General features: G+C 69.9%; 59 protein-coding genes (2 of these 59 only partly in view). 27 read left to right on the forward strand and 32 right to left on the reverse strand.

Going from position 1 to position 54,596, the window contains the following annotated elements; translation table 11 throughout:
* The 8 genes from OHA61_RS34245 to OHA61_RS34280 all read left to right on the forward strand — a co-directional run.
* On the forward strand, nt 1–1,026 hold the 3' portion of the coding sequence (locus OHA61_RS34245) for a DUF927 domain-containing protein (RefSeq protein WP_406306276.1). 792 nt of this gene lie to the left of the window's left edge; the window shows 1,026 of its 1,818 coding nt (coding positions 793–1,818); the start codon falls outside the window, past its left edge; its stop codon occupies nt 1,024–1,026.
* A gap of 299 nt (nt 1,027–1,325) precedes the next feature.
* Nucleotides 1,326–2,132 carry a hypothetical protein gene (locus tag OHA61_RS34250; protein WP_406306277.1) on the forward strand — a complete coding sequence of 269 codons (807 nt, stop codon included), beginning with the start codon at nt 1,326–1,328 and terminating at the stop codon, nt 2,130–2,132.
* A 7-nt stretch (nt 2,133–2,139) separates the two neighbouring features.
* Nucleotides 2,140–2,304, forward strand: a complete 165-nt coding sequence (locus OHA61_RS34255; protein ID WP_406306278.1) for a hypothetical protein — start codon at nt 2,140–2,142, stop codon at nt 2,302–2,304.
* Nucleotides 2,283–2,480: a hypothetical protein gene (locus OHA61_RS34260; protein WP_406306279.1), complete on the forward strand. Its 198-nt coding sequence runs from the start codon at nt 2,283–2,285 to the stop codon at nt 2,478–2,480. Before OHA61_RS34255 ends, OHA61_RS34260 begins: the two co-directional genes overlap by 22 nt.
* Nucleotides 2,477–3,058 (forward strand): hypothetical protein, encoded by a 582-nt coding sequence (locus OHA61_RS34265; protein ID WP_406306280.1) that lies wholly within the window; start codon nt 2,477–2,479, stop codon nt 3,056–3,058. The genes OHA61_RS34260 and OHA61_RS34265 overlap by 4 nt, the downstream gene beginning before the upstream one ends.
* Nucleotides 3,058–3,888 (forward strand): hypothetical protein, encoded by an 831-nt coding sequence (locus tag OHA61_RS34270; RefSeq protein ID WP_406306281.1) that lies wholly within the window; start codon nt 3,058–3,060, stop codon nt 3,886–3,888. Before OHA61_RS34265 ends, OHA61_RS34270 begins: the two co-directional genes overlap by 1 nt.
* A 359-nt stretch (nt 3,889–4,247) precedes the next feature.
* Nucleotides 4,248–4,607, forward strand: a complete 360-nt coding sequence (locus OHA61_RS34275; protein ID WP_406306282.1) for a hypothetical protein — start codon at nt 4,248–4,250, stop codon at nt 4,605–4,607.
* 360 nt (nt 4,608–4,967) lie between these two features.
* The gene (locus tag OHA61_RS34280) at nt 4,968–5,600 is read left to right on the forward strand and encodes a bifunctional DNA primase/polymerase (RefSeq protein ID WP_406306283.1); all 633 of its coding nucleotides are present in this window, start codon (nt 4,968–4,970) and stop codon (nt 5,598–5,600) included.
* A 140-nt stretch (nt 5,601–5,740) separates the two neighbouring features.
* On the opposite strand, the gene OHA61_RS34285 is transcribed toward OHA61_RS34280, so the two are convergent.
* The 11 genes from OHA61_RS34285 to OHA61_RS34335 form a co-directional block, all read right to left on the reverse strand.
* Nucleotides 5,741–6,004 carry a hypothetical protein gene (locus OHA61_RS34285; protein ID WP_406306284.1) on the reverse strand — a complete coding sequence of 88 codons (264 nt, stop codon included), beginning with the start codon at nt 6,002–6,004 and terminating at the stop codon, nt 5,741–5,743.
* Nucleotides 6,004–6,237 carry a hypothetical protein gene (locus tag OHA61_RS34290; protein WP_406306285.1) on the reverse strand — a complete coding sequence of 78 codons (234 nt, stop codon included), beginning with the start codon at nt 6,235–6,237 and terminating at the stop codon, nt 6,004–6,006. Before OHA61_RS34290 ends, OHA61_RS34285 begins: the two co-directional genes overlap by 1 nt.
* Before the next feature lie 101 nt (nt 6,238–6,338).
* Nucleotides 6,339–7,571, reverse strand: coding sequence for a helix-turn-helix domain-containing protein (locus OHA61_RS34295; protein ID WP_406306286.1), 1,233 nt, complete (start codon nt 7,569–7,571; stop codon nt 6,339–6,341).
* Between the two features lie 218 nt (nt 7,572–7,789).
* Complete coding sequence (locus tag OHA61_RS34300; protein WP_406306287.1) at nt 7,790–9,916, reverse strand: cell division protein FtsK; 2,127 nt, start codon at nt 9,914–9,916, stop codon at nt 7,790–7,792.
* Between the two features lie 87 nt (nt 9,917–10,003).
* Nucleotides 10,004–10,189 carry a DUF6257 family protein gene (locus tag OHA61_RS34305; RefSeq protein WP_406306288.1) on the reverse strand — a complete coding sequence of 62 codons (186 nt, stop codon included), beginning with the start codon at nt 10,187–10,189 and terminating at the stop codon, nt 10,004–10,006.
* Nucleotides 10,179–10,343: a hypothetical protein gene (locus OHA61_RS34310; RefSeq protein WP_406306289.1), complete on the reverse strand. Its 165-nt coding sequence runs from the start codon at nt 10,341–10,343 to the stop codon at nt 10,179–10,181. Before OHA61_RS34310 ends, OHA61_RS34305 begins: the two co-directional genes overlap by 11 nt.
* The gene (locus OHA61_RS34315; protein WP_406306290.1) at nt 10,340–10,648 is read right to left on the reverse strand and encodes a hypothetical protein; all 309 of its coding nucleotides are present in this window, start codon (nt 10,646–10,648) and stop codon (nt 10,340–10,342) included. Before OHA61_RS34315 ends, OHA61_RS34310 begins: the two co-directional genes overlap by 4 nt.
* Nucleotides 10,645–11,478 carry a DUF2637 domain-containing protein gene (locus OHA61_RS34320; RefSeq protein ID WP_406306291.1) on the reverse strand — a complete coding sequence of 278 codons (834 nt, stop codon included), beginning with the start codon at nt 11,476–11,478 and terminating at the stop codon, nt 10,645–10,647. The genes OHA61_RS34315 and OHA61_RS34320 overlap by 4 nt, the downstream gene beginning before the upstream one ends.
* Entirely contained in the window at nt 11,475–11,672 is a 198-nt protein-coding gene (locus tag OHA61_RS34325; RefSeq protein WP_406306292.1) for a hypothetical protein, read from the reverse strand. Before OHA61_RS34325 ends, OHA61_RS34320 begins: the two co-directional genes overlap by 4 nt.
* Nucleotides 11,662–11,856, reverse strand: coding sequence for a hypothetical protein (locus tag OHA61_RS34330; RefSeq protein ID WP_406306293.1), 195 nt, complete (start codon nt 11,854–11,856; stop codon nt 11,662–11,664). Before OHA61_RS34330 ends, OHA61_RS34325 begins: the two co-directional genes overlap by 11 nt.
* The gene (locus OHA61_RS34335; protein ID WP_406306294.1) at nt 11,853–12,620 is read right to left on the reverse strand and encodes a DUF6907 domain-containing protein; all 768 of its coding nucleotides are present in this window, start codon (nt 12,618–12,620) and stop codon (nt 11,853–11,855) included. The genes OHA61_RS34330 and OHA61_RS34335 overlap by 4 nt, the downstream gene beginning before the upstream one ends.
* A gap of 195 nt (nt 12,621–12,815) precedes the next feature.
* Here OHA61_RS34335 and OHA61_RS34340 point away from each other — a divergent pair, with 195 nt between their 5' ends.
* The 8 genes from OHA61_RS34340 to OHA61_RS34375 all read left to right on the forward strand — a co-directional run bounded on the left by OHA61_RS34340 (nt 12,816) and on the right by OHA61_RS34375 (nt 19,717).
* Nucleotides 12,816–13,097, forward strand: coding sequence for a type II toxin-antitoxin system Phd/YefM family antitoxin (locus OHA61_RS34340; RefSeq protein ID WP_361912642.1), 282 nt, complete (start codon nt 12,816–12,818; stop codon nt 13,095–13,097).
* A gap of 331 nt (nt 13,098–13,428) precedes the next feature.
* Entirely contained in the window at nt 13,429–13,731 is a 303-nt protein-coding gene (locus OHA61_RS34345; protein ID WP_385304940.1) for an urease subunit gamma, read from the forward strand.
* 14 nt (nt 13,732–13,745) lie between these two features.
* Entirely contained in the window at nt 13,746–14,057 is a 312-nt protein-coding gene (locus OHA61_RS34350; RefSeq protein ID WP_406306295.1) for an urease subunit beta, read from the forward strand.
* Nucleotides 14,050–15,771 carry an urease subunit alpha gene (locus OHA61_RS34355; RefSeq protein WP_406306296.1) on the forward strand — a complete coding sequence of 574 codons (1,722 nt, stop codon included), beginning with the start codon at nt 14,050–14,052 and terminating at the stop codon, nt 15,769–15,771. The genes OHA61_RS34350 and OHA61_RS34355 overlap by 8 nt, the downstream gene beginning before the upstream one ends.
* 2 nt (nt 15,772–15,773) lie before the next feature.
* Complete coding sequence (locus OHA61_RS34360) at nt 15,774–16,556, forward strand: urease accessory protein UreF (RefSeq protein ID WP_406306297.1); 783 nt, start codon at nt 15,774–15,776, stop codon at nt 16,554–16,556.
* 19 nt (nt 16,557–16,575) lie between these two features.
* Nucleotides 16,576–17,253 (forward strand): urease accessory protein UreG, encoded by a 678-nt coding sequence (gene ureG, locus OHA61_RS34365; RefSeq protein WP_406306298.1) that lies wholly within the window; start codon nt 16,576–16,578, stop codon nt 17,251–17,253.
* Entirely contained in the window at nt 17,250–17,990 is a 741-nt protein-coding gene (locus OHA61_RS34370) for an urease accessory protein UreD (RefSeq protein ID WP_406306299.1), read from the forward strand. Before ureG ends, OHA61_RS34370 begins: the two co-directional genes overlap by 4 nt.
* Nucleotides 17,991–18,139: 149 nt before the next feature.
* Nucleotides 18,140–19,717 carry an alpha/beta hydrolase gene (locus OHA61_RS34375; protein WP_406306300.1) on the forward strand — a complete coding sequence of 526 codons (1,578 nt, stop codon included), beginning with the start codon at nt 18,140–18,142 and terminating at the stop codon, nt 19,715–19,717.
* 99 nt (nt 19,718–19,816) lie between these two features.
* Here the strand turns inward: OHA61_RS34375 and OHA61_RS34380 are convergent, their stop codons facing one another.
* Nucleotides 19,817–20,524: a lysophospholipid acyltransferase family protein gene (locus OHA61_RS34380; RefSeq protein WP_406306301.1), complete on the reverse strand. Its 708-nt coding sequence runs from the start codon at nt 20,522–20,524 to the stop codon at nt 19,817–19,819.
* Nucleotides 20,525–20,817: 293 nt separating this feature from the next.
* Here OHA61_RS34380 and OHA61_RS34385 point away from each other — a divergent pair, with 293 nt between their 5' ends.
* On the forward strand, nt 20,818–21,360 hold the full coding sequence (locus OHA61_RS34385; RefSeq protein ID WP_324988701.1) for an ATP-binding protein: 543 nt from the start codon (nt 20,818–20,820) through the stop codon (nt 21,358–21,360).
* 194 nt (nt 21,361–21,554) lie between these two features.
* Here the strand turns inward: OHA61_RS34385 and OHA61_RS34390 are convergent, their stop codons facing one another.
* The 5 genes from OHA61_RS34390 to OHA61_RS34410 all read right to left on the reverse strand — a co-directional run bounded on the left by OHA61_RS34390 (nt 21,555) and on the right by OHA61_RS34410 (nt 26,020).
* A complete protein-coding gene (locus tag OHA61_RS34390; protein ID WP_266488210.1) occupies nt 21,555–21,713 on the reverse strand; it encodes a hypothetical protein in 159 nt (52 codons plus the stop codon).
* A gap of 74 nt (nt 21,714–21,787) precedes the next feature.
* Nucleotides 21,788–22,741 carry a cytochrome c oxidase assembly protein gene (locus OHA61_RS34395; protein ID WP_406306302.1) on the reverse strand — a complete coding sequence of 318 codons (954 nt, stop codon included), beginning with the start codon at nt 22,739–22,741 and terminating at the stop codon, nt 21,788–21,790.
* A 97-nt stretch (nt 22,742–22,838) separates the two neighbouring features.
* Nucleotides 22,839–23,864, reverse strand: coding sequence for a 6-phosphofructokinase (locus tag OHA61_RS34400; protein WP_324988707.1), 1,026 nt, complete (start codon nt 23,862–23,864; stop codon nt 22,839–22,841).
* A 158-nt stretch (nt 23,865–24,022) separates the two neighbouring features.
* On the reverse strand, nt 24,023–24,751 hold the full coding sequence (locus tag OHA61_RS34405; protein WP_406306303.1) for a type 1 glutamine amidotransferase: 729 nt from the start codon (nt 24,749–24,751) through the stop codon (nt 24,023–24,025).
* A 30-nt stretch (nt 24,752–24,781) separates the two neighbouring features.
* Nucleotides 24,782–26,020 (reverse strand): MurT ligase domain-containing protein, encoded by a 1,239-nt coding sequence (locus OHA61_RS34410; RefSeq protein ID WP_266488203.1) that lies wholly within the window; start codon nt 26,018–26,020, stop codon nt 24,782–24,784.
* Nucleotides 26,021–26,135: 115 nt separating this feature from the next.
* Between OHA61_RS34410 and def the strand changes: the two genes are divergently transcribed.
* Nucleotides 26,136–26,672, forward strand: coding sequence for a peptide deformylase (gene def, locus OHA61_RS34415; RefSeq protein WP_406306304.1), 537 nt, complete (start codon nt 26,136–26,138; stop codon nt 26,670–26,672).
* Nucleotides 26,673–26,786: 114 nt separating this feature from the next.
* On the opposite strand, the gene OHA61_RS34420 is transcribed toward def, so the two are convergent.
* Complete coding sequence (locus tag OHA61_RS34420; RefSeq protein ID WP_324988715.1) at nt 26,787–27,446, reverse strand: TetR family transcriptional regulator; 660 nt, start codon at nt 27,444–27,446, stop codon at nt 26,787–26,789.
* Nucleotides 27,447–27,631: 185 nt separating this feature from the next.
* On the opposite strand from OHA61_RS34420, the gene OHA61_RS34425 reads away from it, so the two are divergent.
* Complete coding sequence (locus tag OHA61_RS34425; RefSeq protein WP_406306305.1) at nt 27,632–28,858, forward strand: acyl-CoA dehydrogenase family protein; 1,227 nt, start codon at nt 27,632–27,634, stop codon at nt 28,856–28,858.
* Between the two features lie 55 nt (nt 28,859–28,913).
* On the opposite strand, the gene OHA61_RS34430 is transcribed toward OHA61_RS34425, so the two are convergent.
* Genes OHA61_RS34430 through OHA61_RS34440 form a run of 3 tightly spaced genes read right to left on the reverse strand, consistent with a single transcriptional unit; the run spans nt 28,914 to nt 32,859 of the window.
* Nucleotides 28,914–29,402, reverse strand: coding sequence for a glutathione peroxidase (locus tag OHA61_RS34430; RefSeq protein WP_406306306.1), 489 nt, complete (start codon nt 29,400–29,402; stop codon nt 28,914–28,916).
* A 30-nt stretch (nt 29,403–29,432) separates the two neighbouring features.
* On the reverse strand, nt 29,433–30,308 hold the full coding sequence (locus tag OHA61_RS34435; protein WP_406306307.1) for an acyl-CoA thioesterase: 876 nt from the start codon (nt 30,306–30,308) through the stop codon (nt 29,433–29,435).
* A 37-nt stretch (nt 30,309–30,345) separates the two neighbouring features.
* Nucleotides 30,346–32,859 (reverse strand): DUF3516 domain-containing protein, encoded by a 2,514-nt coding sequence (locus OHA61_RS34440; RefSeq protein ID WP_361906314.1) that lies wholly within the window; start codon nt 32,857–32,859, stop codon nt 30,346–30,348.
* 120 nt (nt 32,860–32,979) lie between these two features.
* Between OHA61_RS34440 and OHA61_RS34445 the strand changes: the two genes are divergently transcribed.
* The gene (locus OHA61_RS34445) at nt 32,980–33,771 is read left to right on the forward strand and encodes a metal-dependent hydrolase (protein WP_324988725.1); all 792 of its coding nucleotides are present in this window, start codon (nt 32,980–32,982) and stop codon (nt 33,769–33,771) included.
* 173 nt (nt 33,772–33,944) lie between these two features.
* On the opposite strand, the gene OHA61_RS34450 is transcribed toward OHA61_RS34445, so the two are convergent.
* The 3 genes from OHA61_RS34450 to OHA61_RS34460 all read right to left on the reverse strand — a co-directional run bounded on the left by OHA61_RS34450 (nt 33,945) and on the right by OHA61_RS34460 (nt 36,388).
* Nucleotides 33,945–35,027, reverse strand: coding sequence for an IS630 family transposase (locus OHA61_RS34450; protein WP_406307235.1), 1,083 nt, complete (start codon nt 35,025–35,027; stop codon nt 33,945–33,947).
* 139 nt (nt 35,028–35,166) lie between these two features.
* Nucleotides 35,167–35,817, reverse strand: a complete 651-nt coding sequence (locus OHA61_RS34455; RefSeq protein ID WP_361906316.1) for a hypothetical protein — start codon at nt 35,815–35,817, stop codon at nt 35,167–35,169.
* Complete coding sequence (locus OHA61_RS34460; RefSeq protein WP_406306308.1) at nt 35,810–36,388, reverse strand: RNA polymerase sigma factor; 579 nt, start codon at nt 36,386–36,388, stop codon at nt 35,810–35,812. Before OHA61_RS34460 ends, OHA61_RS34455 begins: the two co-directional genes overlap by 8 nt.
* Before the next feature lie 102 nt (nt 36,389–36,490).
* Here OHA61_RS34460 and OHA61_RS34465 point away from each other — a divergent pair, with 102 nt between their 5' ends.
* Entirely contained in the window at nt 36,491–37,006 is a 516-nt protein-coding gene (locus tag OHA61_RS34465) for a hypothetical protein (protein WP_406306309.1), read from the forward strand.
* Nucleotides 37,007–37,020: 14 nt separating this feature from the next.
* Here the strand turns inward: OHA61_RS34465 and OHA61_RS34470 are convergent, their stop codons facing one another.
* Nucleotides 37,021–38,802 (reverse strand): ABC transporter ATP-binding protein, encoded by a 1,782-nt coding sequence (locus OHA61_RS34470; RefSeq protein ID WP_406306310.1) that lies wholly within the window; start codon nt 38,800–38,802, stop codon nt 37,021–37,023.
* A complete protein-coding gene (locus OHA61_RS34475; protein ID WP_406307578.1) occupies nt 38,799–40,628 on the reverse strand; it encodes an ABC transporter transmembrane domain-containing protein in 1,830 nt (609 codons plus the stop codon). The genes OHA61_RS34470 and OHA61_RS34475 overlap by 4 nt, the downstream gene beginning before the upstream one ends.
* A gap of 157 nt (nt 40,629–40,785) precedes the next feature.
* Here OHA61_RS34475 and OHA61_RS34480 point away from each other — a divergent pair, with 157 nt between their 5' ends.
* On the forward strand, nt 40,786–42,378 hold the full coding sequence (locus tag OHA61_RS34480) for a peptide-N4-asparagine amidase (protein ID WP_406306311.1): 1,593 nt from the start codon (nt 40,786–40,788) through the stop codon (nt 42,376–42,378).
* Nucleotides 42,379–42,417: 39 nt separating this feature from the next.
* Here OHA61_RS34480 and OHA61_RS34485 read toward each other — a convergent pair whose 3' ends face one another.
* Nucleotides 42,418–42,861 (reverse strand): MarR family transcriptional regulator, encoded by a 444-nt coding sequence (locus OHA61_RS34485; RefSeq protein WP_324988737.1) that lies wholly within the window; start codon nt 42,859–42,861, stop codon nt 42,418–42,420.
* A 132-nt stretch (nt 42,862–42,993) separates the two neighbouring features.
* Here OHA61_RS34485 and OHA61_RS34490 point away from each other — a divergent pair, with 132 nt between their 5' ends.
* The 3 genes from OHA61_RS34490 to mltG all read left to right on the forward strand — a co-directional run bounded on the left by OHA61_RS34490 (nt 42,994) and on the right by mltG (nt 46,380).
* A complete protein-coding gene (locus OHA61_RS34490; protein ID WP_406306312.1) occupies nt 42,994–44,805 on the forward strand; it encodes an ABC transporter ATP-binding protein in 1,812 nt (603 codons plus the stop codon).
* 39 nt (nt 44,806–44,844) lie between these two features.
* Nucleotides 44,845–45,438, forward strand: coding sequence for a hypothetical protein (locus OHA61_RS34495; protein ID WP_406306313.1), 594 nt, complete (start codon nt 44,845–44,847; stop codon nt 45,436–45,438).
* A 90-nt stretch (nt 45,439–45,528) separates the two neighbouring features.
* Nucleotides 45,529–46,380, forward strand: coding sequence for an endolytic transglycosylase MltG (mltG, locus tag OHA61_RS34500; RefSeq protein ID WP_406306314.1), 852 nt, complete (start codon nt 45,529–45,531; stop codon nt 46,378–46,380).
* A gap of 6 nt (nt 46,381–46,386) precedes the next feature.
* Here the strand turns inward: mltG and OHA61_RS34505 are convergent, their stop codons facing one another.
* From OHA61_RS34505 to OHA61_RS34520, 4 genes are all read right to left on the reverse strand, one after another.
* Entirely contained in the window at nt 46,387–47,469 is a 1,083-nt protein-coding gene (locus tag OHA61_RS34505; RefSeq protein WP_406306315.1) for an NAD(P)-binding domain-containing protein, read from the reverse strand.
* Nucleotides 47,470–47,543: 74 nt separating this feature from the next.
* Nucleotides 47,544–49,082, reverse strand: coding sequence for an aldehyde dehydrogenase family protein (locus tag OHA61_RS34510; protein WP_406306316.1), 1,539 nt, complete (start codon nt 49,080–49,082; stop codon nt 47,544–47,546).
* Nucleotides 49,079–50,419 carry a 2-oxoadipate dioxygenase/decarboxylase family protein gene (locus tag OHA61_RS34515; RefSeq protein WP_406306317.1) on the reverse strand — a complete coding sequence of 447 codons (1,341 nt, stop codon included), beginning with the start codon at nt 50,417–50,419 and terminating at the stop codon, nt 49,079–49,081. The genes OHA61_RS34510 and OHA61_RS34515 overlap by 4 nt, the downstream gene beginning before the upstream one ends.
* A gap of 33 nt (nt 50,420–50,452) precedes the next feature.
* Nucleotides 50,453–51,607: an NAD(P)/FAD-dependent oxidoreductase gene (locus tag OHA61_RS34520; RefSeq protein WP_406306318.1), complete on the reverse strand. Its 1,155-nt coding sequence runs from the start codon at nt 51,605–51,607 to the stop codon at nt 50,453–50,455.
* 73 nt (nt 51,608–51,680) lie between these two features.
* On the opposite strand from OHA61_RS34520, the gene OHA61_RS34525 reads away from it, so the two are divergent.
* Nucleotides 51,681–52,586, forward strand: a complete 906-nt coding sequence (locus OHA61_RS34525) for a LysR family transcriptional regulator (RefSeq protein ID WP_406306319.1) — start codon at nt 51,681–51,683, stop codon at nt 52,584–52,586.
* 61 nt (nt 52,587–52,647) lie between these two features.
* Nucleotides 52,648–53,070 carry a YjbQ family protein gene (locus tag OHA61_RS34530; RefSeq protein WP_406306320.1) on the forward strand — a complete coding sequence of 141 codons (423 nt, stop codon included), beginning with the start codon at nt 52,648–52,650 and terminating at the stop codon, nt 53,068–53,070.
* Between the two features lie 90 nt (nt 53,071–53,160).
* On the opposite strand, the gene OHA61_RS34535 is transcribed toward OHA61_RS34530, so the two are convergent.
* Nucleotides 53,161–54,596, reverse strand: the 3' portion of a protein-coding gene (locus OHA61_RS34535; protein WP_406306321.1) for a DUF4139 domain-containing protein. The gene runs 127 nt beyond the window's last position; 1,436 of the gene's 1,563 nt are visible here — the last part of the coding sequence; the start codon falls outside the window, past its right edge; the stop codon is at nt 53,161–53,163.

Below are 54,596 nucleotides of genomic sequence, written 5' to 3' on the forward strand. Positions count from 1 at the left end.
AAGACGACCGCCCTGCAATGCGCACTCAGCGTCTGGGCCAATCCCAGCGAGCAGTCCGACGCCATGTCCAACTGGCGCACCACCCTGTACGCCATCGAGAAGCGGCTCAACCTGGTGCGCGGGATCGTCACCGTCTTCGACGAGACCATGGCCGTGACCGAGGAAAGTCTCATTGATGAGGTGCTGTACCAGCTGCCGATGAACCACGGCAAGGCGCGGTCCGGTGGCGCCTTCGGCAACATGCTGCCCTGGGAGACGATCCTCCTTTCGTCGGGGGAGCGGCCCGCACTGTCCTTCACGACAGCCCAGGGCGCCGCTGCGCGCATCCTCGGTACGACGATGCCGCCCTTCGGGAACAACGGCGGGCAGGCCGCAGTGAAGGCCCGTGAGGGCGTGCTCGCCAACTTCGGTCATGCCGGTCCCGAGTTCGTCGCCTACATCCGTGAGCTCAAGGACAAGCCCGGCGGCTTCGAAGCCATCAAAGACATGCACGGATCGTTGACTGAGAAGCTCCGCGGCAACAACGACATGACCGCCCGGCGTGCGCCCATGGTCGCCGCCCTGGTCCTGGCCGAACTCCTTGCCCATGAGGCTGGCCTTCTGCCGTACCAGCCGCTGGCTGAGGAGCAGTGGCGGCGGATGTTCGCCGCACATAACCCGACCGACAACCGGCCCGAGATGGCGATGGACGTCGTCCGCGAGTACATCGCTTCCCACGCGTGGGAACTGTGGCCAAACCACGAGGACCGCCCGCCGCTCCGTGGCTGGCTCGGTGCCAAGAAGCACACGGGCAACGAGACGCGGGTAGCGATCCTGCCCGAACGTCTCCGCGGAATTCTCGCCGACGCCGGGTACAGCCTCGACGCCGTGCTCGGCGGCTGGATCGATGCGGGATACCTCGACGTGCGGCCGAAGCAGCGACCGCCTCACCTCATTCCGATCCGTTTCGACGGCGGCCAGGCCCGGTGCTTCTCCTTCACGCCGAAGGCTCTCGCGGTCGACGAAGACGTCCAGGAGGAGCTGTGAACGGCCCTGGTACGCGGGCGGTACGCATCTCCGCGTACCACCCCGTGAAGCCCGTTTCCGCTGGTCAGACGTCATGTGGGCGAGTGCCCCGGGGGTGGTACGCAGTTTCGCCGGAGAGACACCCCAAAACCTGCCGCGCACATGCGCACGTACATGTGGGTCTCTTCCTGCGTACCTTGCGTACCACTCACATAGATCTAGAGATAACCCCAGGTCAGAAGCCATTTAGAGGCGGTACGCAAAGCGGTACGCAGATGGTACGCAGCGTACCGCCCTCGCCGATCGCCAAGGAGTAACCAATGACGAAGCAACTCACCACTCAGAACGCCACGATCACGACCGTCGCCATCGAGATCAAGGCCATAACGATCGGCAGCAAGCAGGTCACCCTGTCTGTCTTCCGGCAACTGGAGAAGGCCCGGCTGATTGCTCACGACGGGACCCTCAACGGCGTGCCCTGGGGCTACGTCAACTACCACCCCGACAAGTGCGCCGACGACTACCCGCACCGGCACATCGTCTGGCAGCAGGGGCAGGAGCTCCGACGCGCGAACGTCAGCCACCAGCCCGACTTTGACCCAGGAGTCACTCGGCATCGGCCGCTCGCCTTCGAGTCCGTGGCCGTGAGCCGGTACCTGACCAGCTCGGTTCTGGAGTGGCTCAGCGGCCGGCGCCCGGACTGCCCGCTGAACAAGGAACAGCAGCACGGCACGAAGTACAGCGACGAGATCACGTACAGGACGCCGCACACGTTCCCTGCCTGGGGATACGCGGACGCCCTGGCCGTCGCCGCAGCCAACGCTCACGCGGAACTGACTCGGGCCACGGAGTGGCTGCAGTCATGGGAGACCCACGCGCCGGACGCGGACCCCGAGTGGCGCGAGCGCGACCGTCAGCGACGCCTAGAGCGCTTGGACGAAGCACAGGCAGCCCATGACGCCGCCTGTGCCGAGCTGGCCGCTCAGGTAGCCACCTTCGGACGCACGCACGACGAACTCCTCGCCGAGTTCCAAGCGACGTGCAACCAGGAAGCGGCTCGCCGACAGCGGCACCGAGACGTCTACACCAGCCTCGCCCAGCTCCCCCAACTCTTCATCGCGGTGTGAGGCGGCCATGACCAGCTACGTCGAGCAGGCCGTAGCCGCACGCATAGCCGCGGTAAAGGCCAAGGCGGCCGAGCAACGGCGCCGACGCGAAGAGCTCGCCGAAGCCCGCGCCCACGGCCTCGAAGCCAGGCACGCCGCCAAAATCCGGCGATGGGAACGGGAGCAGCCGTGACCCGGGCCCGGCTCCGCTGCGCCGCCTGCGACCGGCCCGTGAAGCGCAGCACCTACCGGCTCTGTGTCGCCGGCTGCGGAGCACGGCTCTGCCGCAACGAACGCCGCCACTGCACCGACCAGCACGCCCCCCAGTGCCCCCACTACGAACCCATGACGACCGAGGAGACCCGATGAACGTCCAGCAGATCAACGACAACTACGCCCGCCAGATCGAGCGCATCGAGAACAACCGCACCTACAGCGACCACGCCAAGAAGGTCATGGCCGCCAAGGCGTTCAAGCAGGCGCAGGACGCGATGGAGCAGATCCGGCAGCAGGAACTGAAGGCCATCGAGGACCGGCGCGAGCAGCTGCAGCGGAAGATGTTCGGCCGCGAGTCCGGCAGTGCCGACGCTCAGACCGTCCTCGCCCGTCGTGACGCCAACGACCGGGCCGCCCAGATCGAAAACCCGCGGGTGGCGGCCGAGATGCTGAAGAAGGCGCAGCGCGAGGGCGACCACATCTACGCCCAGGCGCTCGCCGCCCACGCGGCCGACTTCGGCTGGAGCGACGTACTCACCAGCTACGCCGACCACCAGCCCGGATTCCGCGAGGCAGCCAAGGAGTTCAACCAGCTGCCCGACACCAGCGCCACCAGCGAATGGCGGATGCACCACACCTTCGCGCACGTCGTCGTCCCGCCCTCGGCCATCGCCGACGCCAGCCCCCACCAGGTCGCAGAGCTCGCCGCCCAGGAACTGGAGGCCGCGTGATGTCCGTAGGAGCCAACGTCAGCAACGCCGACAAGGCCGTATCTGCGGCCGAGCGGCGCAAGCTACCCGTACCCGACGCCGTGTACGAAGCCCAGCGGCTGCGTACCGCCGTCTTCGAGACCGGCCGCACCCCCGACCCCGAACGGCCCGCCCTGCCCGACACGGCAGCCGAAGCCGCAGAAGTCATCCGCCAGCACGCCGAAGCGCTGCGCCTGGCCGACGTCACCCGGCGGGCCGCGAACCTGTTCAGCGAAGAAGCCGACACCCGGTACGTCCAGGCCACCATCGACGCCGTACCCGCGTGGGTGGCCGGCCTGGAGAAAGAGTTCACCGCCCTCGTCACCACCGTGCGCAAGGCCGCGGCAAAACTGCCCGAAGACCTCAGCCGCATCGACGCCCGCCGCATGAACTGGAACAACCCGGTTCACACGGTCGCCCACGAGAAGGCGTCAGGAGCAGTCGCACAACTCGAGCAGCTGGTATCCGACAGGGCAGACATTGCCCAGGTAGCAGGCAGCGACGGAGGCAGGGACAACGCCCTGTACGCGGTAGCCGCAATGCCCGACCCCACCACCGAGCGGGTCATGGCCGAGGACTGGAAGCAGCTGTCACCAGCCATCAGCCGGTGGCGTGAGCTGAGGGGGCAGCCCGTCGCACGGTGGGTCTACCTCGTCCGACAGCAGGAGCTGACACTCAGCCTCGCGACACCAGGAGAAGTCAGGCAGCGCAGCGCAGTGGTGGAGCGGTGGCGGGACGCAGGCCACGCAGCGCGTGCTGCCAACACCCGCAAGGGCGCAGAGGCCAACGTGCGGGAGCTGCTGACCGCATGACCCATGAACTCGGCGTCAAAGGCACTGAACTCGATGTTCATGGCGAGTGTCAGACCCATGGTGTAGCGGCCGGCTACCTCGACTGCACCAGCGCCGACGCCCCGAACGGCCCCTCCCCTCAGGCCGTTCGGGGCACACCCGCACCCTGGCATCCCCTCCCTCCCCCCACCCCCTCGGCGATCGGTGCCGTATAGCTGGCGCCTGTCGCTGACCCCTGAATCGATCCCATGCAAGCCCCTGACCTGCGGGTTTGCTGGATACGCTGACCCCCCGTCAGGTACGGGCTCCGTAGCCGTACCGGCCTCTGGGGTGTCACCGCAGGTCAGAGCGCTGGAGCCGTAACAGACCCCTAGGAGGGGATGACGATGGAGGCACTGGAGACACCGGACGGACTCGACGTGTCGGGTGTCCGGCTGTGGGAGTCGGTGGCCGCGCCGTTCGATCTGGACGTACACGAGCAGCTGCTCTTGCTGCAGGCGTGCCGTACCGCCGATCTGCTGGATCGGCTGTCACTTGAGGCGGCCCGCGGCGCGCTGACGGTCGTGAACCAGAAGGGCGACAGGGTGACGAACCCGGTTGTCACGGAGCATCGGCAGCAGTCGCTGGTGCTGGCGCGTCTGCTGGCTTCGCTCAGGATGCCGTCTGGCGAGGAGGATGCTCGTCCTCAGCGCCGTGGTGCGGCTCGAGGGTCCTATGGCGTCCGCGGGATCGTCGCGTGAGGCGGCGCGCGGACTCCCACGGCCTGCCGGACTGCTTGGCCCGGTACGACTGGCGGGAGTGGCGGCCGCAGCCTGAGCCGGACGATCCGGCGCCGTGGTACAGCGCCTGGTATCTGGGGCTGTTTGACTGGCGCACTGCCCGCCGCAATTGGGCTGCGGAGCGGGGTCTGTCTGAGCGGCAGTTGCCGGAGCGTGTGGGCCCGCCGACTGCCGATCTGATGGGCCCCGTGTTCGCGGCGGCCGAGCTGGAGCCGAGCCGGCCGAACCATGTCCGGACTGTACCGAAGTCACGACAGATCAAGCTCTGAAGTGCTGGTCAGAGCCTTGTAGCCGTAACGACTAGGCGGGTAAGATGGAGCCATGAGGACCACTGTTAAGCGACCTACGTGCACGCGCTGCAGCGAGCCCATGCCGCTGCTGGCACGCCCGGACGCCCAGTTCTGCTCGTTGGCGTGCAAGCAGGCCGCCTATCGGGAGCGCCGCAGGGCCGAGTCGGAGCGCGTGACCAGTGAGCAGGCGGCCCGGGTTCCGGTCGAGTTGACCTCCCGACCGCGCTGGGTCCGCTACAGCTCGCGGAAGGTGCCGTTGAGGACGGACGGCCGTTTCGCTTCGACCACTGACCCTTCATCGTGGTCGGACTTCGCTTCCGCGGTGTCCGCGACTGCTGGCGAGGGTGTCGGCTTCGTCTTGACCGCCTCGGACCGGATCGTCGTTGTCGACCTGGACCACGCGGTCACTGATGGCCGGGTGTTGCCGTGGGCGCAGGCGATCGTGGACCAGCTGCCGGCGACGTACACGGAGCGCGGCCGGTCCGGGACTGGCCTGCATCTCTGGTTCCGCGGTTCGGTGCCTTCTGGGCGCCGGGTCCGCCGCGGGGAAGTGGCGGTTGAGGTGTACTCGGACCGCCGTTACATGATCGTGGGTGACCGTGTGGGCGGCACTCCTCTTGAGCTTGCCGAGCTGCCTGAGGGCGCGGCGGAGACGCTGCTGTAGCGGATTGACCCATCTGTCGCCAGCCACGTAGGAGTAGCCCCGGTCTGTCCGCGACGGGGGACGCAGACAGACCGGGGCCGCTGGTCCTGCCCGCACTCGCAGTTCGGGGTGCAGAGCGCGGGCAGGGGTCTAGGTGCCGCTCATGGCTGTCCCACCTGCTCCTGGTGCAGCGGGTTGCCGGGGGCCGGCATGACGCGGAGGAAGGCCGTCACGATCTCCCGGAATCCGTCGTGGCCGGTGGCGCCGGTGTGCGCGATGGCCCACACGTCTGGGCCGAGCTGCCCGGTGTCGGCGTCGGAGCGCTCCCGGCAGCTGGTGCATTCGACTTCGCGGATCGGCGGCGAGGCGCCCGGAGTACGGTCCGCGCCGATGGTCCAGTCGGCCATCTTGATGACGGAGCGCATCACACCATCCCGGAGACGCGGGCAGAGCCGACCTGGGCCACCTTGTCCTGGCGGAGCAGGTACGACAGGTGCGCGTGCAGGTGCTCGGCCTCGACGCGGGACAGCACGAGATCCGCGTTCCCCTGCGACCGGTCGAGGGACCAGAGTTCCAGGGGCACGCGGATCTCGCCGGTGTTCGTGTCGCCTGAGGGTGAGGCGTTGGGGCGGGGTGAAGCGTGCCAGTTGGCGGCCATCTGATCTCCCGTGTGGTGAGCGGCCGTTGACGGACCGTCACCGTAAGGGAGCTACCGGCGGGTAAGGGGGACAGAGTGTCCCCCTTACCCAGAGCGTCCCCCTAGCCCACTTCGCGCAGGCCGACCCTCTCGGCCAGGCGGGCAGCCTCGGGGCGCAGTGCCCGCGGTGCGCCCTGCCACAGGTCCGTCACGGCCGTCAGCGCGGAGGGGGTGAACTCGACTGTCTCAGCGCCGATCTGGTGGGCGAGCTGCATCACGTGGAGGGCGGCCGTGTGGTCGCCGCGCTGCAGGTGCCCGCGGGCCACCTCGACCCACAGGCGGGCTCGCCGCTCGACCGAGGGCATTGCGTCGGGGTCGATGTCGTCGGCCAGCGACAGGGCCTTGCGGGAGGTGCGCAGATCGGTGGCCACGCTGACCGCATGGAAGTCGACGTTGGCGCGGCCGAACACGGTGGACGGGTGGACGTAGCTGGCGGGCAGGGATTTGGCGACCTGGTCGCCGGCGCCCCAGTACCGCCAGGCATCGCCGGACCGGCCGTCCCGTGCCGCGGTCACCGCGGCGTGCAGCTGCAGCGCGCCGTACACGCCGCGCCAGTCGTCCGGTGCCTCCTCGAGGTGCGGGCGGATCAGGTCGGCCGCCTCGGTCACCACCTGCAGCGCCTCCTCGGGGTACGAGGTTTCCCGCAGGATGTTGCCCATGTTCCATGCCGCCGCGGCTATGGCGGCCGGCTGGTCGGCGTCCTGCGCTGCGGCAAGCGCCCGGTCTGCGACCACCCACGCCAGCTCTGGCGGCGCGATGTAGGCGGTGGCCTGCCCGGTGAGGCGGTACACGTCGGACTGCGCGACGAGCGCGGCGCGGCGCTCGGTTCCTTCGAGGGTGCGCACGCCCGTCTCGGCGTCGCGGATGAGCGCCGGCAGCAGCCGCAGCACCTCGGTGCGGTTGTTCCCGGAGGAGTGCCACAGGATCCAGGTCTGATCTACGCGCCCCTGCAGTGCGGTCACGTCGACCGGGTGCGCGGGGCGGGCGAGGGTGAGCCGCCGGTTCATCACGGCGTCCCAGATCGGGGGCATGCCAGGGTGGTGGAGGCGGCCGAGCTGTACGGGCTGGCTGACGCCTGAAGTCCCTGTGATGACGGACGCGTCGGAGAGTTGGAGCGCGGCGGCGAGCCGGTGTACGAGGGCGTTCTGCCGTAGCTGGCGCTCCCCGTTCTCAATCTTCTTGAGCCAGTCGGGGCCGCGGCCGCACATGCCGGCGAGCATCTCGCGGGACATGCCCCGGGACTCGCGCAGGAGTCGGATTCTCTGGCCGGTCGTCAGGTCGTCGGGGATGTCCACGAGCCGTGCCCCTCTCGTCGTGCCATGGCGATACGCCTCAGCGTAGGGCGTGGCCTGCTCGGAGAGGACAGGGAGGGAAGCAGAAAAGGGGAGCCCAGAAGCCCATATACGGGCCTCCGGACTCCCCTCGGCGGGTGCCTCCCTTGCCTCCCTGACTGGCCATTTCTGCAGGTCATGTACAGGGAGGCAGGGTGGGGAGGCGGGTAGGGAGAACTCCCTCAGTCCTCGGTGCCTCCCTCGTCGTCGATGTCGTCCTCGTCGCGGGCGGCGATGGCCTCGAGGACGCGGTCGAGACTGACGTGTTGGCGTCCACCGGTCTTGTACTCGCCGTGCCCGGCGTCGTCGAGGATGCGCCGCAGATCCCGGAACGACCAGTTGCCGTACTCGTTCGGGTTGCGGTCGCTCAGCCCGTGGAGCACGTCTTGCGTGAGCATCTTCGGCTCGTGTCCGAGGACGGCCGCGATGTCGGCGAGATGGTCGACGGGAGCGAACGAGGGCACCTCGAACACGCCCTCGTCGTTCTTGTACGCCTTCATGGCCCGCTCGACGACCGGGGTGATCTCGTCGATGCCTGCCTCTTTCCGCACGTAGTAGGAGCGGATCAGCCCGGGGGTCTTCCCGAAGCCCGCGGCCATGGCGGTGCCGACGTCTTCACCTGCGACGAGGGTTGTCGCCGAGTACCCGTTCTTGTGCATGCCGGTGCCGAGGATCGCGTCGTTGCCCTGGTGGTCGTTGATCGCGAACGCGACCCGGTGGGACACAGTCTTGGAGATCCCGCGCGGGAGGCTCGCCGCATCCGCATCCGGGGTGATCCACAGCATCATGATGGCCGTCTTCCTGGCCTTCTTGGTGACCTTCAGCGCCAGTTCCTTGGCTTCCTTGCCGTGCACCGGGTGCCCGAACAGCTCGTGGACCTCGTCGAATACGGCGATCCGCGGCCGCATGGACGGGTCGCGTTCCGCCATCTCGCGAGTGACCTTGGTGTCCGTGCCGAGGCGTTCCAGTTCCTGCCCGCGGCGGGACACCTCACCGGCCAGGGCGCGCAGCGTGTTCATGGCCGCAACCACGTGCTCGTCGTCGTCGCCCTTGATCAGACTCCGCAGGCGGGGCCGCATCGCGTCGTAGTCGGAGTTGTACGCCAGGACGTGTACGTCGATCTCGACCAGCGGGTCGAGCATCGCGCCGAGGAGCAGGGAGACGACCAGCGACGACTTGCCCGAACCCATGATTCCGGCGATCAGGTAGTTCGCGGCCATCAGCCGCGCGATGACCTGCTCGCCACGCGCGTTGAGTGCGACGGGCACGCCCCTGAAGAAGTCGGTCGTTCCCTCTGTCAGGAGCGGCCAGGACGGTACCGGCTTGGTGAGTACGCCGGGGTCGGCGACCCACAGGTCCAGCACGCCGGCCTGGTCGCGCGGCTCGGTCGGCCACACCTCGATCGGCTTGCGCATCAGGTTGTGCGCCAGCACGGTCTTCTTGGCGTTAATCATTTCGAGGGGGACGCCCTCCGGGAGCTGCAGCTGCGCGTGCCACCCGTTCCCGGAACGGGTCGACGGCTGCACCCAACGGGGCTTCCAGCCCTCCTTGATCGCGGCGTTGAGTGGGGGAATACCCAGCTTGCCCAGGGCGCGCATGATGGCGTTCTCGTCGGGCACGACGTCCCGCTCGTCACCGTCGACCGGAAGCGCCCAGGTGGGTGCAGTCTTCTGGTTCTTGCCGACTGCCCAAGCGCCGGCCATGGCGAGGAACGGCAGCAAGTACAGGAACGGGTCCCAGATGACGGAGGCGATGAACGCCAGCCACGCCACCAGCTGAATCACGGCGTTGAGCGGGCCGAGTACGTCGTGCACGTCGTGGTTGTGCCAGGCGATCAGGATGCCGAGCGCCAGCAGCACGCCCGTACCGGCCGCGGCGGCCATGAACACGGCCTTCGGCAGGCTGATGGCCATCTGCAGCAGGTCCATGCGCCGCTTGTGCCGGGAGAACCGGTAGGCGTAGGCGCGCTGTTCCCACTTCTGCACCATCTCTTCGTTGCCGGACGCTTCGGCGACCCGCATCATCCGGTGGTGCATGGCCGTGGTCCGGGCCTCCCAGGTACGGCGGGTCAGGACGCGGGCGCCGCCCCAGATGTAGGCGCCGTGCCGGACGGCTTGCCGGTACACGGGATTCTGGCGGGCCTCGACGACGACGCGGCGCAGCGACCCGATACGGATACGGCGCCGCGGCTTGTCCTCGACGGCCGCGGGCTCAGGTACGGGCGTACTCGGCTTCTCCTCCTTGTCGAGTACGACGGGTACAGGTGTACCCGGGGCCTCAATGTCGGCGGGTACGTGAAGATCCGTCATGCTGGTCTCTCCTGCTTCTCTGAGGAGTTGCGGGGTACACGGGGCGGCCGGTGTACCTGTGCCGGGTACGGCCGCCCCGTGGCGTATCTAGTTGCTCTTGCCTTCGCGCTTGCGGGCGCCGTCGATGACGCGCTCGACCTTGCGCTCGAGGTCGCCCTGGTGGACGCGGCCGCCGGACTCGCGGTCGTCAGCGATGCCGCGCTTCGCCATGCGGGCGACGTACCAGGCGACCTTGACCTTCTCGCCTGCGGTGAGCTTCGGTTCAGTTGCCATCGGTGGCCGCCTTTCCGGTCTCGGAGATGGCGGCGGACACGGCGAGCAGCGCCCACGCGTTGGCTTCCTCGGCGGCGCCTTCGGGCAGGCCTCCACCGATGACCTTGTTGGTGAGCAGGCGCTCGGCCCTCTCGCGGTACTCGGCTGCGGTCATGACTTCTTCCCTTTCTGCATGTCGGCCCACACGGACCGAAGTACGAGGACACAGATCGTGAGAGCTACGGCGGAGATGGCGAACGCCATGACGGAGATGGCGAGGGTGACGGCGAGGAACGGGGCAGCGACACCGACCGCGATCCACTTACCGGTGTTGGGCTGCTGCACCGGGGCCGGCGGATGCTGGCACCCCTGGTGCTGGGTGAGCTGCTGCGCCTGCAGGACAGCGGCGATGAGCGCCAGTTGCTCGCTGTTGTGAGCGGCCTCCACCGCGTCGCGGGCGGCCTTCTCGATGTCGCTCACGCCGTCACCCCGTCTCGGGCCAGCACAGGCAGAGCCGCGCGGAACGCCTCTTGGATCTCCTTGGCGCGGTCCTGGCCGACGTTCAGCCGACCTTTGATGTCCCGGATCGACGGCACATTCCCGTCGAATAGCTGGCCTTTGAACTGCTCGGCGGCGAGGCCGAAGCCCGCAGCCGTCAGCGGGTCCTTGTCGTCCTCGGGTACGGGGTCGGGTACGTAGTCGGCGTGTACCTCGGTGCGGGTACGCGGCTGCTCCGCGGCGAACGAGCCGACCGGCTGACGGACCTCCGGCCGGGCGACGATCGGCAGCAGCCGCACCCCTGCGGGTACGGCCTCGGGTACGGCAGGTACAGCCGCCTCGAGCGCCGGGTACACCTCGGGTACACGCTCGACCGCTACCGCGGTAACGGTCTCGATGGGTACGGGGGGCGGCACCAGGTGCTCGTGCACCTGCCGCATGAGCGCACCGAAAGCGATCAGAGCAGCGGACGGAGGTACGGCCGCCACGATGTACTCCATCAGCTCCGCGCCCTTGCCGACGCCGGCCACGTTGAGCGCGATCGATCCGAGGGAACCGACCCCGGCGAGCAGGTAGGCGAACCAGTCGAACCGGCCGCGCATCGCCGCCCGCAGGATCAGCAGCTCGCCCGCGATGATGAACAGGTCCACTGTCCCGGGCCAGGCCCAAGCCCGGATGCCCGTCAGCCCGTTCGCCGCAGCGACGTCGTGCAGGTGCTCGTAGGACAGCCAGAACGCCGTGGCGGTCAGTGCCACGGTCACGGCCGCGGCACCAGCGGCCAGACTGGTCAGTGAATCGGGACGCTTCATCATTCGCCCACCTCTCCGAGGGCGGCGCGCGCAGCCTTATGCGCGCACAGGTTGACGCCGTGCCTGTCTCCCAGCTGATTCGCTGAGAGCAGGTCGGCGAGGATGATCTGAATCGGGGGGAGCCGCCGCTCCGACCGGGCGGCCGCCGCGATGGCGGCGCACTCGGTCGGGCGACGGATCGGCCAGCTACTGGACACCGGTCGTCTCCTCGGTGGCCAGCTCGTCGATGACGGCTACGGCGGCGCGGATGGCCTGCTCCAGCTCGCCGACACGGGCAGCGAGGATGCGGACCGCGGTCGTCGGCTTCGTCTGCACGTCGACGGCGTCGGTCAGGATGCGGCGGGCCAGCAGCAGGGCCAGGGCCTCACGCCCGCCGCTCATGCCTGGCTCCCGGCGGCGTTGTACAGGCACACGGTCCGGGCCTTGTTGCGCAGCTGCGCGGCGAACGCGATCAGATCGTCCGCCAGCTCGTCCGCCATGTCCGGCGTCAGGTACGCGTCGGTCGACGCACCGTCGTTGATGACCAGGTGCGCGGCCCGCAGACGCGGGTCACTCGCGGACGGGTCGGAGCTGACATTCAGCATCAGCTCGGAGTGCGCCGTCTCGTCGTCCGTCAGGGTCAGCACCGTGACGACGTCGAAGTCCGAGTAGTGCATGACGTCGTCGAGGTGGCCCACGCGGTCTTCGTGGTCCATGACGCACCACTCAGGGCACTCGATGTGGATGGTTTGGATGTGGCCGGGGCGGCCGACCTTGGCGGGCACCAGGCGGGACAGCTTGCGGTCGGCGAGGAACTCCGGGTCGAGCGACGCGGGCAGGATGTTGTGCCGCCTGATGACGGTGTGCGCGAACTCCAGCGCCTCCATCAGGTCCCTGTCCGGGCCGACGCGGAAGACGTAGCCGCCGGTCTCGCTGCACCCGAAGTCGATCGAGGTGTCGTCGCGGCCTTCGCCGCGGGCGCGGATCTCAAGCGTGATGCCGTGTGCGGCGAGGAGGGCCTGGAGCTTGCTGTCGGCGGTCTCCGCGTGCTCGGGGTGCTGCTTCGCCGCCGGCTGCGACGGAATGCCGCTCAGCGTCCCCTCTTCGAGGTACGGGACGACGGGCGGGCCGGACGGCTTGACGTAGGACGGTACGGTCTGGGACATGGTCGGACTCCTTGAGCAGAAGGGTTCTGATCAAGGCCCCGTGTCCGGTGTTCTCAGCACCGGGCGGGGCCGCCCGTCTCTCACACGCATCTCACAGATGCGCCTTTCGAGGCGGGGCTAGGAGTCTCTGACCTGGCCTTTCGGCCCTCTCTCTGGACCACATGAACGCCCTGGACGCCCGATAAGCTGGGGAGCATGGCCTACGAGATTCCGGTGACGCAAGCCCGCGCAGAGCTCGCCGAACTGATCAACCGCGTCGTCTACGGCGGGGAGCGCGTCGTCGTGACCCGCCACGGAAAGCCGCTCGTGGCGCTGGTGTCCGCCGCTGACCTGGAACGACTCGAGCGGGATCAGGAGGCGGCCGAGGAGCAGGTGATCAGCTCGGTCTCCTCGCTCGGCTCGGCCGCATCCGCTACCGGCGAACGGGGGCGTTTCGGTCTCGCGGCCGAGCACCGGCGCCCCGACGAGCGCCGCTGACCACGCCCCGGCGCACGGAAGGGCCGCGCGCCCCGGACGGCCGCCGTCCGTATACGACCGCGGCCCTCGTCCGTACGGGCCAATGAGCCGGGTGAAAGCCCAGCAGGTGAGAACCACGCAGCGGGGCTCGTCGCCCGTGCGCAGACGCTGATGTCCCTGCGTGTCCGTGTGCGTCCCGGCGTGAGACCGAGATCAGTTAACGCGCCGGAAAAACTCTCCGCCTAACGTTCAACCGCTCGCCGTGAGACACCCGCGCTGTGGTCAACAGAGTGTTGACGTGGGTCGGCTTCGTGCTGCACCCGGGCGGGCCGGACGACTGTGAGGTGGACGCGTGCAACTCTCCCCGCACGAGCAGGAACGACTGCTCATCCATGTGGCCGCCGACGTGGCGGAGAAGCGCCGAGCGCGCGGGGTGCTGCTCAATCACCCCGAATCCGTCGCCCTGATCACTTCGCACATCCTCGAAGGCGCCAGGGACGGCCGCACCGTCGCCGAACTCATGGCCTCGGGCCGCAAGGTCCTCGCCCGCGCCGATGTCATGGAGGGCATCCCCGAGATGATCCATGACGTTCAGGTCGAGGCGACCTTCCCGGACGGCACCAAGCTCGTCACCGTCCACGACCCGATCGTCTGAAGGGAAGGCCGCCGATGATTCCCGGAGAGATCCTGCTCGCCGAGGGCCGCGTGTCCCTCAACCAGGGCCGTGAGGTCACCCGCATCCCCGTCGTCAACGCCGCCGACCGGCCCGTCCAGGTCGGCTCCCACTACCACTTCGCAGAGGCCAACCCCGGCCTGGAATTCGACCGTGCCGCCGCGCGCGGCCTGCGGCTGAACATCGCCGCGGGCACCGCCGTGCGCTTCGAGCCCGGCATCCCCGTCGATGTCGAACTCGTCCCCTTCGCCGGCCGACGCGTCATCGCGGGCCTGCGCGGAGAGGTCGGAGGCGGTCTCGATGCCTGAGCTGAGTCGCGCCGTCTACGCCGATCTCTTCGGCCCCACCACCGGCGACCGGATCCGGCTCGCCGACACCGACCTTCTCGTCGAGATCGAGCAGGACCGTTCCGGGGGGCCCGGACTCGCGGGCGACGAGGCTGTGTTCGGCGGCGGCAAGGTGATCCGCGAGTCGATGGGCCAGGCCCGTACGACACGCGCCGAAGGCGCACCCGACACCGTCATCACCGGAGCGGTCGTCATCGACCACTGGGGCGTCGTCAAGGCCGACATCGGCATCCGAGACGGGCGCATCACCGGGATCGGCAAGGCCGGCAACCCCGACACCATGGACGGAGTGCACCCCGATCTCGTCATCGGGCCCGAGACCGAGATCATCGCGGGCAACGGCAGGATCGTGACCGCGGGCGCCATCGACGCGCACGTCCACTTCATCTCGCCGACCATCATCGACCAGGCCCTCGCGACCGGTGTCACCACGCTCGTCGGCGGCGGCACCGGACCGGCCGAGGGCACCAAGGCCACCACCATCACCCCAGGGCCCTGGCACCTTGCCCGGATGTTCGAGGCGATGGACTCCTTCCCCGTGAACATCGGCCTGCTCGGCAAGGGCAACACGATGTCCAGCGAGGCCATGCACTCCCAACTGCGGGGCGGGGCACTCGGGTTCAAGATCCACGAGGACTGGGGGGCGACCCCCGCCGTCATCGACGCCTGCCTGAGCGTCTGCGAGGACACGGGCGCCCAGCTCGCCATCCACACGGACACCCTGAACGAGGCGGGCTTCGTCCAGGACACCCTGGCCGCGATCGCGGGCCGCACCATCCACGCGTACCACACCGAGGGCGCCGGCGGCGGGCACGCACCGGACATCATCACGGTCGTCGGCGAGCCACACATCCTGCCCAGCTCCACCAACCCGACCCGGCCGCACACCGTCAACACCATCGAGGAACACCTCGACATGCTGATGGTCTGCCACCACCTCAACCCGGCCGTGCCCGAGGACCTCGCCTTCGCGGAGTCCCGGATCCGGCCTTCCACGATCGCGGCCGAGGACATCCTGCACGACCTCGGCGCCATCTCGATCATCTCCTCCGACGCCCAGGCCATGGGGCGCGTCGGCGAGGTGATCATGCGTACCTGGCAGACGGCCCATGTGATGAAGAAGCGGCGGGGAGCGCTGCCCGGAGACGGCCGTGCCGACAACCACCGGGCACGTCGCTATGTCGCCAAATACACGATCAACCCCGCGGTCGCGCAGGGCCTCGACCACGAAATCGGCTCGGTCGAGACCGGCAAGCTCGCAGACCTGGTGCTCTGGGATCCGGCCTTCTTCGGCGTCAAGCCGCAGCTGGTGATCAAGGGCGGCCAGATCGCGTACGCGCAGATGGGCGACGCGAACGCCTCCATCCCGACCCCCCAGCCGGTCATGCCGCGGCCGATGTTCGGCGCGCTCGGCAAGGCGCCCGCGGCGAACTCGTTCAACTTCGTCGCCCGGGCGGCGATCGAGGACGATCTGCCCGAACGCCTCGGCCTGGGCAAGACATTCGTGCCGATCGCCAGCACGCGCCGGGTCACCAAGGCCGACATGCGGGAGAACGACGCGCTCCCGCGTGTCGAGGTCGACGCCGACACCTTCACGGTGACGATCGACGGCGAGCCGGTCGAACCGGCCCCCGCGGCGGAGTTGCCCATGGCCCAGCGCTACTTCCTGTTCTGACCATGGACGATCACTCCCGCGGGCAGGCCTTCGCAGGGCCCGGCGCCACGAGTACGGCCGGCCGCCGCCAGGCTGTCGCGGACCCGGGTCCGATCGGCGGTCCGGCCGCGCCCGCGGCCCGCGCCGCGCTGCTCGTCCTCGCCGACGGCCGGTTTCCCGCCGGTGGGCACGCCCACTCCGGCGGGGTCGAACCGGCCGTCAAGGCGGGCCGCATCCGCGATGCCCGGGATCTGGAGGCCTTCTGCCGGGGGCGGCTGCACACCACCGGTCTCACCTCGGCGGGGCTCGCCGCCGCGGCCGCCCTCGGCCTCGACCCCCTCGCGCTCGATGCCGCCGCCGACGCTCGTACCCCCTCACCCGCCCTGCGGGCCACCGCCCGCAAGCTCGGCCGCCAGATGATGCGCGCCGCCCGCTCCACCTGGCCGAGTCCCGAACTGGACGCGCTCGCAGCGGCGTTCCCACGCGGCACCCACCAGCCGATCGTCCTCGGGCTCGCCGCCCGCTGTGCCGGACTCGGGCCCGAGGACGCCGCGCACTGCGCCGTGTACGAGTCGGTCGGCGGACCGGCCACCGCAGCCGTACGCCTCCTCAGCCTGGACCCCTTCGAGGCCACCGCCGTCCTCGCCCGCCTCGCGCCCGCCATGGACGAGGTCGCCGCGCGGGCCGCGCGGGCCGCACGCGCGGCGCGCGAGGGTGTCGGCGCGCTGCCCGCCGCGTCCGCCCCGCTGCTCGACATCACGGCCCAGGCGCATGCCGCCTGGCCCGTACGCCTCTTCGCCTCGTAGGACATCAAGGAGCCGCACCATGCATCTCGACCACTCGCACGCCGGCCCGGGGGCCGTCAGCGCCGACGCCGTACGCCCCGACGGCACCCGGCGCGCGCTGCGCATCGGCCTCGGCGGCCCCGTCGGCTCCGGCAAGACCGCAACCGTCGCCGCGCTGTGCGGCGCCCTGCGCGACCAGCACTCCATCGCCGTCGTCACCAACGACATCTACACCCGCGAGGACGCCGAATTCCTTCTCCGCAACGCGGTACTGCCGCCCGAGCGCATTCAGGCGGTCGAGACCGGAGCATGCCCGCACACCGCCATCCGCGACGACATCTCCGCCAACCTCGAAGCCGTCGAAGACCTGGAGGAGAGCGTCGGTCCGCTCGATCTGATCCTGGTCGAGTCCGGCGGCGACAATCTCACCGCCACCTTCTCCAAGGGCCTCGTCGACGCCCAGATCTTCGTCATCGACGTCGCGGGCGGCGACGACATCCCGCGCAAGGGCGGCCCCGGTGTGACCACCGCGGATCTGCTTGTGGTCAACAAGACCGACCTCGCGCCCCATGTCGGCTCCGACCTCGGCCGGATGGCACGCGACGCCAAGGAGCAGCGCGGTGAACTCCCCGTCGCCTTCACCTCGCTGAGGGGCGAGGACGGCGTGCGCCCGGTCGCCGACTGGGTGCGCGCCCAGCTGGCCGCCTGGACCGCATGAGCATCCATGCCACGGCCCGTATCGTCGCCACCCGCGACGGTCTGCCGGTACTGACGAGCGACGGACCGCTCGCCCTGCGCCGTACGCGCGCCGCCGGTCCCTACATCCGTGTCACCGTCGTCGGCGCGATGAGCGCGCCGCTCGGCGGCGACCGGCTGGCCATCGAGGCGGAGGCGGCCGACGGGGCACGGCTCCGCATCGACTCCGCCGCCGCGACCATCGCCCTGCCCGGCCGCACCCCCGAACAGGCTCACTACGACGTGTCGTTGACGGTCGGCGAGGACGCCGAACTGCGCTGGCTGCCGGAGCAGCTCATCTCCGCGTCCGGCAGCGATCTGCGGATGCGTACACGCGTCGAACTGGCGGCGAGCGCACGGCTGGTGCTGCGCGAGGAACAGATCCTCGGCCGCCACGGAGAAGAGCCCGGCACCCTCGCGACCCGCCTCACCGTTCACCGCGCCGGACGTCCGCTGCTGGACCAGGAATTGGCCTACGGCCCCGGCGCGCCCGGAGGATGGGACGGCGGCGCGGTTCTGGCGGGACATCGCGCCGTCGGCCAACTCCTCGTCGTGGATCCCGAGTTCGAGGAGAAGCCCGCCCAGCCGCGGCTGTTGGGCGAGAGCGCGGTGCTCACACCGCTTGCCGGTCCGGCCTACCTGGTCACGGCCGTCGCGCCGGACGCCCGCCAACTCCGTTGCGTACTCGACGAAGTGCTGAGCGCGGAGCTGCCCGAGTAGTGCGAACCAGGTCAATTCGATGTACCGCTGAACGGGACACTACTTACCGGTATTGGTTCGGTAAAGAAACACCAGTACGACCTGTTCCCGGCAGCCCCACAGACGAAAGGATCCCCCGGAGAACTCGACAACAGAAGGGGGAGTTCTACGTGAGACGCACAGCAGTGCTCGGCTCGGCCGGCACTCTGATCGCGGGCACCCTCATCACGGGCGCGATCACCGCTCCGGCCGCCAACGCCACCGGCGGCCACAGCGGTTGGTCCGAGGCACGTGGTGTCCAGGTCGCCGCGGAGCGGGCTGCGAAGAAGGGGATCGACTGGGCGGACTGCCCGGCGGACTGGGGATTTGCCAAGCCCATCCAGTGCGGATGGGTGAGCGTGCCGCTCGACTACGCACGCCCCAACGGCAAGCAGATCAAGATTGCCGTCGACCGAATAGGCAACACCGGCACCAAGGCCGAGCGCCAGGGAGCCCTGATCTACAACCCGGGCGGCCCCGGCGGCTCGGGCATGCGCTTCCCGACCCGGGTCACCAACAAGAACCCGCTCTGGGTCAACGCGTCGAAGGCGTACGACTTCGTCGGCTTCGACCCTCGGGGTGTGGGCCACTCGGCCCCCATCTCCTGTGTCGACCCGCAGGAGTTCGTGAAGGCGCCGAAGGCCGACCCGGTCCCCGACAGCGAGGCGGACAAGCGCGCCCAGCGCAAGCTCGCCGCCGAGTACGCGGACGGGTGTGCCGAGCGCAGCGGCTGGATGCTGCCGCACATGACCACGCCGAACACCGCGCGCGACCTGGACGTCGTCCGGGCCGCCCTCGGTGAGAAGAAGCTCAACTTCCTGGGCGTCTCCTACGGCACCTACATCGGCGCGGTCTACGCGACGCTCTTCCCGGGCCATGTCCGCCGGATGATCGTCGACAGCGTCGTCAACCCCTCGCGGGAGAAGATCTGGTACGAGGCCAACCTCGACCAGGACGTCGCCTTCCAGATGCGCTGGAACGACTGGAAGGCCTGGGTCGCCAAGAACGACGCGACCTTCCACATCGGGGACACCCCCGAGAAGGTCGAGCAGCAGTGGCTGAAGCTGCGGGCCACCGCCAAGAAGAGCCCCCTCGGCGGGGTCGTCGGACCGGCGGAGCTCATCAGCTTCTTCCAGAGCGCGCCGTACTACGACTCCTCCTGGGTGCCCGTCACCCAGACCTGGAGCAAGTACCTCGCGGGTGACACCCAGGCACTGGTCGACGCCGCGGCGCCCGACCTGTCCGACACCAAGGGCAACATCGCCTCGGAGAACGGCAACGCCGTCTACACGGCCGTCGAGTGCGCGGACGCCAAGTGGCCGACCAGCTGGAAGAAGTGGGACCGGGACAACACCCGCCTCCACAAGGACTACCCGTTCATGACGTGGGCCAACGCGTGGATGAACCTTCCGTGCGCCACGTGGTCGTCCAAGCAGCAGAACCCGCTGTACGTGAAGACGGGCAAGGGTCTGCCGCCGGTGCTCATCGTGCAGTCGACCCGTGACGCCGCCACTCCCTTCGAGGGCGCCGTCGAGCTGCACAAGCGGCTCAAGGGCTCGCGTCTGATCATCGAGAAGGACGCCGGTTCGCACGGTGTGACCGGTCTGGTCAACCCGTGCATCAACCAGCGGGTGGACGCCTACCTGGTCAGCGGCACGCTGGACAGCAGCGACGTGACGTGCACCCCGCACGCCACGCCGAAGCCGTAGGTCACAGCCGATACGGGGAGGGGCGGCCGGTTGCGGCCGCCCCTCCTTTCGTACGTCGCGCGCCGGGCTCGGAGCGGTTCGCCGAGCGCGGATCCGCTCTCAGCTTCTCCGCCGGGGGAACCTCTTCGCCGGCTCCAGCTCCGCCTTGACGTCGGCGGCGTAGCGGTCCACGTACTCCTGGCCGGACAGTTCGAGGATCGCGTACATGATCTCGTCGGTGATCGCGCGGATGGCGGCCTTCTCGTTCTCCATGCCCGCGTACCGGGAGAACTCCAGGGGTTCCCCGAACCGCACGGTGACCCGCTTGATCTTCGGCAGGACCTGCCCGGGCGGCTGGATCTCGAAGGTGCCCACCATGGCGCACGGCACGACCGGTACCCCGGCCCGCAGCGCCATCACGGCGACGCCGACCTTGCCCTTGTAGAGCCGGCCATCGTGCGAACGTGTGCCCTCGGGGTAGATCCCCAGCAGCTCGCCCTTGCACAGCACCCCGAGCCCCTCACGGATCGCCGCCTGGCCCGCTTCCTTGCCGGAGCGGTCGACCGGGATCTGCCCGGCGCTGCGGAAGAAGGCGGCGGTCAGCCGCCCCTTCAGACCCGGCCCGGTGAAGTACTCCGCCTTCGCGAGGAAGGTGATGCGCCGCTTGATGATCGCGGGCATCAGGAAGTGGTCCGAGAACGACAGGTGATTGCCCGCGACGATGGCCGCGCCCTCTGCGGGGATGTGCTCGAGTCCCTCGATCCTGGGCCGGAACAGCAACCGCAACAGCGGCCCCAGAATGACGTATTTGAGCACGTAATAGAACAATTGAGGGTGCTCCTCACTTGGTCCGGATCGGCTTCAGGGCTGCGTTGTGCCAGGTCATCGGGCACGCCGGGGGGTCAGTCTAGGTGCAGGTCTTACCGGGCGTAAGCGTCTGGGGCCGGAATGGTGACGACCGGAGGCCCGCCGCCGTCGCTTGCTCCGCATGGGCGATGTGTTGCGGTCTCGGCCACCCGAGGTCAATCTTGTTGGTGACCCAGAAGCGACACTTGCTCACTCTTCGCACTCGGGGGTCCCTAGCCGAAGAGCTGACCAGGTCGCGGTGAGGAGTAACGGTCATGCACGTCACGGCCGCCTGCCGCTACACCTTGGAAGTGCAGGCATCGACAGAACGGATTCCCCAGATCCGGCGCATTCTCGCAGCGCATCTTCGGCACTGGAGTCTCGAGGACCACATCGCACCCGTATGCCGCGCGGTCGACGAACTCGTCGGCAACGTCGTTCACCATGTGAAGGGCGACAAGACGTGCGTGGTGGAGCTGCGCTGGACGGGCAGGCATCTGATCGCATCCGTCGCGGACAAGGACCGCAGGATGCCGCGGGTGACCAGTTCCTCCCCCACGAAGGGCGGACTGGCGACCGTCGCCGTGCTCAGCGACAGCTGGGGCACGTGCGGCACGGCCGGCGGCAAGGTGATCTGGTTCAGCCGTCGCGTCAAGGAAGTCCAGCGTGTCCTTCGTACCGCGCCGGTCTCGATGCCGCCCGTCCGCGAGTTCAAGCCGTTGCCGAGGAGCCTCGCATTCCCCGAGGACGAGATGTCCGCGGTGCCGGCGACGGTCCGCGAGCCGGACCGCGCCGTCGCGCCCGCCGGGGTCGGATGACCGCAGGGCCACGCGCGGGGCCGTACGGGCGATTCGCACCGCCCGTACCCCCGCGCGGCGCCTTGCCCGCCGCACCGGCACCTGCCGCGGCCGGCCCACGACCTGGCACAAGACCTTCGCCAACGGCTGCGAACCCGACGCCGCGACCGGGGACGTCCACCGCTCCTGAGCGGCTCCGTCCCCGGTGCGCCCCGTCAGTTGCCGCGCGAAGCGATCACTCCGATCGTCACCAGGCCGAGTACCACCCAGCCGAACCAGAGCCAGCCATTGCTTCCGAGTGCCGCTGTGTACGCCGTCACGACCACCAGGGTCCCGACGGTGAGCACTCCCATCGCCTTCGTGGATCCGGACATGCCCGCCCTCCTCCGACGGCTGCGGCCGTCGACCTCATGGTCACCCGGGAGGTGGGCCTCGCGCTACTGCCCGGTTACTGTCCGCGCGCCTGGAGCGAGGCGAGATAGGCGTTGTACGCCGCGAGATCCTTGTCGCCGTCCCGGTCCGCGGCCCGGTCCATGCGCTTGGCCTGCCGCTGTTCGGAGCCGTACCACTGGAAGACCAGGGCGATCAGCACCAGCACGGACGGGATCTCGCTGAAGGCCCAGGCGATACCGCCGGCCGCGTTCTGGTCGGTGAGCGCGTCGATGCCGAGCGAGGCCGGCGGATTCCTGTACGCGCTGATCATCGGCTCGGTCGCCATCATCAGGGCGATGCCGAAGAAGGCGTGGAACGGCATGCCCGCGAAGAGCTCCAGCATCCGGATCACATAGCCCGGCCGGTGCGGCCCCGGGTCGATGCCCATGATCGGCCAGAAGAAGACGAGGCCCACCGCGAGGAAGTGCACCATCATCGCCACATGCCCGGTCTTGGACTCCATCAGGAAGTCGAAGAGGGGGCTGAAGTAGAGCCCGTACAGGCTCGCGATGAACAGCGGGATCGTGAAGGCCGGGTGCGTGACGATCCGCATGTAGCGGCTGTGCAGCAGGGCCAGCAGCAGCTCGCGCGGCCCCTTGCTGCCGCGACGGCTCGCGACCGGCAGCGCGCGCAGCGCCAGCGTCACCGGCGCCCCGAGCAGCAGCACGATGGGGGAGAGCATGCTGATCACCATGTGCTGGACCATGTGCACGCTGAACATGACCATGCCGTAGTCATTGAGCTTGGTGCACATCACCAGGGCCACGCTCAGCACGCCGACCGTGAAGCAGACGGTCCGGCCGACCGGCCACCTGTCCCCGCGCCTGCGCAGCCGCAGCACGCCCCAGCCGTACAGGCCGAGTGCCAGCAGACAGCCGACGAGAAAGAACGGGTCCGGTGAGAACTCGAGCCCCCGCCCCAGCGTGAACGGCGGCAGATCCATCGTCATGCCGTGCCCGCTGTGATCCATCCGCTCGCTCCCGATTCGCGCTTGTTGTCCGGACCAGACTAGAACCGCCCCCGGCCGCTGCTGCGGCCGGGGGCGGTTCCAGTCGTACGCTCCTGCGTCAGAGCACGCACTCGGCCTCGGCATACCGCTCGGCCGGGACGGTCTTCAGCGTCTCCACGGCCTGGGCCAGCGGCACCATCGTGATGTCCGTGCCGCGCAGCGCCGTCATCATGCCGAACTCACCGCGGTGCGCGGCCTCCACGGCATGCCAGCCGAAGCGGGTGGCGAGCACGCGGTCGTACGCGGTCGGGGTTCCGCCGCGCTGGACATGGCCGAGGATCACGGCACGGGCCTCCTTGCCGAGCCGCTGCTCCAGCTCGACAGCGAGCTGCTGGGCCACGCCCGCGAAGCGCTCGTGTCCGTAGACGTCCTTGCCGCCCTCGTTGAACTTCATCGAGCCCTCACGCGGCTTGGCGCCCTCCGCCACCACGACGATGGCGAACTTCTTGCCTGCCGAGAAGCGCTCGCCGACCCGCTTGGTCAGCTCTTCGATGTCGAAGGGGCGCTCGGGCACCACGATGGCGTGCGCGCCCGCGGCCATGCCGGAGTGGAGTGCGATCCAGCCGGTGTGGCGGCCCATGACCTCGACGATCAGCACCCGCTGGTGCGACTCGGCGGTGGTCTTCAGCCGGTCGAGGGCCTCGGTGGCGACACCGACGGCGGTGTCGAAGCCGAACGTGACATCGGTCGACGCGATGTCGTTGTCGATCGTCTTCGGGACGCCCACGATCGGCAGCCCGCCCTCGGAGAGGAGGTTGGCGGCCTTGAGGGTGCCTTCGCCGCCGATCGGGATGATCGCGTCGAGACCGAGCTCGGCGACATGGCCCTTGGCCCGCTCCACACCGTCGCGCAGATGCGCGGGCTGGACGCGGGAGGAGCCGAGAATCGTGCCGCCGCGGGCGAGAATGCCGCCGACCGCGTCAAGGTCGAGCTTTCGGTAGTCGCATTCCAGAAGGCCTTTCCAGCCGTCGTGGAAGCCGATGACCTCGTCGCCGTGGTCGACGACGGCGCGGTGTACGACGGAGCGGATGACGGCGTTCAGACCGGGGCAGTCGCCGCCGGAGGTGAGCACACCAATGCGCATAGCCCGAAATACCTTTACAACGTGGGCAGTGTCCCGGACCACGTCGTCCGGTCGGATCCCCGCCACCCTACCGGCGCCGGGTGACGGGACCGAACCGGATGTCCGACTGATGGACGTCAGCTTTCCGTCAGCCGGGCTGTCAGTCGGGCAGCCGCTTGTCAGGCGGGCTGGGTCGCGGAGGCGAAGCGCTCGGCGCGCAGCGCCTCGTACCACCGGTCGTCCGTCGGCGGCAGCGCGTTCACATCGAGGGCCAGCTTGAGCAGCAGATCCGCGATCTGCGGATTGCGCGCCATCACGGGGCCGTGCATGTACGTGCCGAAGACGGTCTCGTTGTACGCGCCCTCGGTGCCGTCGCCGGTGCCGTTGCCGCGGCCCAGGATGGTGCGGGCGAACGGGCGGGCGGAGGGGCCGAGGTGCGTGATGCCCTGGTGGTTCTCGAAGCCGGTCAGCTGCGGGAGGCCCAACTGCGGGTCGATGTCGGCCAGTACGTCACCGACGCACCGTTCGCCCTCGCCGCGCGTGGAGATCACATCGATCAGGCCCAGGCCCGCCTCGCGCTCGCCGAGGTCGTTGATGAACTCGTGGCCCAGGATCTGGTAGCCCGCGCAGACCGAGAAGATGATCGCGCCGTTGGACGCGGCCCGGCTCAGCCCGCCGTCGCGGCGCAACCGCTCGGCCGCGAGCCGCTGCGGCCGGTCCTCGCCGCCGCCGATGAGATAGATGTCGCCGGAGGTGGGGACCGGCTGGTCGCTGCGTACGTCGATGCGCATCACATCCAGGCCACGCTGCCGGGCCCGGCGCTCGACGACCAGCGCGTTGCCCTGGTCGCCGTAGGTGCTGAGCAGGTCCGGGTAGACCCAGACCAGACGCAGGCTGTTGTCGCTCATGCTCATAAGTCCTTTTCCGGGGTCCGCGGGTCAGTTGCCGACGCGGCGGCGCACGTCCTGGAAGGCGGTGTAGTTGGCGATCAGCTCGATCCGGCCGGGCGGGGAGAGCTGCACCGCCTCGTCGACGCTCTCGCACACCCGGAAGTCCAGGCCCGCGACTTCGAGCCGTACGGCCAGGTCCAGCCGGCGGTCGCCGATCACGAAGATCGGGTGACCCGCGAGGCGGGTGTAGTCGACGTCCCAGAGCCAGGAGGTGTCCGTGCCGTCGGCGCCGCGGGCGTTGACCGAGAGGATGACCGGGGTCGGCGGCGGGTCGATCAGGGAAAACGTTTCGAGCCAGCCTGCCGGGTTCTTCGCCAGCAGCAGACGCAGATCGCGGCCGAGGAAGGAGACGACGTCATAGCGTCCCGCGACGGCCTGCACGGAGTACATCCGCTCCAGGGCGACCTGCGGCGGCACGCCGAAGCAGGCGGCGACCGCGGCCGAGGTAGCGGCGTTCGCCTTGTTCGCGCGGCCGGGCAACTGGAGGTGGATCGGCCAGGCCGAGCCGTGCGGGTCGAGGACATGGTCGCCGCTGAGCACCCAGCTGGGGGCGGGACGGCGGAAGCCGCACTCGCCGCAGAACCAGTCGTCGCCGGGGCGCTGCATCACACCGCCGCAGGACGGGCACGACCAGGCGTCGTCCTTCCACTCCTGGCCGGCGGCCACCCACACGACGTTGGGCGAGGAGGAGGCGGCCCACACGATCAGCGGGTCGTCGGCGTTGGCGATGACCATGGCCTTCGTACCGGCCAGACCCTCACGCCACTTCTCGGCCAGCATCCGGGTCTCGGCAGCGCGGTCCAGTTGGTCGCGCGACAGATTGAGCAGCGCGATCGCCTTGGGCGTCACATCACGGGCCACGCCCGCGAGGTACTTCTCGTCGACCTCGATCACGCCGAACTTGGCGTCGGAGCCACCGGCCAGCGCCGAGGTGATGCCCGCGGGCATATTGGCGCCGAGCGCGTTGGAGACGACCGGTCCGCTGGCCCGCAGTGCCTCGGCGATCAACCGGGTCGTCGTGGTCTTGCCGTTGGTCGCCGACACGAGGACGACGTCCAGGTGCTGCGCCAGCCGCCCCAGCAGATCGGGGTCGAGCTTGAGCGCGACCCGGCCGCCGATCACCGATCCGCTGCCGCGTCCGGCGGCGCGCGACACCGCCGCAGCGGCCTTGCCTGCCGTCACGGCCAGCTTGGCGCGCGGCGTCAGGGGCTCCGAGTTGCCTGACATCGTCCTTGATCCTCCTTGCATCGGTCCGGCCCAGCCTATCGAGGTCCGGCCAGGCGCCCGTACGGCGGCACCGCCGGAGAATGCGGAGGTCATCGAGGACCGTACCCTTACGGCCATGCGAAACCGGCCCATCCCCGGCAGTTCTGGACTCGTGAAGGCCATGAGCCTGCTCGGGGATCCGCTGCTGCACGCCCCCTGTGAGCCCGTCACCGACTTCTCGCCCGCGCTGAAGCAGCTGGTCGAGGACATGTTCGCGACGATGTACGCGGCGCAGGGCGTGGGCCTCGCCGCGAACCAGGTGGGCGTCCCGCTGCGGGTGTTCGTCTACGACTGCCCCGACGACGAGGACGTCCGCCATCTCGGACACATCGTCAACCCGCGTCTGGTCGAGGCGGACGGGGTGACCGTGCGCGGACCGGAGGGCTGTCTCTCGCTGCCCGGCCTCGAAGCCGGGACGGAGCGCTTCGACCACGCGGTGGTGGAGGGCGTGACGGTGGACGGGGAGCCGGTGCGGGTGGCGGGCACCGGGTTCTTCGCGCGGTGCCTGCAGCACGAGTGCGACCACTTGGAGGGGCTGGTCTACACGGACCGGTTGGCGGGGTGGCGCCGGGCGAGGGTGCTGCGGGCGGCGCGGCGGGCGCAGTGGGGGTAGGCGCGGCGGCTGCGCCTTAACTGGGGCTCCGCCCCGGACCCCGCGCCTCAATCGCCGGCGGGGCTGAAATGTGCGGCGGGGCCGGACATACAGCACCCCGCCGCAGGCGCCCCGTCAGAACCCCGGACTCCCCGCGCGGTCCGCCGCCGCGGCCAGCCGGCCCCAGAGCAGGTCCGCCAGGCAGCGCACCAACTCCGCGCGGGAACAGGGGCGTTCACCCAGCCACCAGTCCCCGGCCGCGTGCATCATGCCGACGATGCCGTGGCCCCACACCCGGGCCAGCTGTTCGCTGCCCGGACCGAGGTCGACCCGGTCGTGGATGACCTTCGCCAGCTCCTCGCCGAGCCGGCGCAGCAGCGGTGCCGAGTGGCGGCCGACGTCGAAGGCACCGTCCGAACTCGCGTCCGCGGGCTGGTGGTCCTCGGACGGATGCATCAGGAAGCGGTAGACCTGCGGCCGTGCCTCGATCGCCGCGAGATATGTGTCGAGCGTGGCCTCGACCCGCTCGCGCCGGTCGGCCGGGGCGTCGACGGCGGCCCGCAGCGCGTCGAGCAGCGCATCCGTGTGACGCTTGGCGAGGGCCCGGTACAGACCGCCCTTGTCGCCGAAGTGCCGGTACAGAATGGGCTTGGTGATGCCCGCTTCTGCGGCGATGGCGTTCATCGACGCATGCGGCCCGTCCCGGAGCACCACCCGGTCGGCCGCCTCCAGCAGCTCCCGGCGCCGCTGGTCGGCAGTCCGCTGCTGGCCCGCCGCCTGCTGTGTGGTCTCCATAGGTGTTTCTCCCCGCCCGAGCGATTGCGCGACGCCTGGGATTGCGCGGCGCCTGCGCAACGTAACACCATGCCTGACCGTCCAGTGGATCGGCCCGTCGCCGGTTGACAGGGGCTACTTGCCGGTAACAGACTCTTGTTACCGCAAGTAACAAGCAAAGCGTCACCGCAGTACTGGAGGGGAACATGGCCGAGTTCACGTTCGAGCTCAACGACGACCAGAAGCAGGTCCGCGACTGGCTGAACGGGTTCGCCAAGGACGTGATGCGCCCGGCCGCCGCAGAGTGGGACGAGCGTGAGGAGACCCCCTGGCCGGTGATCCAGGAGGCGGCCAAGGTCGGAATCTACTCCCTCGACTTCTACGCCCAGCAGTTCTTCGACCCCACCGGCCTCGGCGTCCCCGTGGCGATGGAGGAGCTCTTCTGGGGTGACGCGGGCATCGGTCTGTCCATCGTCGGCACGGGACTCGCGGCCGTCGGTGTCCTCGCCAATGGCACCCAGGAGCAGATCGGCACCTGGATCCCGCAGATGTACGGCGACGTCGACGATCTGAAGCTCGCGGCCTTCTGCTCCTCCGAGCCCGACGCCGGCTCCGATGTCGGGTCCATGCGTACCCGCGCCGTCTACGACGAGGCCACGGACGAATGGGTGCTCAACGGCACCAAGACGTGGGCCACCAACGGCGGCATCGCCAACGTCCATGTCGTCGTCGCCGTCGTCGACCCCGAGATCGGCTCCAAGGGCCACGCCTCCTTCATCGTCCCGCCGCGCACACCCGGCCTCTCGCAGGGCCAGAAGTTCAAGAAGCACGGCATCCGCGCCTCCCACACCGCGGAGGTGGTCCTGGAGGACGTCCGCGTCCCCGGCCACTGCCTGCTCGGCGGCAAGGAGAAGCTGGACGAGCGTCTGGCCCGGGCACGCGAGAGCGTGAAGAAGGGTGGCGAGCGCGTGAAGAACGCGGCGATGGCCACCTTCGAGGCGTCCCGCCCGGCGGTCGGCGCGATGGCGGTCGGCACCGCGCGTGCCGCGTACGAGGTCGCGCTCGACTACGCCATGACCCGCAGCCAGTTCGGCCGCCCGATCATCGACAACCAGGGCATCGCCTTCCAACTGGCCGACATGCGCACCCAGATCGACGCCGCACGGCTGCTGGTGTGGCGCGCCTCGTGGATGGCGGCGGCGGGCAAGCCCTTCGAGTCGGCCGAGGGCTCGATGTCGAAGCTGTTCGCCTCCGAGACCGCGAAGAAGGTCACGGCCCAGGCCATCCAGATCCTGGGCGGTAACGGCTTCACCCGGGAATACCCCGTGGAGCGCATGCACCGCGACGCCGCGATCTACACGATCTTCGAGGGCACCAGCGAGATCCAGCGCCTGGTGATCGCCCGCACGCTGTCGGGCATGCCGATCCGTTAGGTCCGTCGACAAGCGCCGGACGGGCTCGACCGAGCCCGTCCGGCGCTTGACTGCGTTATGCGGAGAGCAGCGCCTCGATCGCGGCCATGACCGCCGGGTCCTCCGGCTCCGTGCGCGGGCGGATACGGGAGACGACCTGGCCGTCCTTGCCGATCAGGAACTTCTCGAAGTTCCACTGGACGTCCCCGGCCTCGCCCTCCGCGTCCGCGACCTTCGTCAGCTCCGCGTAGAGCGGGTGCCGGCCGTCCCCGTTCACATCCGTCTTCTCCAGCATGGGGAAGGTCACGCCGTACGTCGCCGAGCAGAAGGACTCGATCTCCTCCGCGCTGCCCGGCTCCTGGCCCGCGAACTGGTTGCACGGCACGCCGACGACGCTGAAGCCCTGCTCGCCGTACTGCTTCTGCAGCCGCTCCAGACCGGCGTACTGCGGGGTCAGACCGCACTTGGAGGCCACGTTCACCAGCAGGACGGCCTTGCCCTCGTAGTCGGCCAGGGACGTAGGCTCGCCGTTGAGCGTGCGCAGCGGGATGTCGTACAGGGTCATGGAAATCTCCTCATGGGCAGCAATCGACGTTCATTGTGAACCCCACGGACGGAAGAGACCTTCCTGCACGACCGAAACCAGCAGATTGCCGGCCAGGTCGTAGATACGGCCGCGGGCCAGCCCGCGGCCGCCCGTGGCGATCGGGGACTCCTGGTCGTAGAGGAACCACTCGTCCGCGCGGAAGGGCCGGTGGAACCACATCGCGTGGTCGAGCGAGGCCATGTCGAAGCCGCGCCTGCCCCACAGCGGCTCCACCGGGATACGGACCGCGTCGAGCAGCGTCATGTCGCTCGCGTAGGTGAGCGCGCAGGTGTGCACCAGCGGGTCGTCGCCCAGAGGGCCGACCGCGCGCATCCACACCGCACTGCGCGGGTCCGCCTCCTTGAGCTCCTCCGGCGTCCAGCGCAGCCGGTCGACATAGCGGATGTCGAAGGGCTGGCGCCGCTCCATCCGCTCCAGCGCCTCGGGCAGCGCACCCAGGTGCTCACGGATCTCCGTGGCGACCGTCGGGAGCGTCTCGGGGTCCGGGAACTCCAGCCGCGGCGGCAGCTGGTGCTCGATGCTGCCCGTCTCCGGCCGGTGGAAGGAGGCGGTCAGATTGAAGATCGTCCTGCCCTGCTGGATCGCGGTGACCCGGCGGGTGGTGAAGGAGCGGCCGTCCCTGACCCGTTCGACCTGATAGACGATCGGCACACCGGGGATGCCCGGCCGCAGGAAGTACGCGTGCAGCGAGTGGACCGGCCGCTCGCCGTCGGTGGTGCGGCCGGCCGCGACCAGCGCCTGGCCCGCCACCTGGCCGCCGAAGACCCGTTGCAGGGATTCGTTCGGGCTGAGTCCGCGGAAGATGTTGACCTCGATCTGCTCCAGGTCGAGCAGATCGACCAGGCGCTCGGCCGGGTTCGTCATCGGGTTTCTCCTGTGTTCCCAGGGGGCGGGGCAGGTGTCAGAGCTGGCCGACGGACGTGACGCGCACGACCGCCCGGCCTTCCTCGTCGGAGGCCGCCAGATCGACCTCCGCGCTGATACCCCAGTCATGGTCGCCGTTCGGGTCGGCGAAGATCTGCCGGACGCGCCACAGCCCGTGCTCGGCGTCCTCCTCGATCAGCAGCAGCTTGGGCCCGCGGGCGTCGGGCCCGGTGCCCAGCTCCTCGTACTCGTCCCAGTACGCGTCCATCGCCTCGCCCCAGGCGTCCTCGTCCCAGCCGGACTCGGCGTCCAGCTCTCCGAGGTCGTCGACCCGGTCGAGCGCGGCGAGCTCCACCCGGCGGAACATCGCGTTGCGCACCAGCACCCGGAAGGCGCGTGCGTTCGCGGTGACCGGCTTGACCTGATCGGCCTTCTCCTGGGCCTGCTCGGCGGTCTCGATCTCCGGGTTGGCGAGCTGCTCCCACTCGTCGAGCAGGCTGGAGTCGACCTGCCGCACCATCTCGCCGAGCCAGGCGATCAGGTCTTCGAGGTCCTCGGTCTTGAGGTCGTCGGGGATGGTGTGGTCGAGCGCCTTGTACGCGCTCGCGAGATAGCGCAGCACGATGCCCTCGGTGCGCGCCAGCTCGTACCAGGACGTGAACTCCGTGAAGGTCAGGGCCCGTTCGTACATGTCACGGATGACGGACTTCGGCGAGACCGGGTGGTCACCGACCCACGGGTGCGACTTCTTGTAGACGTTGTACGCGTGCCAGAGCAGCTCTTCCAGCGGCTTGGGGTACGAGATGTCCTGGAGCCGCTCCATGCGCTCCTCGTACTCGATGCCGTCCGCCTTCATCTGGCCGACCGCCTCGCCGCGCGCCTTGTTCTGCATGGCGGCGAGGATCTGGCGAGGGTCGTCGAGCGTCGACTCGACGACGGAGACCATGTCCAGGGCGTAGGAGGGGGACTCCGGGTCGAGCAGGTCGAAGGCGGCCAGCGCGAAGGTCGACAGCGGCTGGTTCAGTGCGAAGTCCTGCTGGAGGTCGACGGTGAGCCGGATGGTGCGGCCCTCGGCGTCGGGCTTGTCCAACTGCTCCACCACTCCGCCGTCGAGCAGCGAGCGGTAGATGGCGATGGCCCTGCGGATGTGACGCAGCTGCGCCTTGCGCGGCTCGTGATTGTCCTCGAGCAGGTGGCGCATCGCCTTGAAGGCGTTCCCTGGCCGGGCGATCACCGAGAGCAGCATGATGTTGGTGACCCGGAAGCGGGAGGTCAGCGGCTCCGGCTCGGAGGCGATCAGCTTCTCGAACGTGGTGTCCGACCAGGCGACGAAACCCTCCGGGGCCTTCTTCCTGACCACCTTGCGGCGCTTCTTGGGATCGTCGCCGGCCTTCGCGAGCGCCTTCTCGTTCTCGATGACGTGCTCGGGAGCCTGGGCGACCACGAAACCGGCGGTGTCGAAGCCCGCCCGCCCGGCGCGGCCGGCGATCTGATGGAACTCGCGGGCGCGAAGGGTCCGTACCCGATTGCCGTCGTACTTGGTGAGCGCGGTGAACAGCACCGTGCGGATGGGGACGTTGACACCCACCCCGAGAGTGTCGGTACCGCAGATGACCTTCAACAAGCCCGCCTGCGCGAGCTTTTCGACCAGACGCCGGTACTTGGGCAGCATGCCCGCGTGGTGCACACCGATGCCATGGCGTACGTAACGGGACAGGTTCTGCCCGAACTTGGTGGTGAAGCGGAAACTGCCGATCAGATCGGCGATCTTGTCCTTCTCCTCGCGCGTGCACATGTTGATGCTCATCAGCGACTGCGCCCGCTCGACCGCCTGGGCCTGCGTGAAGTGCACGATGTAGACCGGCGACTGCCGGGTTTCGAGGAGCTCGGTCAGCGTCTCGGTGATGGGCGTCGTGACGTACTCGTACGAGAGCGGCACGGGCCGGGTCGCGGACCGCACCACGGCGGTCTCGCGTCCGGTGCGGCGCGTCAGATCCTTCTCGAACATGGAGACGTCGCCGAGGGTCGCCGACATCAGGATGAACTGCGCCTGCGGCAGCTCCAGAAGCGGGATCTGCCAGGCCCAGCCGCGGTCGGGCTCGGCGTAGAAATGGAACTCGTCCATCACGACCTGGCCGATATCGGCGTGTTTGCCGTCGCGCAGGGCGATGGAGGCCAGCACCTCTGCGGTGCAGCAGATGACCGGGGCGTCCGCGTTGACGGACGCGTCTCCCGTCAGCATTCCGACGTTCTCCGTGCCGAAGAGCTTGCACAGGTCGAAGAACTTCTCGGAGACCAGCGCCTTGATCGGCGCGGTGTAGAAGGTCACCTGGTCATGGGCGAGAGCGGCGAAGTGCGCGCCCGCCGCAACAAGGCTCTTTCCGGAGCCGGTGGGGGTCGAAAGGATCACATTCGCCCCGGAAACCACCTCGATCAGCGCCTCCTCCTGAGCCGGATAGAGCGTGATGCCCTGGCCTTCGGCCCATGAGGAGAAGGCTTCGAAGAGGACATCGGGATCGGTATCCGGCGGCAGCTGATCGATAAGGGTCACGCCCCCATCTTGCCTGCCTTCACCCCGGATCAGGGAACCGGACGTCGGCGGCAAGATCGCGGGCGATACTCTGCCCTGTCAACTGGGCTTCACCACAAGAACAATGGGGCGGGAACGCACATGATGGGACCGGCGCACTCACTGTCCGGGGCGGCTGCCTGGCTGGGGGTGGGTGCGGCGACAGCCGCCGCCGGCCATCCGATGCCGTGGCCGGTCCTCGTCGTCGGAGCGCTGATCTGCGCCGGCGCGGCGCTGGCGCCGGACCTCGACCACCAGGCGGCGACGATCTCGCGCGCCTTCGGGCCCATATCGCGCGGACTGTGCGAGGTCGTCGACAAGCTGTCGTACGCGGTCTACAAAGCGACAAAGAAGCAGGGCGACAAGCGCAGGACCGGCGGCCATCGCACGCTCACCCACACCTGGCTGTGGGCCGTCATGATCGGCGCGGGCACCTCGGCGCTGGCCATCTTCGGAGGCCGGTGGGCGGTCCTCGCGATCCTGTTCATCCATCTGGTGCTCGCGGTGGAGGGCCTGCTGTGGCGGGCGGCGCGGGTCTCCAGCGACATACTGGTCTGGCTGCTCGGCGCCACGAGCGCATGGATCCTGGCGGGAGTGCTCGACAAGCCGGGCAATGGCGCGGACTGGCTGTTCACGGCCCCCGGCCAGGAATACCTGTGGCTGGGCCTGCCGATCGTGCTGGGCGCGCTCGTGCACGACATCGGCGACGCGCTGACGGTCTCGGGGTGCCCGATCCTGTGGCCCATCCCGGTCGGCCGCAAGCGCTGGTACCCGCTGGGCCCGCCGAAGGCGATGCGGTTCCGGGCCGGGAGCTGGGTCGAGCTGAAGGTGCTGATGCCGGTGTTCATGCTGCTCGGCGGAGTGGGCGGAGCGGCGGCGCTGGGGTACATCTAGGCCGTGTTTTAGAACTCCCGCCTGGCCCGCGACGCCTGGCACGCACACTCGCTGCGTTGTCGGAGTCATCCAAGTACGTCCAGTACGAGGATGATCCTCCGCCTTGCGATTGCACGCACCAGACGCCGCGAGCCCCGCCCTACGGGCGGACGGCGCTAGTTCTAAAACACGGCCTAGTCTTCTGAGTCGGGAATTCTGTTCAGATATGAGGCGAGGCGTTCGAGGATCTCGTCTGCGGTCTTCGTCCAGACGTAGGGCTTCGGGTCGGTGTTCCAGGCGGCGATCCAGTTGCGGATGTCCTTCTCCAGGGCCGGGACGGACTTGTGGACGCCTCGCCGTATCTGCTTGTTGGTGAGTTCGGCGAACCACCGCTCGACGAGGTTCAGCCAGGACGATCCTGTGGGTGTGAAGTGCAGGTGGAAGCGGGGGTGGGCCAGCAGCCATTTCTTGATGGCGGGCGTCTTGTGGGTGGCGTAGTTGTCGCAGACGAGGTGGACGTCCAGGCCGGCTGGCACCTCTTTGTCGAGCTTGGTCAGGAACTTCCTGAACTCCTCGGCCCGGTGCCGGCGGTGCAGGGAGCCGATTACCTTGCCGGTGGCGACCTCGAGAGCGGCAAAGAGTGTGGTGGTACCGGCGCGGACGTAGTCGTGGGTGGCCCGCTCGGGAACCCCGGGCATCATCGGCAGCACGGGCTGGGACCGGTCCAGGGCCTGGATCTGCGACTTCTCGTCCACGCAGAACACCAGAGCCCGTTCGGGCGGGTCCAGGTAGAGACCGACGACATCGTGGACCTTGTCGACGAAGTACGGATCGGTCGACAGCTTGAAGGTCTCCGACCGGTGCGGCTGCAGGCCGAAGGCCCGCCAGATCCGGGACACCGACGACTGCGAAAGGCCCATCTCTTTCGCCATGGCCCGTGTCGACCAGTGCGTCGCGTTCTTCGGAGTGGATTCCAGCGTCTTGGTGACCACCGCGGCCACCTGCTCGTCGGTCACCGTCCTGGGACCACCCGGACGTGGCATGTCACCCAGACCGGCGATCCGGTACTGCACGAACCGGGCACGCCACCGCCCCACCGCATGAGGCGTGGAACCGAGTTGGGCCGCCACGTCCTTGTTCGAGGCACCCGCGGCGCAGGCCAGAATGATCCGACACCGCAGTGCCCACGCCTGCGGCGTGGAACGACGCCGCACCCACCCCTCCAGCGCGGCCCGTTCCTCATCCGACAGCATCAACTCGGCCTTCGGCCGCCCCATCCCCGCCATAGAGCAAGCCTACACATCTGAACAGAATTCCTGACTCAGAAGACTAGGTCCCGTCCGGCCGATCGTGCCGGGCTCGAGGGGCGCTGACAGTCGGGACAGGCGGGCCTGCGCCTCGGGTCAGCCGTCACAGTCACAGGTCGGCCGTCGACCAGACGCTGCCGTCGTCGGCGACCAGCTCCACGCGGTCGATGGTGCTCGCCGTGCCGTACGCGATCCACGTCGCGCGACCGGATGCGGGCACCCACCAGGCGCCCGCGTCGCGGACCGTGCCGTCCTTCAGCACCAGTCGGCACGAGTAGTGCCTGCCCGGAGGGGCGTCGGAGATCTGCATGACGACGACCCGCTCGTCCCCGGCCTTGCTCGGCTCGATCGTGCCGACCGTGGACCCGGTGCGGCTCACGAGCCGTGCCCCGTTCTCGCTGAGCGCGACGCTCGCCGGGGCCTGGTCGACGACCGTCGCGGTCACGGCCGAGCCGATGCCGATCCCGACGGCCGCCGCTGCCGCGGCGACCAGCACAGGGATCCGGCGCGACCGGCGCCGCGCGGGGCTCGCGGTGCGCTTCACATCGAGCCGCTCGAGGACCCTGGCGTCGAAGCCCGCTGGGGGAGCGACGGTTGGCGCCGCGGGCAGCACGGCGTCCACGGCACCCGAGATCTCGTCGTAGGCCGTCCGGCACGCCTGGCAGGCGCGCAGATGCTCCAGCATCGCCGCCTGCCCGTCCGGAAGATCGCCGAGCGCGAGGGCGACCAGCTGTTCCTCGCCGAGGTGGCTCTCAGTCACGGCTCTCCTCCTTCAGCGCGTCACGCAGCCTGCGCAGACCGGTGCGGATACGGGTCTTGGCGGTGCCGAGCGGAATGTTCTCGTGCCGCCCGACCTCGGCGGCGGTGCACCCGCCGATGACGGCGAGCACGACGGCCCGCGCCTGCTCGGCGGGCAGCGTACGCAGGCGTGCCGCGGCGCGTCTGCTTTCGACGGCGAGGAGAGCCAGTTGCTCCGGGCCCTCGGCCTGAAGCGTCGCACCGATCAACCGCTCCAGGGTGTCGGTCAGTACGGGAGTCGGCCGCCGGGTCCGCACCGCGTCGATCGCGGCGTTGCGCGTGATGGTCAGCAGCCAGGTCAGCACCGACGCACGGCGCGCGTCATAGCTGCCGGCGGCGCGCCACGCCCGTACGAACACCTCCTGACTGATGTCCTCGGCCAGGCCGGGTTCGCGGGTCACGGACAGCGCGAGACCGTACACAGCCCCCTGGAAGCGGCGGACGAACGCGGTCGATGCCGCCTCGTCGCCTATGCCGAGCCCGGCGAGGAGTGAGGCGTCGTCGGTCCGGTCCGCGCGCGAGAACAGCTCCACATCGCATAGATACGTCACCGCGCAGCGAAGGGATTGCACCGCCGCGCAATCCGTTGCCGCCGTCCCTGCGTACAACCGGGGTCAAGGAAGGGATGGCACACCATGAGCAGGAGCATCATCGCGGCAGTCGCGCTCGTCTTCACCGCTTCTCTCGGACTTGCGGCCTGCGGGGACGGGAGCGCGGGCGCCACCGGTACCAGCGGATCGAGCACCCAGGCCGCCGCCGTCAAGGACCCGTCCGCGGTCAAGATCGCCGACTCCCCGCTGGGAAAGATCCTCGTCGACGGCAAGGGCCGCACCCTCTATCTGTTCACCGCGGACGGCAAGAACATGAACTCGATGAAGTGCGACGCACAGTGCCTGAAGCTGTGGCCGCCGATGGAGGGCAAGCCCAAGGCCGGTGCCGGCGCCGACGCGAAGTTGATCAACACCACGGACCTGGCGGGGAAGACCCAGGCGACTTACGCCGGTCACCCGCTCTACTACTACGCGCCCGACAAGGCGGCCGGTGATGTGAAGGGCCAGGGCATCGACAAGGTCTGGTACGTCCTCGACGCGCACGGCAATGCGGTCAAGAAGGCACCCACCTCCCCCGACCAGGGCAACTACGGCTACTGACCCCGGTCACGCGCTCACCCGTGCCAGGACCGCCACAGCGCCGCATACGCCCCGTCCGCCGCCACCAGCGCGTCATGGCTGCCCAGCTCGCTGATCCGGCCCTCCTCCACCACCGCGATCACATCAGCGTCGTGTGCGGTGTGCAGGCGGTGGGCGATGGCCACCACCGTGCGGCCGTCCAGGACCCGCGACAGCGAGCGCTCCAGATGGCGGGCCGCCCGCGGGTCGAGCAGTGACGTCGCCTCGTCCAGGACCAGCGTGTGCGGGTCCGCGAGCACCAGTCGGGCCAGCGCGATCTGCTGGGCCTGGGCCGGGGTGAGCGCGAAGCCGCCCGAGCCGACCTCGGTGTCCAGGCCGTCGTCCAGTCCCCGTGACCAGGAGTCCGCGTCGACCGCGCCGAGTGCCGCCAGCAGCTCGGCGTCGGTCGCGTCGGTACGGGCCAGCAGCAGGTTGTCGCGCAGCGAGCCCACGAAGACGTGGTGCTCCTGGTTGACCAGGGCGACATGCTCGCGGACGCGCTCCGCGGGCATCCGGGACAGCTCGGCGGCGCCGAGCGTGATCTGTCCGGCCCGCGGGGCGTAGATGCCCGCGAGCAGGCGGCCCAGCGTCGACTTGCCCGCGCCGGACGGGCCGACGAGGGCGAGCCGGGTGCCCGGTGCGACCGCCAGGGACACCCGGTGCAGGACGTCCACGCCTTCGCGGTAGCCGAAGTGCACTTCGTCCGCCCGGACATCGCGGCCGTCCGGTACGACGCCCGCGTCGCCCGCGTCCGGCTCGATGTCGCGTACGCCGACGAGGCGCGCGATCGACACCTGGGCGACCTGGAGCTCGTCGTACCAGCGCAGGATCAGATTGACCGGGTCGACCAGCATCTGCGCGAGCAGGGCGCCCGTCGTCAACTGCCCGACGGTGATCCAGTCCTGGAGGACGAAGGCACCGCCGATCAGCAGCACGGAGCAGAGGATCGTCACATGCGTCACGTTGATGACGGGGAAGAGCACCGACCGCAGATAGAGCGTGTAGCGCTCCCAGGCGGTCCACTCCCGGATCCGCTGCTCGGACAGCGCCACCCTGCGTCCGCCGAGGCGGTGCGCCTCGACCGTCCGCCCGGCGTCGACGGTCTCGGCCAGCATCGCGGCCACCGCCGCATACCCGGCGGCCTCCGAGCGGTACGCCGAAGGCGCACGCCTGAAGTACCAGCGGCAGCCGATCACCAGCACAGGAACGGCGACGAGCACCGCGAGCGCCAGTGGCGGCGCGGTCACGGTGAGCGCGCCGATCAGCAGCGCGGCCCAGACCACGCCGATCGCCAGCTGCGGCACGGCTTCGCGCATGGCGTTGGCCAGCCGGTCGATGTCGGTGGTGATACGGGAGAGCAGGTCACCGGTGCCGGCCCGCTCCAGGACACCCGGCGGCAGTCCGACCGACCGCACGAGGAAGTCCTCGCGCAGGTCCGCCAGCATCTGTTCGCCGAGCATCGCGCCGCGCAGCCGCATCAGCCGTACGAACACGGTCTGGACGACCAGCGCGAGCGCGAACAGCGCGGCGGTGCGCTCCAGATGGAGATCCCGCGCGCCGTCCGCCAGGTCCTGGACGAGCCCGCCCAGCAGATAGGGACCGATCATCGAGGCGATCACCGCGACGGCGTTGACCGAGACCAGCAGACAGAAGGCTGTGCGGTGCCGCCGCAGCAGTTCGCGGACGTACGCCCGCACGGTCGCCGGTGTGCCGACGGGCAGGGTCGCCGCCGTCTCCGGGGCCGCCGGGTCGTACGCCGGTGGCGCCACGCCGATCATGCCGACTCCTCGATGTCTTGCAGTGCTTCCAGTTCTCTTCCGGCTGCTTCCAGTTCGCCGATGACGGTGATCCCGCCGAGCTGTTCCTCCTCGGTCTCGCGGGTGACCACCGCCCGGTATCCGGCGGTGGTGTGCAGCAGTTCGCGGTGCACACCGACCGCGGCCGCCTTGCCGTCGTGCACGAACACCACCTGGTCCGCGCGGTCCAGCAGCAGTGGTGAGGAGGCGAACACGACCGTGGTGCGGCCGGTCCGCAGCCGCTTGATGCCTTCGGCGATCCGTGCCTCCGTGTGCGAGTCCACGGCGGAGGTGGGCTCGTCGAGGACCAGCACCTCGGGGTCGGTGACCAGGGAGCGTGCCAGGGCGAGCCGCTGGCGCTGCCCGCCGGACAGCGACCGTCCGCGTTCGGTGATCCGTGTGCGCATCGGGTCGCCGTCGGTGTCGACGGCCGCCTGGGCGAGCGCGTCCAGCACATCGCCGCACTGGGCGGCCCGCAGGGCGTCCTCGGCGGAGACCATGCCGGAGGCGGGGACGTCGAGGAGCTCGCGCAGTGTGCCGGAGAGCAGCACCGGATCCTTGTCCTGTACGAGGACGGCGGCACGGGCCTCGTCCAGCGCCAGGTCGTCCAGCGGCACCCCGCCGAGCAGCACGGACGGCGCGCCTGCCACGTCGGCGGCCGGATGCCCGCCGAGCCGTTCGGCGAGCAGTCCCGCCGCGTCCGGGTCGCCGCAGACCACGGCCGTGAACCGGCTCGCGGGCGCAAGGACACCGGTGGCGGGGTCGTACAGATCGCCGCTCGGGCGCCCGTACTGAACGCCGGAGGGTTCGGTCGCCCGCCGCAGTGACAGCACTCGCGCGGCCCGTTTCGCGGAGGGCCGCGAGAAGGAGTACGCCATGGCGATCTCCTCGAAGTGCCGCAGCGGGTACATCAGCAGCGTCACCGCGCTGAAGGCGGTGACCAGTTCGCCGACCTCGATCCGGCCGTCCTGGGCGAGCCCGGCCCCGTACCGGACGACCGCGATCAGCAGCAGGCCCGGCAGCAGCACCTGGATGGCCGAGATCAGCGACCACATGCGGGCGCTGCGCACCGCCGCCCTGCGCACTTCCTGGGATGCCTGCCGGTAGCGGCCGAGGAACAGCTCCTCGCCGCCGATGCCGCGCAGCACCCGCAGTCCCGCGACGGTGTCCGCGGCCAGCTCGGTGGCCCTGCCCGCCTTCTCGCGCTGGATGTCGGCGCGCCGAGTGGCACGCGGAAGCAGCGGCAGCACGGCCAGCGCCAGCACGGGGACGCCGATCGCGACGACCACGCCCAGCGCCGGTACGTACAGGACGAGGCCGACGCAGACCAGAACCACCGTGATGGCGGCCGCGGCGAAGCGCGAGACCGCCTCGACGAACCAGCCGATCTTCTCCACGTCGCCCGTGGAGACCGCGACCACCTCGCCTGCCGCGACCCGGCGGGTCAGCGCCGCGCCCAGCTCGGCCGCCTTGCGTGCCAGCAGCTGCTGGACACGTGCCGCGGCGGTGATCCAGTTGGTGACGGCGGCGCGGTGCAGCATCGTGTCGCCGAAGGTGATCGCGACGCCGCACAGGACGATCAGCGCACCTGCGAGAGCGAGGGCGCTGCCGGAACGGTCCACGACCGCCTGCACGGCCCGGCCGACGCCCAGCGGCAGCCCGGCCACACCGCAGAAGTGCAGCAGGCCCCAGGCCAGTGCCTTGAATTGTCCGCCCAGCTGATTCCGCCCGAGCCAGAGCAGGAAACGCGGCCCGGACCTGGCATCGGCCACACCGGGGTCGGGATAGGGAAGATCGCGAATCTGCATGATGTCCCAGAGCTCGAAAGTGTGGCGGAAACCGTGCAAGGTTCGCCTTTCGGAGCACCTTCCCGCAATCGAATTTTGTGCGCGGCACACACAACGCGCCAAGGTCGAACACGTGGGTCTGGCGCCCGGCACCTGCCGCACGCTTCACTCCTGACGCATGAGACGACGACAGCTCATGTCCATGCTCGCCGGGCTCGCGCTGGCGGCCGGATCGCTGCTCGGCGCCGGGCCCGCCGCGGCGGCCGACGAGCCCCCTGCCGAGTTCGGATCCGACTGGCACGACCCGGTGACCGCCGCGCCCCCCGTCGCCCGCCCGGACACGAAGTCCTGCCATGTGACGCTCGCCGAGGCGCAGTTCCGCGATTTCACTCCGTACAAGGGGAGTTACGCGCCCCCGAAGGGCTGCGGCAAGAGCTGGAGCCGGGTGGTGCTGCGGCTGGACGGCAGCGTCAAGGGACGGCAGTACGACCGGCTCGGCTATCTCACCGTCGGCGGCGTGGAGATCCTTCGTACGTCCACCCCGCAGCCCTCGCCGGACGGTATCGCCTGGTCGGTCGAGAAGGACGTCACGCGCTACAGCGACACCCTGCGCAGCGCCCAGCCGGTCGAGATGCTCATTGGCAACGTGGTCAACGAGACCTACACGGGGGTACTCGACGTCAAGGTGACGCTGACCTTCTATGCGGCGGGCGGCACGGCGAAGGCGCCCGGCACGCCCGACAAGGTGCTTGCGCCGGCCGGCACTTCACTCACCACGCCGCGCAACTCCGAGCGGATCCTCGCCGAGGTGTACGCGACCGGGTCGGGCGGCGGCTGCGAGGAGTACTGGTATCTGACCGTCCCGGACTCCGCGCCGTACTCCTGCAAGGCCGCGGGCGGGCCGTATCGCGAGGTGCAGATCAAGGTCGACGGACAACTCGCCGGAATCGCGGCGCCGTTCCCGACGGTCTGGACGGGCGGCTGGTCCAACCCCTTTCTCTGGTACGTGATTCCGGGGCCGCGGGCCTTCGACATCAAGCCCATCCAGTACGACCTCACTCCCTTCGCCGCCCGGCTCAACGACGGCGTGCCGCACCGGATCGAGGTGTCCGTCGTCGGAGTCCCGCAGGGCCAGACCGGCTGGAGCACGCCCACCAATGTGCTGGTCTGGCAGGACGAGGGGAGCGCGGTGGTGACGGGCGCGCTGACCCGGCACGAGGAGTCCACGCCGGTCAACTCCGTGACGTACACGCCCGGTTCGGAGCACCGGCTCGACACCGAGGGCGATCATCGGCTCACCGTCGGGGGCCACCTCGACACCTCGCACGGACGGGTCACCACGACCGTCAGCCGCGCGCTCGCGAACACCTCCGTCCACCGCTGGACCGAGGGCGAGAACATGGACGCACTCAAGGGGACCTGGAGCGACGACGAGAGCGTCACCAGCGGCGGGCAGATCACGCGCAGCCATCGGACGTACACGATGGACGGTGTCACGACGCTCGGTGAGGGTGACCGGCTGCGTACGGTCCTCACCCTGGGGGACAAGGCCGACACCGTCGTCGCGCGGAGCGGGCGGCGCTTGGCGTGGTCGCGCCTCGACGATGCGTACACCGGCGATGCGACCTACACGGCCAATGTCCCGCGCGACCAGCGGCACGCGGTCGGCACGACCGCCGAGCGCTACCGGCTCCACGGCTCCGGCGGCTGCTACGACCGCGGCCTGCGCACGGTCCAGGGGGTGCTGACCGAAGACCGGCTGTACTGCTGAGTTGTGCCCAGCGGCTCGGACGGCGACGGGTCGTCCGCGTCAGCAGCGTGGCCCCGGCCCGTCGACCAGGGTGGACAGCAGCCCGCCGAGCACCTCGCGCTGGTCGGCGGTCAAGGGAGCCAGGATGTCCTCCGCCGCCGCCCGGCGCGCGCTGCGCAGCGCTCTGAGCGCGGCGCGGCCGGTGTCGGTGAGCTCGATCCGGATCACCCGGCGATTGGTCGGGTCGGGCACGCGGCGGACGCAGCCGCTCGCCTCGAGGCCGTCGACCAGGCTGGTCACGGCGCGCGGGACCACCTCCAGACGGGCCGCGAGATCGGCCATGCGGGGCGGCTCGTCGTAATGCGCGAGGGTGCGAAGGAGGCGGGACTGGGCGGGCGTGATCGCGATGTCGGCCGACTCCAGCTGGCGCTTCTGGCTGCGGTGCAGCCGTCGGGTCAGCCGCAGGAGCTGCTCGGCCAGCAGGCCGTCGGGGTCGGTGCTCATGCCGGGAACAATATCAGGACCGGGCTCATTGTGAAGATAGGTAACAATGAGCTATGCTCTCAAAATCTTTGCCGCACCACCCTTCTTGTTGCTTCACCGTCCCTGCCGTCTCGCCCCTGGTCGAAGGAGCCCATGCGTATCGACGTCGAGTCCAACTGGACACCACCCACCCGTGATCCGGAGCAGCCGCCCGCCGAAGTGCGGCGTATTCTCCGGCTCTTCCGCCCCTACCGCGGCCGCCTCGCCGTCGTCGGCCTGCTCGTCGGTGCCGCGTCGCTCGTCTCGGTCGCCTCGCCGTTCCTGCTGCGCGAGATCCTCGACACCGCCATTCCGCAGGGCCGCACCGGGCTGCTCAGCCTGCTCGCCCTCGGCATGATCCTCACCGCGGTGATGACCAGCGTCTTCGGCGTGCTCCAGACGCTGATCTCCACCACCGTCGGACAGCGTGTCATGCACGATCTGCGTACCGGCGTCTACGCCCAGCTGCAGCGCATGCCGCTCGCGTTCTTCACCAGAACCCGCACCGGAGAGGTCCAGTCGCGCATCGCCAACGACATCGGCGGGATGCAGGCGACCGTGACCTCGACGGCGACCTCCCTGGTCTCCAACCTCACGGCCGTGGTCGCCACCGTCGTCGCGATGCTGGCGCTCGACTGGCGGCTCACCGCCGTCTCGCTGCTCCTGCTGCCGCTGTTCGTCTGGATCAGCCGCCGCGTCGGCCGCGAGCGCAAGAAGATCACCACGCAGCGCCAGAAGCAGATGGCCGCCATGGCCGCCACCGTCACCGAGTCGCTCTCCGTCAGCGGCATCCTGCTCGGCCGCACCATGGGCCGGGCCGACTCGCTCACCAGGTCCTTCGCCGAGGAGTCCGAGCGGCTCGTCGACCTCGAAGTCCGGTCCAGCATGGCCGGGCGGTGGCGGATGTCGACCATCGGCATCGTGATGGCCGCCATGCCCGCCCTCATCTACTGGGCCGCCGGACTCGCCCTCCAGTCGGGCGGAGCCGTGATATCGATCGGCACGCTCGTCGCCTTCGTCTCGCTCCAGCAGGGCCTGTTCCGCCCCGCCGTGAGCCTGCTCTCCACCGGCGTGCAGATGCAGACCTCGCTCGCCCTGTTCCAGCGGATCTTCGAGTATCTCGATCTGCCGGTGGACATCACCGAGCCCGAGAAGCCGGTCCGGCTGGAGAAGATCCGCGGCGAAGTCCGGTTCGAGGACGTCGACTTCGTGTACGACGACAAGCAGAAGCGGCCGACCCTCGACAGGATCGACGTGGCCGTCCCGGCCGGCGGCAGCCTCGCCGTCGTCGGCCCGACCGGCTCCGGCAAGTCCACGCTCAGCTATCTCGTCCCGCGGCTGTACGACGTCACCGGTGGCAGGGTCACCATCGACGGTGTCGATGTCCGGGAGCTCGACTTCGACAGCCTCGCCCGGGCCGTGGGAGTCGTCTCCCAGGAGACGTATCTCTTCCACGCCTCCGTCGCCGAGAACCTGCGCTTCGCCAAGCCGGACGCGACCCAGGCAGAGATAGAGGCGGCCGCTCGGGCGGCACAGATCCACGACCACATCGCAACGCTGCCCGACGGCTACGACACCATCGTCGGCGAGCGCGGATACCGCTTCTCCGGCGGCGAGAAGCAGCGCCTCGCCATCGCCAGGACGATTCTGCGCGACCCGCCGGTCCTCATCCTCGACGAGGCGACCAGCGCGCTCGACACCCGTACGGAGCAGGCCGTGCAGCAGGCGATCGACTCGCTCTCGGCGGGCCGGACCACCATCACCATCGCCCACCGGCTCTCCACGGTCAGGGGCGCCGACCAGATCGTGGTCCTCGACGCGGGGCGCATAGCCGAGCGCGGCAGCCATGAGGAGCTGCTCGACCGGGACGGCCGATATGCCGAACTGGTCCGCAGGGACGCCCGGTTGGCCCCGGTGGCACCCTGACGGACCCTCGCCCGTCCGGGTACGGCATGATCACCGGCCATGAGAGCTCTCCGCGGTGTGGAACTGCCCGGATACCGGCCCGTCGACCAGGACGTCTGGGCCAACGACGAAGGCGATGTGCTGTCGCTGCACTTCTTCGGGCTGCCGCCGGACCTGCCGGCCTCGCTCGACGACGGCCCCTCGCTGCGCGCCGCGCTCACCCGCCTGACCGCCCAGGCCGGTGGTGGCCTGATCGAGGCATCCGTGAAGTCGCTCGGCCCGCTGCCCGCGCTGAAGCAGATACTGAAGCTGCCGCTGCCGGGACAGCCCAGCGGCCAGGCATTCATCGGCAGCTTCACCGTGCCGCGCGCGACATGCAGCACCGTGGTGAAGATCCAGGCGCCAGAGCGGGGCATGACGGGCATGCGGGAGGCCATGGTGATGGCGCAGGTCGGCCACGACAAGTACTTCCGGCCGCACCCCTACGCGCCGGAGGTGGAGGGTGGTCTGCCCTTCCATGCCGCCGACCACGCCCAGTGGGACGCGCAGTTCCCCGACCATCCGCTGAGTCGCGTGCGACGCACACTCGACGCGCTCGCCGGGGCGGTCCAGGTGGTGCCCGAGTTCGCCGCACTGCCGCCTTTCGCTCCCTGAACCACCGGCCGGCCGTGGGCCGCGGCAGCGTTATGCGTCGCCCAGCACCGGGTGCCGGGATCGGGGCGAGCCCCGGGTTAGCGTGCCTGTATGAAGAATGAACCGTCGTCGGGGCCGCCCGGCCGCAGGTTCCCGCTGACCCGGCTGACACGGCGGGGCCGACTGGTGCTGACCGTGACCGCCCTTGTCGTCGCGGCCGTCGCGGTGCTGGTGCCTCTGCTGCTGAACGGGGGCCAGGAGGAGCAGAAGTCACTGCTGGTCCCCGAGGGCTGGCGCGCCACTCAGGTCTACGCGGCGATCGACAAAGCCCTGGACGAGCCGCCGGGCACCACTGCGAAGGCGGTCGGCGCGGCGCGGCTGAAGCTCCCGGCCGACGCCAGGGGCAATCCCGAGGGCTACCTCTTCCCGGCCACGTATCCCGTCGACTCCACGTCCACTCCCCAGAGTCTGCTCAGTTACATGGTCAACACGGCTCATCAGCGGTTCGGGGCCGATCGCATCAGCAGCGGCGCCCAGCGCAACGGGCTGACGGCCCATCAGACGGTGAGCATCGCCAGCATCGTTCAGGCCGAGGCAGACACGCCGCAGGACATGGGGAAGGTCGCCCGCGTCATCTACAACCGGCTCGCGCAGGGGATGCCGCTGCAGATGGACTCGACCCTGAACTACGCGCTGAACCGCAGCACGCTGGACACCACGGCCGCCGACACCCGCATCGACAGCCCGTACAACAGCTATCAGCGCCGCGGGCTGCCGCCGACCCCCATCGACAACCCGGGGGAGCAGGCCATGCGCGCGGCGATCAGTCCGACGCCCGGCAACTGGCTCTACTTCGTCACCGTGGCGCCGGGGGACACGCGCTTCACGGCCGGTTACGAAGAGCATCGGCGCAATGTCGCCGAGTTCAACGCCAGGCGCAAGAGCGCGCGCAGCGGCGGCTGACGGGCATCAGGCCAGGGCCGGTTCGCGCTCCAGCAGTTGTTTGACATCGCGGACGGCTGCCCGGCCCGCCCGGTTGGCGCCGATCGTCGAGGCCGAAGGCCCGTATCCGACGAGATGGACGCGGGCGTCCCGGACCGCGCGGGTGCCGACCACCTGGATGCCGCCACCGGGCTCGCGCAGTTTCAGCGGCGCGAGATGGTCGAGCGCCGCACGGAATCCGGTCGCCCAGAGGATGACATCTGCCTCCACCGTCCGCCCGTCGTCCCAGGCCACGCCCGTCGGCGTGATCCGGTCGAACATCGGCAGCCGGTCCAGAACGCCCGACTCTCGGGCCCTGCGTACGGCGTCGGTGAGCGGCAGCCCGGTCACCGAGACCACGCTCTGCGGTGGCAGCCCGCGGCGTACGCGCTCCTCGACCATGGCGACGGCCGCCCGTCCGGCGTCCTCGTCGAAGGGGCCCTCGCGGAAGACGGGCGGCCGCCGCGTCACCCAGGTGGTGTCCGCCGCGTAGTCCGCGATCTCCATCAGATGCTGGGTGCCCGAAGCCCCGCCTCCCACCACGATCACGCGCTGTCCGGCGAACTCCTCGGGTCCCGGATAGTTCACCGTGTGCAACTGCCGCCCCCGGAAGGTCTCCTGACCCGGGTAGCGCGGCCAGAAGGGACGGTCCCAGGTGCCCGTCGCGTTGATCAGCGCCCGCGCCGCCGAGGTCCCCTGCGAGGTCTCGACGAGCAGCCGCCCGCCCTCGCCGTCGCGCACGGCCGTGACATCGACGGGCCGGTGTACGTGCAGATCGAAGCGCTCTTCGTACGCGGTGAAGTAGGCGCCGATCACCTCGGAGGAGGGGCGCCCGTCATCCGCACCCGTCAGTTCCATGCCCGGCAGCGCGTGCATGCCGTGCACCTTGCCGTAGGTGAGGGACGGCCAGCGGAACTGCCAGGCACCCCCGGCTCGCGGGGCATGGTCGAGCACCACGAAATCGCGGTCCGGCACCAGTCCGGCGCGCCGCAGATGGTAGGCGCCGGACAGTCCCGCCTGTCCGGCGCCTATGACGACCACGTCCACGTCATGTACCCCGAAGTTGTTCACGCTTCTACCAACCGTGCGGGGTGCGTGGATCTTCCCGACCCTTTCCCGATCGTCTTCCCGATCCAGTACAGGGCCTACAGGAAGTTGACTCCCTGGGCGAGCGGCAGGCTGTCGGAGTAGTTCACCGTGTTCGTCGCCCGCCTCATGTACGCCCGCCAGGCGTCCGAACCCGACTCGCGCCCGCCGCCGGTCTCCTTCTCGCCGCCGAACGCCCCGCCGATCTCGGCGCCCGAGGTACCGATGTTGACGTTGGCGATACCGCAGTCGGAGCCGTCCGCAGCGAGGAAGCGCTCCGCCTCCCGCTGGTCCTGCGTGAAGATGCTGGAGGACAGGCCCTGCGGTACGCCGTTCTGCAGGGCTACGGCCTCCTCAAGGGTCCGGTAGGTGAGCACATAGAGAATCGGCGCGAAGGTCTCCCGGCTTACGACGTCCGTCTGTGCGGGCATCCGCACGACCGCGGGCCTCACGTATGCCGCATCCGGCGCCTGCTCGCCCAGCTGCCGGTCGCCGCCGGTCAGGATTTTCCCGCCGTCGGCCTCGGCCGCCGCCAGCGCCTCGGTCATCGCCCGGTGAGCCGTGGCGGAGATCAGCGGGCCCACCAGGGTGGTCTCCTGGAACGGGTCGCCCACCGGCAGCTGGCCGTACGCGTGGACGATCTTCTCCACCAGCCGGTCCGCGATGTCCTCGTGGACGATCAGCCGGCGCAGGGTGGTGCAGCGCTGGCCCGCCGTGCCCGCCGCGGAGAACACGATCCCGCGCACCGTGAGGTCGAGATCGGCGGAGGGCGTGACGATCGCCGCGTTGTTGCCGCCCAGTTCGAGCAGACAGCGGCCGAAGCGCGCGGCCACCCGCGGGCCGACCTCCCGCCCCATCCGGACCGATCCCGTCGCGCTCACCAGGGCCACCCGCTCGTCGTCGACCAGCCGCTCGCCCGTCTCGCGGCCGCCCAGTACAAGCTTGTGCACACCGTCCGGCGCACCGGTGTCGGCGGCCGCGCGCGCGAGCAGGGCGTCGCAGGCCACGGCCGTCAGGGGGGTGAGCTCCGAGGGCTTCCAGACGACCGTGTCACCGCAGACCAGAGCGATCGCGGTGTTCCACGCCCAGACCGCCACCGGGAAGTTGAACGCCGAGATCACACCCACCACGCCGAGCGGGTGCCAGCTCTCCGAGAGGCGGTGGCCGGGACGCTCGGAGGCCATGGTCCGCCCGTACAGCTGCCGGGAGAGCCCGACCGCGAACTCACAGATGTCGATCATTTCCTGCACTTCGCCGAGCGCCTCGGAGCGGATCTTGCCCGCCTCGATGGTGACGAGGTCGGCCAGCTGCTCCTTGTGCTCGCTCAGCAGCTCGCCCAGCCGCTTGACCAGCGCCCCGCGCTGCGGCGCCGGGACCGTGCGCCACTTGCGAAACGCCGCGTCGGCAGCGCCGATCGCCGCGTCGGCCTGCTCGGGTGTCGTCGCGGGCAGGGTGAACAATGTGGTGCCCGTAAGAGGCGTACGGGCGATGACGTCGCCGCCGTCCACGGGCAGTCGGGCGCCGCAGCCGAGCAGGCTCTCGCGGGCCCGGGCGCGCAGCGAGTCGTTGTCGGGAAGCGTGGTGCCGGTGCTGGTCACGGTGTGTCCTTGGGGAGTCCGAGGGCTTGTCGGGCCTGGCGAAGTGAGCTGCTCTGCTGAGCGGCGTAGAGGTCGAAGGGGTCGTGGACGGGGCGCTCCAGTACGCCGGAGAGCCACTGCTGGTCGTAATGGGAGCCCTGGGCGGCGGAGTCCCTGGCGCCCTCCTCGGAGAGGTTCGACTGGAAGATCCCGGCCGCCGACCGGGGGAGGAAGTCCTCGTAGACGATGGGGCGGGCGCTGACCCAGCGTCCGTCGAGGAGGCCCGCGAGATCGTCCGGCGGGGTGCGGTCGGCGCGTGGCCGGTCACCGCCCGGTTCGTAGCGGAAGAACGCTTGCTCCTGGACGGCCAGTTGACGTTCCGTACGCGGGAACCGCTGCTCCCAGACCTCGGCCGGCTCACCGGCCAGCTCGTCGTAGAGCGCACGGCCCGCCCGGGTCAGCGCGATTCCGCGCGCCTCCACCTCGCCGAAGCGCACCCGCAGCGACCCCTCTGCGACGCTGCCGTCCGGCTCGCGGAAACGGCGCGGTTCGGCCAGCGCGCGGAACGACGTCTGCCGCAGCAGCACATCCGGCCCCTCCCAGCGCGGCGGACCCTGGATCCGGTCGATCATCGTGATGCCGCGCTCGCCCATACGCCGGTAGAGCTCGTCGATGTCGAGAACTCGCGGCGTGAGGTGATTGATGTGGGTGCCGGCCACGCCGCCGATATCGGCGGCGACGGCGGAGATCCGCTCCAGTTCGGCGTACCAGGCGCGGTCCACCGGCTCCCGGGACAGCTCGAAGGCGGCCACCGCCAGTGTGAGGAGGCGCTCGGCGGACGATTCGTCGAGTCCCTGCTCCCGCTCGGCGCGCGCCGCGAGGTCCAGGAGCTCGGGCGGGAAGAGCTCACGCCGGGCCAGGAACGATTCGAGGCGGGCTTGAAGATCCGCGTCGAAGAATCGCCGGTCGGCGGTGGTGAGCATCGAGGTGAAGACGCGGAAGGGATTGCGCTCCAGTTCCTCGGCGTCGATGGGCCTGAACGCGGTCGAGACGACCGGTACGGAGCTGGCCGCCGCCTCCCGCAGATCGTAGAAGCCCACCGGGTGCATCCCGAACGCGGCGAAGATCTGGGCCACCTGGCGCATCTCGCGCGGCGTGCCCACACGGATGGCGCCGTGCCGCTCGGCCGTGACCCGCTCGATACCGCCGAACCGTCCGGCGTCACCGCCCTTGCCGATCACCTCGTCGTTGACCTGCGCCGACACCTCCAAGAGCGTGGTGTACGCGGGGACTTCAGCCCCGTACATGTCGGAGAGCCGACGGGCGAACGCGGCCCGCAGGCGCCAGGTGGGGAGCATGGCGTTCTCCTTCCCGTACCGGTTGTGCCGGAGTCAGATGATGTGGGCCTCGGGGCGGACGGCGGCGGCCCGCCCCTCGAAGCGGGCCGCGGACAGCGGGCCCACATCGATGAACGGGGTCCGTTCCAGATACAGATCACGGACGATCTCGCCGACCGCGGGCGCCTGCAGAAACCCGTGCCCGGAGAAACCGGTGGCGTAGAGGAAGCCGTCCACGTCGCCCGACCGGCCGATCAGGGCATTGCGGTCGGGCGTCATCTCGTAAAGGCCCGCCCAGCCGCCAAGGGCCGTAACACCGGCGAGCGCCGGAGCCCGCCGCCCGGCCGCCTCACGGAACGGATCCAGCCACTCCTGGCTGAACTCCCGTCCGAATCCCGGCTTCTGGCGCTGGTCGGACAGGCCGAGGACCAGCCCGTCCGCGCGGTCGTTGTGGAAGTAGAGCGTCGAAGCGAAGTCGAGGGTGAAGGGGATCCGCGGGGGCGCGGGGGACAGCCGCCCAGTCAGCGCGATCTGCCGGCGCAGCGGGGTGACGGGCAGCTTCACCCCGGCCATCGCGCCGACGGCGGCGGACCAGGGGCCCGCAGCGCAGACCACGGCCGACGTAAGGATCGTGCCCGCCGTCGTGCGTACTGCCCGCACCCGGCCGCCTTCGGTGTCGATGCCGGTGACGGCGCAGTGCGTACGGAGTCTCGCGCCGAGGCGCTGGGCCGCCCGCAGATACCCGTCGACCGCCGCTCTCGGAAGCGCGAAGCCGTCGTCGGGGGAGTACGCGGCGGCGAGGAAGGAGCCCGGATCCACATAGGGGCACAGTTCGTGCGCCTCCCGCGGCGTGATGATCCGGCTGCGAACCCCGAGCTCGTTCTGTACGTCCACGGCCTGCTGGAAGGCCGTCACCTCGGCCTCGTCGCCGAGCAGGAAGAGATAGCCGACGCTCTCGACCCCGACATCCGCCCCCGGGCGGGAGGTGAACGCCCGCCACGCCTCCAGGCTGCGCTGCCCCAGCCTGATGTTGAGCGGATCGGAGAACTGGGCGCGAATCCCGCCGATCGGCTTGCCCGACGAGCCCGACGCCGGTTCGTCCCGCTCCAGGACCAGGACGTCCCGGACCCCGGCCTCGGCCAGATGGAAGGCGATGCTCGCCCCGACGACACCACCGCCGACGATGACGACCTGAGCGCTGTGACCCATGAAAGCCATGGTGGAGCGGCCGACTCTTCGCGTCCATTGACAGTTCCAGCAGTCGATCTTTTAGATCCCCTGTATGGAACTGGGTGGAGCACATTTGCGCGCGCTGGTCGAACTCGAGCGGTGCGGCACCATGACGGCGGCCGCCGCAGCCCTCGGCTACACCCCCGGCGCGATCTCCCAGCAGATCGCCCGGCTGGAGCGGACCGCGGGCGCGCAGCTGATCAGGCGGGCGGGACGACGGGTCGAACTCACCGACGCCGGGCACACGCTGGTCGTCCACGCCGGGCACATCCTGCGGGCGCAGGCCGAGGCGGCGGCCGCCATCGAGCGCACCCGTACGGAGATCGGGGCGAGGCTTCGGCTCGGGGTGTTCGGTACGGCCGCCGCGGCGTTTCTGCCGCCCGCGCTGCGCTGGCTGGCCGAGCACCACCCCGGCGTGCGGGTGGTCAGCCAGGAGGTGGATGTCGACCAGGCCCACGCGGAGGTCTCCGCGGGCCGGGTCGACCTGGCGCTCGGCCTGGACTATCCGGATGCCCCGCTGGCCCGGGACGAGGGCTCCGAGCTGGTACGGCTCCACTCCGAACGCTTCTCGCTGGCGCTGCCGGCAGCCGGGGCGCCGCCCGTGGGGACGTCGTGGCGGCTGACCGAGCTGGCCGACCGGGACTGGATTCTGCCCGCGGCCCGTACGCACTACGGCAGGGCCATCCGTACGGCCTGCCGCCGGGCGGGATTCGAACCGCGCGTCGTCCACGAGGTCACCGACACCGCCACCTCGCTGGCCATGGTCGGGGCGGGGCTGGGCGTGGCGCCGCTGACCGGCCTGATGCTGCGGCTGCGCTCCGAGGGGATCGTGCCGGTGCCGCTGGACGATCCGGTGGAACGCCATGTCGTGGTGGCGGTGCGGGCTGCCGCGCGGGGGCGGCCGTCGGTGGAGATGCTCATCGAGGCGCTGCGGCAGGGGGCGACGGCCGGCGCCTGAGAGACTCGGTGCGGCGCGGCGTGCGCGCGCGATCGTGCGGTGCGAACGGGAAGATGGACTCATGCCCGGACCCTTCACCACCAGGACCCTGACCATCTCCAGCGGCTCGACCGAGACGGTGACCGACCTGACCCGCGCCTGCAAGGAGTTCCTCACGGAGGTGGCGGGCGGCAGGGACGGCCTGCTCAATGTCTTCGTTCCGCATGCGACGGCCGGTATCGCCCTCATCGAGACGGGCGCGGGCAGCGACGCCGATCTGCTCGCCGCGCTGCACACCATGCTGCCCGCCGACGACCGCTGGCAGCACCGCCACGGCAGCCCGGGCCACGGCAGGGACCACGTCGTGCCCGCCTTCGTCCCGCCGCACGCCACCCTGCCCGTCATCGGCGGCCGTCTGGAGCTCGGCACGTGGCAGTCCGTGTGCCTGGTCGACACCAACAAAGACAATGCCAACCGTCAGGTTCGGTTGAGCTTCCTCGGGTAGCGGTCGCGAGCGCGACCCCACCCGGCCCCCGGCTGGGGGCGTGAGCCCGGATCAGGCCTGCACCAGGAGGCGTTCAGCGGCCCGCCGAGCTCAGAGCCCGGTGACTTTGGCGCTCGCCGACAGCTCGTAGACCAGGGTGACCGTGCGGCGGCCGCCGGGTGGGAGGGTGACGTCCCAGCGGGCGATGCCCTCGGCGTCGACCACGTCGGGCGCAGGGGAGCATGAATCCTTGTGCAGGCGTATCTCCACCGCCGAAACCTCGGAGACCGGGATCCGCTCCCGAAGGACGACCACCCGCTCGCCGTGTTCCCCGGGGGCGGAGAACCGGGACAGGTGCAGCCGGACCGTGCGGGTGACCACGGTCCGCTGGGTGATACCGGCGGAGTCGCGGGACTCCTCGGCATCCCGGACCACCCTGTAGTCGTCGCAGCTGCCGAAGGCCAGCTCAACGGGGGCGCCGAGGGCGGTGAAGTCCAGCGTGCCGCGGCCGCTGAATCCGCTGCCGCGAACCAGGTCCACGGGCCCGGCGAGCAGCGCGTGGCCGGACAGGTTGTCGAACCGCACCACCCGGGTGACCAGGGGAGACAACTCCGCTGAGCAGGCGTACTCACTGCGCGCGGCCGTGGTGAATGCTGAGAGCGGCACTCGGTGGGCGCGGCCGTCACCGGGCACCGAGACCGGAGCGGGGGATCTCCACACCCGCGCTTCGCCGCCGTCGTCCACCCCCGGCAGGCCGAGCACCGGGGCCGGGCCGAGGGTCCCGATCTCCTCCTCGCGCAGTTCGACATCGACCACGCGGCGCTCCGCTGCGGAGCGGTCCTTGAGCGTCAGCCGGTCCTCGCCCAGCCGTGGCGGATCGGTGGCCAGTGCCGAGCGGGCCGTCGACAATGTCAGCCGTACGTCCGACCAGTCCTCACCCGTGCGCTGCCAGACCATCGCGTCGGTCTCCAGCGTGAGGGAGTCCCCGTCGAGCACGGCCCGGTAGGCGGGCCGCCACAGTGCACACGGGGTGAGGTGGCTCAGGCGCAGCCCGACCGGCCCGGCGACCGCGGATTCCACGCTCAACTCGATATGGCCGACCAGCTCGGCGGGCTCCTCCTCGGAGAGATGCATGGCTCGTTGGGCCTCCCCGAGTTCGGCAGTGCCGGCGGCCAGCCGGGCCTCCACGGTGCGCAGTTGCTCGCCGTACGCGTCGCGCTCGGCGTCCACGCGGTCCAGTTCGAGGGCCCAGCGGGGCCGTTCGGTCTTCCCGGAGCCGGCGCCTTCGCCGATCTCCCGCAGCAGATCGGCGGCGAGGCGGCCGAGCAGGTCAATGCGGGAATGCAGCCGGTCGCGTCGCTGCCCCAGGGCCAGCCGCTCCTCTTCGAGGGCGTGTACGCGGTGGCGCAGGGCGGAGTCGTCGTCGGTGGACGGCAGCGGCCCGCGCGGCGTCCAGCTGCGGACGATCCGCACGTCAAGCACGGTCGCGGGGTGATCGGCGGTCAGCTCGGCATGGAGGGTCCGGTCGACGGCCAGTGCACTGACCG

Source organism: Streptomyces sp. NBC_00885, from assembly GCF_045207475.1.
Lineage (GTDB): Bacteria > Actinomycetota > Actinomycetes > Streptomycetales > Streptomycetaceae > Streptomyces.

Bases quoted from the DNA above. Each gene is read 5' to 3' on its own strand.
- OHA61_RS34525 (WP_406306319.1), top strand. From the start codon at position 51,681: ATGGAACTGGGTGGAGCACATTTGCGCGCGCTGGTCGAACTCGAGCGG.
- OHA61_RS34485 (WP_324988737.1), bottom strand. From the start codon at position 42,861: ATGAGCACCGACCCCGACGGCCTGCTGGCCGAGCAGCTCCTGCGGCTG.
- OHA61_RS34425 (WP_406306305.1), top strand. From the start codon at position 27,632: ATGGCCGAGTTCACGTTCGAGCTCAACGACGACCAGAAGCAGGTCCGC.
- OHA61_RS34480 (WP_406306311.1), top strand. From the start codon at position 40,786: ATGAGACGACGACAGCTCATGTCCATGCTCGCCGGGCTCGCGCTGGCG.
- OHA61_RS34390 (WP_266488210.1), bottom strand. From the start codon at position 21,713: ATGTCCGGATCCACGAAGGCGATGGGAGTGCTCACCGTCGGGACCCTG.
- def (WP_406306304.1), top strand. From the start codon at position 26,136: ATGCGAAACCGGCCCATCCCCGGCAGTTCTGGACTCGTGAAGGCCATG.
- OHA61_RS34355 (WP_406306296.1), top strand. From the start codon at position 14,050: ATGCCTGAGCTGAGTCGCGCCGTCTACGCCGATCTCTTCGGCCCCACC.
- mltG (WP_406306314.1), top strand. From the start codon at position 45,529: ATGAAGAATGAACCGTCGTCGGGGCCGCCCGGCCGCAGGTTCCCGCTG.
- OHA61_RS34275 (WP_406306282.1), top strand. From the start codon at position 4,248: ATGACGATGGAGGCACTGGAGACACCGGACGGACTCGACGTGTCGGGT.
- OHA61_RS34465 (WP_406306309.1), top strand. From the start codon at position 36,491: ATGAGCAGGAGCATCATCGCGGCAGTCGCGCTCGTCTTCACCGCTTCT.
- OHA61_RS34395 (WP_406306302.1), bottom strand. From the start codon at position 22,741: ATGGATCACAGCGGGCACGGCATGACGATGGATCTGCCGCCGTTCACG.
- OHA61_RS34475 (WP_406307578.1), bottom strand. From the start codon at position 40,628: ATGCAGATTCGCGATCTTCCCTATCCCGACCCCGGTGTGGCCGATGCC.
- OHA61_RS34255 (WP_406306278.1), top strand. From the start codon at position 2,140: ATGACCAGCTACGTCGAGCAGGCCGTAGCCGCACGCATAGCCGCGGTA.
- OHA61_RS34250 (WP_406306277.1), top strand. From the start codon at position 1,326: ATGACGAAGCAACTCACCACTCAGAACGCCACGATCACGACCGTCGCC.
- ureG (WP_406306298.1), top strand. From the start codon at position 16,576: ATGCATCTCGACCACTCGCACGCCGGCCCGGGGGCCGTCAGCGCCGAC.
- OHA61_RS34260 (WP_406306279.1), top strand. From the start codon at position 2,283: ATGGGAACGGGAGCAGCCGTGACCCGGGCCCGGCTCCGCTGCGCCGCC.
- OHA61_RS34530 (WP_406306320.1), top strand. From the start codon at position 52,648: ATGCCCGGACCCTTCACCACCAGGACCCTGACCATCTCCAGCGGCTCG.
- OHA61_RS34280 (WP_406306283.1), top strand. From the start codon at position 4,968: ATGAGGACCACTGTTAAGCGACCTACGTGCACGCGCTGCAGCGAGCCC.
- OHA61_RS34405 (WP_406306303.1), bottom strand. From the start codon at position 24,751: ATGAGCGACAACAGCCTGCGTCTGGTCTGGGTCTACCCGGACCTGCTC.
- OHA61_RS34450 (WP_406307235.1), bottom strand. From the start codon at position 35,027: ATGGGGCGGCCGAAGGCCGAGTTGATGCTGTCGGATGAGGAACGGGCC.
- OHA61_RS34435 (WP_406306307.1), bottom strand. From the start codon at position 30,308: ATGACGAACCCGGCCGAGCGCCTGGTCGATCTGCTCGACCTGGAGCAG.
- OHA61_RS34370 (WP_406306299.1), top strand. From the start codon at position 17,250: ATGAGCATCCATGCCACGGCCCGTATCGTCGCCACCCGCGACGGTCTG.
- OHA61_RS34330 (WP_406306293.1), bottom strand. From the start codon at position 11,856: ATGAGCGGCGGGCGTGAGGCCCTGGCCCTGCTGCTGGCCCGCCGCATC.
- OHA61_RS34310 (WP_406306289.1), bottom strand. From the start codon at position 10,343: ATGACCGCAGCCGAGTACCGCGAGAGGGCCGAGCGCCTGCTCACCAAC.
- OHA61_RS34470 (WP_406306310.1), bottom strand. From the start codon at position 38,802: ATGATCGGCGTGGCGCCACCGGCGTACGACCCGGCGGCCCCGGAGACG.
- OHA61_RS34285 (WP_406306284.1), bottom strand. From the start codon at position 6,004: ATGCGCTCCGTCATCAAGATGGCCGACTGGACCATCGGCGCGGACCGT.
- OHA61_RS34430 (WP_406306306.1), bottom strand. From the start codon at position 29,402: ATGACCCTGTACGACATCCCGCTGCGCACGCTCAACGGCGAGCCTACG.
- OHA61_RS34340 (WP_361912642.1), top strand. From the start codon at position 12,816: ATGGCCTACGAGATTCCGGTGACGCAAGCCCGCGCAGAGCTCGCCGAA.
- OHA61_RS34400 (WP_324988707.1), bottom strand. From the start codon at position 23,864: ATGCGCATTGGTGTGCTCACCTCCGGCGGCGACTGCCCCGGTCTGAAC.
- OHA61_RS34445 (WP_324988725.1), top strand. From the start codon at position 32,980: ATGATGGGACCGGCGCACTCACTGTCCGGGGCGGCTGCCTGGCTGGGG.
- OHA61_RS34410 (WP_266488203.1), bottom strand. From the start codon at position 26,020: ATGTCAGGCAACTCGGAGCCCCTGACGCCGCGCGCCAAGCTGGCCGTG.
- OHA61_RS34335 (WP_406306294.1), bottom strand. From the start codon at position 12,620: ATGTCCCAGACCGTACCGTCCTACGTCAAGCCGTCCGGCCCGCCCGTC.
- OHA61_RS34305 (WP_406306288.1), bottom strand. From the start codon at position 10,189: ATGGCAACTGAACCGAAGCTCACCGCAGGCGAGAAGGTCAAGGTCGCC.
- OHA61_RS34300 (WP_406306287.1), bottom strand. From the start codon at position 9,916: ATGACGGATCTTCACGTACCCGCCGACATTGAGGCCCCGGGTACACCT.
- OHA61_RS34515 (WP_406306317.1), bottom strand. From the start codon at position 50,419: ATGCTCCCCACCTGGCGCCTGCGGGCCGCGTTCGCCCGTCGGCTCTCC.
- OHA61_RS34520 (WP_406306318.1), bottom strand. From the start codon at position 51,607: ATGGGTCACAGCGCTCAGGTCGTCATCGTCGGCGGTGGTGTCGTCGGG.
- OHA61_RS34270 (WP_406306281.1), top strand. From the start codon at position 3,058: ATGTCCGTAGGAGCCAACGTCAGCAACGCCGACAAGGCCGTATCTGCG.
- OHA61_RS34350 (WP_406306295.1), top strand. From the start codon at position 13,746: ATGATTCCCGGAGAGATCCTGCTCGCCGAGGGCCGCGTGTCCCTCAAC.
- OHA61_RS34290 (WP_406306285.1), bottom strand. From the start codon at position 6,237: ATGGCCGCCAACTGGCACGCTTCACCCCGCCCCAACGCCTCACCCTCA.
- OHA61_RS34420 (WP_324988715.1), bottom strand. From the start codon at position 27,446: ATGGAGACCACACAGCAGGCGGCGGGCCAGCAGCGGACTGCCGACCAG.
- OHA61_RS34385 (WP_324988701.1), top strand. From the start codon at position 20,818: ATGCACGTCACGGCCGCCTGCCGCTACACCTTGGAAGTGCAGGCATCG.
- OHA61_RS34495 (WP_406306313.1), top strand. From the start codon at position 44,845: ATGAGAGCTCTCCGCGGTGTGGAACTGCCCGGATACCGGCCCGTCGAC.
- OHA61_RS34490 (WP_406306312.1), top strand. From the start codon at position 42,994: ATGCGTATCGACGTCGAGTCCAACTGGACACCACCCACCCGTGATCCG.
- OHA61_RS34360 (WP_406306297.1), top strand. From the start codon at position 15,774: ATGGACGATCACTCCCGCGGGCAGGCCTTCGCAGGGCCCGGCGCCACG.
- OHA61_RS34320 (WP_406306291.1), bottom strand. From the start codon at position 11,478: ATGATGAAGCGTCCCGATTCACTGACCAGTCTGGCCGCTGGTGCCGCG.
- OHA61_RS34265 (WP_406306280.1), top strand. From the start codon at position 2,477: ATGAACGTCCAGCAGATCAACGACAACTACGCCCGCCAGATCGAGCGC.